This window comes from Paenibacillus tepidiphilus (assembly GCF_008635795.1).
GTDB lineage: Bacteria > Bacillota > Bacilli > Paenibacillales > Paenibacillaceae > Paenibacillus_AQ > Paenibacillus_AQ tepidiphilus.
In genome coordinates this window covers 57,672-109,051 of record NZ_VWRQ01000024.1, presented here as the reverse complement: position 1 = coordinate 109,051, position 51,380 = coordinate 57,672, and the positions used below count along the sequence as shown (strand labels likewise).

At 56.2% G+C, this 51,380-nt stretch carries 45 protein-coding genes, 2 rRNA genes and 1 riboswitch (1 of these 48 only partly in view); of the genes, 24 read left to right on the top strand and 23 right to left on the bottom strand.

From position 1 onward, the window contains the following. Together F1379_RS24900 and rrf are read left to right on the top strand one after the other, a co-directional pair. A 23S ribosomal RNA gene (locus tag F1379_RS24900) occupies positions 1-141 on the top strand; the annotation flags it as partial. A gap of 212 nt (positions 142-353) precedes the next feature. Continuing rightward, positions 354-470, top strand: a 5S ribosomal RNA gene (rrf, locus tag F1379_RS24895). 87 nt (positions 471-557) lie between these two features. Here the strand turns inward: rrf and F1379_RS24890 are convergent. Then, the gene (locus tag F1379_RS24890; protein ID WP_150275139.1) at positions 558-1,430 is read right to left on the bottom strand and encodes a helix-turn-helix transcriptional regulator; all 873 of its coding nucleotides are present in this window, start codon (positions 1,428-1,430) and stop codon (positions 558-560) included. Between the two features lie 155 nt (positions 1,431-1,585). On the opposite strand from F1379_RS24890, the gene F1379_RS24885 reads away from it, so the two are divergent. Beyond that, positions 1,586-4,870 (top strand): glycosyl hydrolase family 2 protein, encoded by a 3,285-nt coding sequence (locus tag F1379_RS24885; protein ID WP_150275137.1) that lies wholly within the window; start codon positions 1,586-1,588, stop codon positions 4,868-4,870. 130 nt (positions 4,871-5,000) lie between these two features. Further along, entirely contained in the window at positions 5,001-5,771 is a 771-nt protein-coding gene (locus F1379_RS24880) for a class I SAM-dependent methyltransferase (protein WP_150275135.1), read from the top strand. Positions 5,772-6,139: 368 nt separating this feature from the next. Here F1379_RS24880 and F1379_RS24875 read toward each other — a convergent pair whose 3' ends face one another. Beyond that, positions 6,140-7,630, bottom strand: a complete 1,491-nt coding sequence (locus tag F1379_RS24875; RefSeq protein WP_150275133.1) for a glycoside hydrolase family 43 protein — start codon at positions 7,628-7,630, stop codon at positions 6,140-6,142. Between the two features lie 172 nt (positions 7,631-7,802). Between F1379_RS24875 and F1379_RS24870 the strand changes: the two genes are divergently transcribed. From F1379_RS24870 to F1379_RS24855, 4 genes are all read left to right on the top strand, one after another. After that, positions 7,803-8,711, top strand: coding sequence for an ArsR/SmtB family transcription factor (locus tag F1379_RS24870; RefSeq protein ID WP_150275131.1), 909 nt, complete (start codon positions 7,803-7,805; stop codon positions 8,709-8,711). An 80-nt stretch (positions 8,712-8,791) separates the two neighbouring features. Beyond that, complete coding sequence (locus F1379_RS24865) at positions 8,792-9,568, top strand: NAD-dependent epimerase/dehydratase family protein (RefSeq protein WP_150275129.1); 777 nt, start codon at positions 8,792-8,794, stop codon at positions 9,566-9,568. Positions 9,569-9,805: 237 nt separating this feature from the next. Continuing rightward, a complete protein-coding gene (locus F1379_RS24860) occupies positions 9,806-10,915 on the top strand; it encodes a rhamnogalacturonan acetylesterase (RefSeq protein WP_150275127.1) in 1,110 nt (369 codons plus the stop codon). 149 nt (positions 10,916-11,064) lie between these two features. After that, the gene (locus F1379_RS24855; protein ID WP_150275164.1) at positions 11,065-11,775 is read left to right on the top strand and encodes a DNA alkylation repair protein; all 711 of its coding nucleotides are present in this window, start codon (positions 11,065-11,067) and stop codon (positions 11,773-11,775) included. A 78-nt stretch (positions 11,776-11,853) separates the two neighbouring features. Here F1379_RS24855 and F1379_RS24850 read toward each other — a convergent pair whose 3' ends face one another. Beyond that, positions 11,854-12,240 (bottom strand): SET domain-containing protein, encoded by a 387-nt coding sequence (locus tag F1379_RS24850; protein WP_150275125.1) that lies wholly within the window; start codon positions 12,238-12,240, stop codon positions 11,854-11,856. A 240-nt stretch (positions 12,241-12,480) separates the two neighbouring features. Between F1379_RS24850 and F1379_RS24845 the strand changes: the two genes are divergently transcribed. Both F1379_RS24845 and F1379_RS24840 read left to right on the top strand, forming a co-directional pair. Further along, the gene (locus tag F1379_RS24845) at positions 12,481-12,780 is read left to right on the top strand and encodes a hypothetical protein (RefSeq protein WP_150275122.1); all 300 of its coding nucleotides are present in this window, start codon (positions 12,481-12,483) and stop codon (positions 12,778-12,780) included. A 31-nt stretch (positions 12,781-12,811) separates the two neighbouring features. Beyond that, entirely contained in the window at positions 12,812-13,501 is a 690-nt protein-coding gene (locus tag F1379_RS24840) for a hypothetical protein (RefSeq protein WP_150275120.1), read from the top strand. Between the two features lie 77 nt (positions 13,502-13,578). Here the strand turns inward: F1379_RS24840 and F1379_RS24835 are convergent, their stop codons facing one another. From F1379_RS24835 to F1379_RS24825, 3 genes are read right to left on the bottom strand one after another with little or no spacing between them, the layout of a single operon-like run. After that, positions 13,579-14,259 carry a LutC/YkgG family protein gene (locus F1379_RS24835; RefSeq protein WP_150275161.1) on the bottom strand — a complete coding sequence of 227 codons (681 nt, stop codon included), beginning with the start codon at positions 14,257-14,259 and terminating at the stop codon, positions 13,579-13,581. A gap of 2 nt (positions 14,260-14,261) precedes the next feature. Beyond that, positions 14,262-15,689, bottom strand: coding sequence for a LutB/LldF family L-lactate oxidation iron-sulfur protein (locus F1379_RS24830; RefSeq protein WP_150275118.1), 1,428 nt, complete (start codon positions 15,687-15,689; stop codon positions 14,262-14,264). Then, positions 15,686-16,429 (bottom strand): (Fe-S)-binding protein, encoded by a 744-nt coding sequence (locus tag F1379_RS24825; RefSeq protein ID WP_150275116.1) that lies wholly within the window; start codon positions 16,427-16,429, stop codon positions 15,686-15,688. The genes F1379_RS24830 and F1379_RS24825 overlap by 4 nt, the downstream gene beginning before the upstream one ends. Positions 16,430-16,602: 173 nt before the next feature. On the opposite strand from F1379_RS24825, the gene aldA reads away from it, so the two are divergent. Then, complete coding sequence (gene aldA, locus F1379_RS24820; RefSeq protein ID WP_275262656.1) at positions 16,603-18,048, top strand: aldehyde dehydrogenase; 1,446 nt, start codon at positions 16,603-16,605, stop codon at positions 18,046-18,048. 377 nt (positions 18,049-18,425) lie between these two features. Here the strand turns inward: aldA and F1379_RS24815 are convergent, their stop codons facing one another. Both F1379_RS24815 and F1379_RS24810 read right to left on the bottom strand, forming a co-directional pair. Further along, positions 18,426-19,391, bottom strand: coding sequence for an alginate lyase family protein (locus F1379_RS24815; RefSeq protein WP_162551280.1), 966 nt, complete (start codon positions 19,389-19,391; stop codon positions 18,426-18,428). A 154-nt stretch (positions 19,392-19,545) separates the two neighbouring features. Then, positions 19,546-21,792, bottom strand: a complete 2,247-nt coding sequence (locus F1379_RS24810; RefSeq protein ID WP_150275112.1) for an FAD-dependent oxidoreductase — start codon at positions 21,790-21,792, stop codon at positions 19,546-19,548. A gap of 122 nt (positions 21,793-21,914) precedes the next feature. Here F1379_RS24810 and F1379_RS24805 point away from each other — a divergent pair, with 122 nt between their 5' ends. Then, on the top strand, positions 21,915-22,706 hold the full coding sequence (locus F1379_RS24805; RefSeq protein ID WP_150275110.1) for an AraC family transcriptional regulator: 792 nt from the start codon (positions 21,915-21,917) through the stop codon (positions 22,704-22,706). A 124-nt stretch (positions 22,707-22,830) separates the two neighbouring features. Continuing rightward, complete coding sequence (locus F1379_RS24800; RefSeq protein WP_150275107.1) at positions 22,831-23,319, top strand: pyridoxamine 5'-phosphate oxidase family protein; 489 nt, start codon at positions 22,831-22,833, stop codon at positions 23,317-23,319. Positions 23,320-23,502: 183 nt separating this feature from the next. On the opposite strand, the gene F1379_RS24795 is transcribed toward F1379_RS24800, so the two are convergent. The 3 genes from F1379_RS24795 to F1379_RS24785 all read right to left on the bottom strand — a co-directional run bounded on the left by F1379_RS24795 (position 23,503) and on the right by F1379_RS24785 (position 25,708). After that, positions 23,503-23,862, bottom strand: a complete 360-nt coding sequence (locus F1379_RS24795; RefSeq protein WP_150275105.1) for a hypothetical protein — start codon at positions 23,860-23,862, stop codon at positions 23,503-23,505. Between the two features lie 305 nt (positions 23,863-24,167). Next, positions 24,168-24,713 (bottom strand): hypothetical protein, encoded by a 546-nt coding sequence (locus F1379_RS24790; protein ID WP_150275102.1) that lies wholly within the window; start codon positions 24,711-24,713, stop codon positions 24,168-24,170. A 164-nt stretch (positions 24,714-24,877) separates the two neighbouring features. Beyond that, the gene (locus tag F1379_RS24785; RefSeq protein ID WP_150275100.1) at positions 24,878-25,708 is read right to left on the bottom strand and encodes a carbonic anhydrase; all 831 of its coding nucleotides are present in this window, start codon (positions 25,706-25,708) and stop codon (positions 24,878-24,880) included. Positions 25,709-25,956: 248 nt separating this feature from the next. Between F1379_RS24785 and F1379_RS24780 the strand changes: the two genes are divergently transcribed. Beyond that, on the top strand, positions 25,957-26,790 hold the full coding sequence (locus tag F1379_RS24780) for a metallophosphoesterase family protein (protein WP_150275098.1): 834 nt from the start codon (positions 25,957-25,959) through the stop codon (positions 26,788-26,790). 1,123 nt (positions 26,791-27,913) lie between these two features. Here F1379_RS24780 and F1379_RS24775 read toward each other — a convergent pair. The 3 genes from F1379_RS24775 to F1379_RS24765 all read right to left on the bottom strand — a co-directional run bounded on the left by F1379_RS24775 (position 27,914) and on the right by F1379_RS24765 (position 31,191). After that, entirely contained in the window at positions 27,914-29,179 is a 1,266-nt protein-coding gene (locus F1379_RS24775; protein WP_150275096.1) for an ABC transporter substrate-binding protein, read from the bottom strand. Positions 29,180-29,470: 291 nt separating this feature from the next. Then, complete coding sequence (locus F1379_RS24770; protein WP_150275094.1) at positions 29,471-30,310, bottom strand: carbohydrate ABC transporter permease; 840 nt, start codon at positions 30,308-30,310, stop codon at positions 29,471-29,473. Beyond that, positions 30,310-31,191, bottom strand: a complete 882-nt coding sequence (locus F1379_RS24765) for a carbohydrate ABC transporter permease (protein ID WP_150275092.1) — start codon at positions 31,189-31,191, stop codon at positions 30,310-30,312. The genes F1379_RS24770 and F1379_RS24765 overlap by 1 nt, the downstream gene beginning before the upstream one ends. 175 nt (positions 31,192-31,366) lie before the next feature. Here F1379_RS24765 and F1379_RS24760 point away from each other — a divergent pair, with 175 nt between their 5' ends. After that, on the top strand, positions 31,367-31,822 hold the full coding sequence (locus F1379_RS24760; protein WP_239004799.1) for a VOC family protein: 456 nt from the start codon (positions 31,367-31,369) through the stop codon (positions 31,820-31,822). 18 nt (positions 31,823-31,840) lie between these two features. Beyond that, positions 31,841-32,539, top strand: coding sequence for an SDR family oxidoreductase (locus F1379_RS24755; protein WP_150275088.1), 699 nt, complete (start codon positions 31,841-31,843; stop codon positions 32,537-32,539). Positions 32,540-32,660: 121 nt separating this feature from the next. Here F1379_RS24755 and F1379_RS24750 read toward each other — a convergent pair whose 3' ends face one another. From F1379_RS24750 to F1379_RS24735, 4 genes are all read right to left on the bottom strand, one after another. After that, positions 32,661-33,869: a sugar efflux transporter gene (locus tag F1379_RS24750; protein WP_150275085.1), complete on the bottom strand. Its 1,209-nt coding sequence runs from the start codon at positions 33,867-33,869 to the stop codon at positions 32,661-32,663. Between the two features lie 90 nt (positions 33,870-33,959). Further along, entirely contained in the window at positions 33,960-34,505 is a 546-nt protein-coding gene (locus F1379_RS24745; protein ID WP_150275083.1) for a hypothetical protein, read from the bottom strand. 344 nt (positions 34,506-34,849) lie between these two features. Then, positions 34,850-35,200, bottom strand: a complete 351-nt coding sequence (locus F1379_RS24740; protein WP_150275081.1) for a hypothetical protein — start codon at positions 35,198-35,200, stop codon at positions 34,850-34,852. Positions 35,201-35,365: 165 nt separating this feature from the next. After that, complete coding sequence (locus F1379_RS24735) at positions 35,366-36,856, bottom strand: helix-turn-helix domain-containing protein (RefSeq protein ID WP_162551279.1); 1,491 nt, start codon at positions 36,854-36,856, stop codon at positions 35,366-35,368. 129 nt (positions 36,857-36,985) lie between these two features. Between F1379_RS24735 and F1379_RS24730 the strand changes: the two genes are divergently transcribed. Then, positions 36,986-39,256, top strand: a complete 2,271-nt coding sequence (locus F1379_RS24730; RefSeq protein ID WP_150275076.1) for a glycoside hydrolase family 3 C-terminal domain-containing protein — start codon at positions 36,986-36,988, stop codon at positions 39,254-39,256. 118 nt (positions 39,257-39,374) lie between these two features. Here the strand turns inward: F1379_RS24730 and F1379_RS24725 are convergent, their stop codons facing one another. Continuing rightward, positions 39,375-40,313 carry an MBL fold metallo-hydrolase gene (locus F1379_RS24725; protein WP_150275074.1) on the bottom strand — a complete coding sequence of 313 codons (939 nt, stop codon included), beginning with the start codon at positions 40,311-40,313 and terminating at the stop codon, positions 39,375-39,377. 175 nt (positions 40,314-40,488) lie between these two features. Beyond that, positions 40,489-40,599, top strand: a riboswitch (guanidine-I (ykkC/yxkD leader). A gap of 129 nt (positions 40,600-40,728) precedes the next feature. Between F1379_RS24725 and F1379_RS24720 the strand changes: the two genes are divergently transcribed. The 4 genes from F1379_RS24720 (at position 40,729) to F1379_RS24705 (ending at position 44,224) form a co-directional block, all read left to right on the top strand. Then, positions 40,729-41,085, top strand: coding sequence for a DMT family transporter (locus F1379_RS24720; protein ID WP_150275071.1), 357 nt, complete (start codon positions 40,729-40,731; stop codon positions 41,083-41,085). After that, entirely contained in the window at positions 41,086-41,400 is a 315-nt protein-coding gene (locus F1379_RS24715; RefSeq protein ID WP_150275069.1) for a DMT family transporter, read from the top strand. A gap of 119 nt (positions 41,401-41,519) precedes the next feature. Continuing rightward, positions 41,520-42,386: an aldo/keto reductase gene (locus tag F1379_RS24710; RefSeq protein ID WP_420850531.1), complete on the top strand. Its 867-nt coding sequence runs from the start codon at positions 41,520-41,522 to the stop codon at positions 42,384-42,386. A gap of 491 nt (positions 42,387-42,877) precedes the next feature. Beyond that, positions 42,878-44,224, top strand: coding sequence for a GH1 family beta-glucosidase (locus F1379_RS24705; RefSeq protein WP_150275065.1), 1,347 nt, complete (start codon positions 42,878-42,880; stop codon positions 44,222-44,224). A gap of 166 nt (positions 44,225-44,390) precedes the next feature. On the opposite strand, the gene F1379_RS24700 is transcribed toward F1379_RS24705, so the two are convergent. The 4 genes from F1379_RS24700 to F1379_RS24680 all read right to left on the bottom strand — a co-directional run bounded on the left by F1379_RS24700 (position 44,391) and on the right by F1379_RS24680 (position 48,494). Further along, on the bottom strand, positions 44,391-45,023 hold the full coding sequence (locus F1379_RS24700; RefSeq protein ID WP_150275063.1) for a TetR/AcrR family transcriptional regulator: 633 nt from the start codon (positions 45,021-45,023) through the stop codon (positions 44,391-44,393). Beyond that, positions 45,016-46,221: an MFS transporter gene (locus F1379_RS24695; RefSeq protein WP_150275061.1), complete on the bottom strand. Its 1,206-nt coding sequence runs from the start codon at positions 46,219-46,221 to the stop codon at positions 45,016-45,018. Before F1379_RS24695 ends, F1379_RS24700 begins: the two co-directional genes overlap by 8 nt. A gap of 772 nt (positions 46,222-46,993) precedes the next feature. Next, the gene (locus tag F1379_RS29905; protein WP_162551278.1) at positions 46,994-47,911 is read right to left on the bottom strand and encodes an anti-sigma factor; all 918 of its coding nucleotides are present in this window, start codon (positions 47,909-47,911) and stop codon (positions 46,994-46,996) included. Further along, complete coding sequence (locus F1379_RS24680; RefSeq protein ID WP_150275156.1) at positions 47,883-48,494, bottom strand: RNA polymerase sigma factor; 612 nt, start codon at positions 48,492-48,494, stop codon at positions 47,883-47,885. The genes F1379_RS29905 and F1379_RS24680 overlap by 29 nt, the downstream gene beginning before the upstream one ends. 176 nt (positions 48,495-48,670) lie before the next feature. On the opposite strand from F1379_RS24680, the gene F1379_RS24675 reads away from it, so the two are divergent. The 3 genes in view from F1379_RS24675 to F1379_RS24665 are tightly spaced (at most 5 nt apart) and all read left to right on the top strand, a layout consistent with a single transcriptional unit that may run on beyond the window. Then, entirely contained in the window at positions 48,671-49,846 is a 1,176-nt protein-coding gene (locus F1379_RS24675; RefSeq protein WP_239004798.1) for a COG1470 family protein, read from the top strand. 5 nt (positions 49,847-49,851) lie between these two features. After that, on the top strand, positions 49,852-50,829 hold the full coding sequence (locus tag F1379_RS24670; protein ID WP_150275056.1) for an ABC transporter ATP-binding protein: 978 nt from the start codon (positions 49,852-49,854) through the stop codon (positions 50,827-50,829). Beyond that, a protein-coding gene (locus F1379_RS24665; RefSeq protein WP_150275054.1) for an ABC transporter permease crosses the window boundary here: on the top strand, positions 50,826-51,380 show its 5' portion. The gene runs 516 nt beyond the window's last position; only the first 555 of its 1,071 coding nucleotides appear in the window; it begins with the start codon at positions 50,826-50,828; its stop codon lies beyond the right edge, outside the window. Before F1379_RS24670 ends, F1379_RS24665 begins: the two co-directional genes overlap by 4 nt.

The window sequence follows — 51,380 nt, the reverse complement described above, 5'->3', positions numbered from 1 at the left end:
GCATCTAAGCGTGAAGCCCCCCTCAAGATGAGATTTCCCAGTATGTAAGACCCCTTGAAGACGACGAGGTAGATAGGTTGGAGGTGGAAGTGCAGCAATGCATGGAGCTGACCAATACTAATCGGTCGAGGGCTTAACCTAACAGCCCCACAAAGTGAAGAAGAAGCTGACGAAGTGGATTCCGAGTACTTTGCGGGGGCCCCAGAAAATCTAGAACACAAATTTCGTTTCGATCCAGTTTTCAGGGAGCAAGACTTGAATGGAGACGGCCCAAGCGACCGAATCAAAGAGAGATTGCTTTCAGCATTTGGCGATGCTGAAACCTGAATATGCATTTGCACCGCAGATGCCCGTTTGGTGGCGATGGCGGAGGGGTTCCACGCGTACCCATCCCGAACACGACCGTTAAGCCCTCCAGCGCCGATGGTACTTGGACCGAAGGGTCCTGGGAGAGTAGGACGCCGCCAAGCACTGAAGACCACTGCTGATTAGTCAGCAGTGGTCTTTTTGCATGAGAAATATCTGGCTCAATAAAAGTTACCATTTGGTATTCTAAGTTAGCTGTCCTGCAGCCGGAACTCGGAGGGCGTCATTCCCGTTTCTTCTTTAAATAGTCTATAAAAATAATGCGTGCTCCCGTATCCGAGCCGTCCGGCAATCATCTGGGCCGATTCACCGGCCAGCAGCAGTTGCTTGGCCAGGCGCAGACGCTGCTCCATCATGTAAGTTTTTGGCGCTGTACCGAGCGCCAATTTGAATAACTCGGTGAAGTAGGCCGTCTGGTAGCCGCATGCCCGGGCCAGTTCGGACACCGGCCATACCCGGCCCGGCTGCTGCTCCAGCAGCTCCAGGGCTGGTGCTATTTTGCAGCGGGATTCCGGCTGCCGCTCCGCTTGAAGATGCCGGAGCAGCGCAGTCAGCAGAATGCTCATCCGGCCGCGCAGGGCAACCTCGTAACCGGCCAGTTGCTGCCGGTATTCCTCCACCAGCTGCGATAGAGGCTCTTCGAGCTGAGGTGCCCTTGTGCTGAAGGGCAGCTTCAAATCGGCGGCGGCATAACCGATTTCAAGCACCGCAGGCTCCTGCTCCATATGCTCAAGACCGCAGTACACCATGCGCGGCGACGGGTGTACTGGCTCTGGAGACTCGCGGTCCCAGTCGAAATGTATACTGTAATACTCAAACATGTCGCCGGGAAGGCTGCCCAGCATCATCGGGGTTCCCCCGCCATAAAGGCCGATGTCCCCCGCGCGCAGCTCAAAAGTCTGGAGACCAAGACGCAGCTCAGCTATGCCAGACAGGATGTAGATCAGATGGAAATCAGGGATGATCCGCGGCCCCCAGCCGTATCCCGGCACGGACGCTGTTCTTCCAGCGAAATTCACAGCCGGCCGCAGCCTGTTGAACTCTCCTACATGCAGTGCACGCATTCGTGACGCCTCCTCCGCAATCTATAATCTATCATAATGAATATCCGGCAAAACTGCACGGATAACCAAAGAAAGTGCAGTTACAGCAAGGCGGCGGATTGATATATTGACATTCATGGGCAATGTTCAAATCTATCCGACGGAGAGTGACACGCATGACACATCAATCTGACTATATTCATCCGCCTGCTGCCTTTCGCATTCAGCCGTTCTGGTTCTGGAACGGGGAGATGGATGACCGGGAAATCGAGCGGCAGATTACGGAAATGGCCGATAAAGGCTTAGGCGGCTTCTTTATCTGTCCGCGCCAGGGGCTGCAAATCCCGTATTTGTCGGAAAGCTGGTTTGGTAAGGTCCGTTACGCGGTGGATCTGGCCGCCCGGCATGGTCTGGAGGTATGGCTATACGATGAGTATCCGTATCCCAGCGGCATTGCCGGCGGCGAAGTGCTGCTCCGGCATCCCGATGCAAAGCACAAGCTGCTGGAGCACCGCTCGGCAAGCGTAACTGGCAACGGCAGCGTGGAACTGGACCTGCCTTGGGGAAACGTATTGTACGCCAAGGCGGTCCCGGTCTGCCCCGGAACGGGACAGAAGGAGTGGCAGTCGGCCGTAGACATCGCCGAATACATCGGCAACGTGCAAGTCGAACAGGTATTTCAGAAGACGGGGCTGACGGCTTATAACAATAAGCGGTTCTTCACCTACCATCCGCAGAAGCGGCTGTGCTGGCAAGCCCCGGCGGACAGCAGAGAATGGGAGCTTCTTATCTTCATCGAAGAAGAGGTGAAGGACTTCAAATACTACGGCACTTTCGTCGATCCCCTGCATAAAGAGGCAATGGCGACCTTTATTGATTTGACCCACCAGAAGTATGCCGAGGCCCTTGGAGACCGGATGGCGGATACCGTCAAGGGGATGTTTACCGACGAAATCGGACTGCTCGGGCACATTCCCTGGTCCCCGGTCATTGCCGGATATATGCAGGAGCAGTATGGCATTGACCTGCATGCGGAGCTGCCATCTCTGCTCTATGATACAGGGGAGGCGGCGCCTGCCCTCCGCTACCGGTTCTTCCAGTCGGTACACGAGCTGCTGCGGGACCACTACCATCTGCAGGTGCATGACTGGTGTGAACAGCGCGGTCTGAGGTATATTGCCGAGGTGCCCTCCGTCCGCATGTCAACCCAGCGCTACAGCCATATACCGGGACTTGACAGCGCCCACGAGAAGCTCGGGCGGACACTGGAATGGATACTCGACCGGTATGCGCAGAGCTTCCGCTACAATCCGAAAATGATGACCTCACTCGCCCGCCAGCTGGACCGTGAGCGGGTGCTGGTGGAATGCTTCCACAGCGTCGGCTGGTCGATGACGCTGCAGGACGCCAAATGGATGATCGACCGGCTTGCCGCGCTGGGCGTGAATATGTATAACTTTCACGCCTTCTATTACACAGCAGACGGATTAACCAAGCATGACGCCCCGCCGTCACAGTTCCTCCAGAATCCGTATTGGCAGCATTTCAAGCTGCTGGGCGATTACACGGGAAGGCTCGCCGCCCTGATGAGTCAGGGGCGGATGCTGACCGAGCTGGCTGTGCTGCACCCGACGGCGACGATCTGGAGCCATATGGGTAACCCGTTTCATGAATTCCGCTACTGCGGTGAAGACGAGGCCGAGGCTGCCCGGCTGGAGCGGATCAAAGAGGACTGGCATGCGATATGCAAGCTGCTGACCCGGGGACAGCGGGATTACGATCACCTGGATACGGAAATCCTGTGCGAAGCGCGGGTAGACGAGGGAAGGATCGTCACCGGGCAGGCCGCGTACAGCGTGCTGATCATTCCTCCGGTTACGGCGCTGGAGCCTGAGGCCTGGGAAGCCATTCGACGCTTTGCAGATGGGGGCGGGACGGTGATCGCAATCGGCCTGCTGCCGTATCAGCAGCTTGACGGAAACGGGAACGTGGAGGAAGCCGCCGCAGCCTGGTTCGGCGCGGACGGTTATTCCCGCGGGACGTACTGGAATCATACGGCCAAGGGCGAAGGCCCGGTCCGGGTATCCGGGCGGAGCACCGGCAAGGGACGGGCCTGCTTTATACAGACCGGAAGCGGGATATTGGACGGCGCTATGGAAGCGGAGCTCCTGCGCATCATTGAACAGGCGGCCCCAGCACAGTTCAGGCTGGAGAGCGCCGGGATTCCGGTCGACCATGCTTTCCTGATTCAGCACCGGGAGCTGAACGAAAATGAGGAATTGCTGTTCATCAGCAACCAGGAGGGCGGCAGCCACAGCACGGCGCTGGTATATCAAGGTGAGCTGTGCGCGGAGGGCGAAACCCTGTGTGCAGAACTGTTAGATCTGACGGCCGGGCATGCGCACACTTTAAATATTGCTGACAAGGAAGACCCTGGCATCGCAGTTTCGCTGGCATTTGCCCCGTACGAGTCCCATGCCGTACGAATCTTCCGGCGTCCGGCAGGCCAGACCTCTCCAGTAGCAGAGATTACGCAGCCCCGCGCCGTACTCACGCTCGATTGCCTTGCTGACTGGGGGCTAGAGGCACTGTCCGAGAATATGCTCAGGCTTGGCGAGTTCGCCTTGAGCGTAAATGGAGAACCGGCCGGACGCGTCAGTGTCCAGGCCAAGACCTTCATTGATCAGGCTGCCGATCTCGCGGAGCGGGGAGAACGCTTGCCCATCCGGCTCAGCCAGGAGTTCGGCATCCCGATGGAGCTGCAGCTGAGCTATCCGGCGCGGCTCAGTTATGAGAGGGAATTCGTAGTCGAGCAGGTGCCGCAGGTCTGCAAGCTGCTGATGGAACGCGGCGCTATAGCCGGCGGTTACACCATTTACATCAACGGTCACGCGCTGCGGCAGGAGCAGTTCTCTGCGGAATTTTACTATGATTACTTAAATCAGACCTGCGATATTCTGCCCTACATCCTCACCGGCCGCAACCTGCTGCAGGTAGAAGTTGAGATTAACCGGGACTGGGAAGGTCTCGTCAGTCCGCTCTATCTGGCCGGGGATTTCGGCGTTGAAGGATCAGTGTTACCTGAAACAGGGCATACGAAGCAACGAATTACCGCCAAGCCTGCCAGCGGCAAGGTATGGGGAGCGGCGCAGGCGGGATATCCGTATTTTGCCGGAGTACTCAGCTTACGGCAGAACCTGAATCTGAAGCAGGCGCCGCCGGAAGAGGAGTTCGAGCTCGCTTTTGACAATTGGGACCCGGAATTTCATGACTGCATGGAAGTGATGGTGAACGGAACAAGCCTGGGCGTATGCGCCTGGTCTCCGTACCGCTGGAGCGGCAGCTCCTCTATCTTGAGGGCGGGTGACAACCGGGTGGAGGTCCGCATTACAAATACGTTGATCGGTATGCTGGAAGGCAAGCAATTCGACTACGCCGGGCACCGGCTGTACGACATCTGAAGGTGATAGGAACGGAGCAGCTTTCCTGCGGGAGAGTTGCTTTTTGGCACGGGGATCAGCTTATTCGTAAATTGCCCGCGCTTCCGGCCGTATGATATTCTTGGAAAGAATATTGAAGGGAGTAGAGACGATGGATCTGCGGTTGAAATTCGATGAAGATGCAGGTAACTATGATGCCTTGCGCCCGACCTATACGAAGCCGTTGTTTGACGAAATTATAGCGTATTCTGCGCTGAATGAATCCAAGAGAGCACTGGAGATCGGGATTGGAACGGGACAGGCGACATTGCCGATTCTGGATACGGGATGCGGGGTAACCGCTGTTGAGCTGGGAGAGAACCTGGCTGGCTATGTAGAGCGTAAGTTTGCAGCTTTTGCCGGATTTCGGGTGATTCATACGAGTTTCGAGAGCTTCCCAGGGGTTGAAGGCACTTATGATCTGATTTATGCGGCAACGGCCTTTCATTGGCTGGAGCAAGATAGCGGTTTGCGAAAAATACACAGCTTGCTGAAGCCGGGAGGCAGCATCGCCTTATTCTGGAACCATCCGTTTGTCGGCCGCGATGAGGATGAGCTGCATCAGGAAATTCGCAGAATCTATCTGAAATACAAGCCTTCCGACCGGATACCGGTGGCGTTCAGTGTGGATCAATGCCGGAAATATGAAGAGGCGCTGGAGAGGCATGGATTTAGCGATACTGTCTCGAAAATATACTACAGCACACGGATACTTCCAAGCCAGCAATACATCTCACTGTTAAATACATATTCCGATCACCGGGCGCTGCCGCAGGAAATCAAGCCCCTCCTGGAGACGGAGATAGCGACTGCTATAGGTAGGCTTGGCGGGGAATTGCGGATCTACGATACGATGGATTTGTATTTGGCGAGAAAGCTGTAATCCCTTGCCGATATGGGATAAGCGTTCCGGCCGGGGCAGGCTTAGTTGCACTTTGTACAACTAAAGTTCCCCTAATGTGCACTGAAACGGATATAGCTGCACTTTGTACATCTATACCCGGCGATTGTTGGTTTTTCAGCGAATCCATCAGATTATAGTTGTATAGAATGCAGCTATTCCGAATTAAGAGGCAGATTTGTCCGGAATAATTGTACAAAATACAGTTAACCCACCAATGAGCATATCGTTGGCTCGTCTCCTCAACATAAAGACGGTTCCCCCGCACAGTGCAGAAGAACCGTCTTATATTGTCGGCTGCTTTGGCCGAAAGGGTTATTGGTCACAGATCCTGCCCTACAGACCCTGGCCTACAGATACTCGCAGCTAAAGTCGGAGAATTCGGCCGTCGAGCCTTCTCCGGTGGCATACAGTCCGATTACCACGCCGGTGAAGCCGCCGGCAACCTCGGACGAGAGGTAACGGGTCTGCGCCGTTCCCAGTAGGACCTCGCCCGCTTCGGACTGAAGGCAGAAGCTGTAGCGTTCATTTGCGGACTTAATCACCAGTGTAGCCTCATTAACGTCTCCCAGATCCACTTCATGCTCCACGGACTTGATATCTCCGATATTCAGCCGCTCAATCACCTTGTATCCCTGACCCGCTGTAGTGATCGCCAGGTCATAATGGTGGTTCTCATCCATATACAGCGTGATTCCCGCTTCCCCGCCGTCAAGGCGTACCTTGCTGGAAATGACTGCATTGAAATCCCGCTGCCGGATGCCGATAAAGGTCGGCGATGCCGGAACGTCGAGCGTCACTTCCGTTCCTTTCAGCTTAAGGCTGTCCTCACCCAGCACATAATTCGCAGCGTCCGGATGGCGAAGATAGCACCAGTCTAAACTCCAGTCTGTGTTCCCGAATGTGTAGAGCTTCTTCTCCTGCTGAATGACGCTTTCCGGAATCCGGTCGGTCTCAAAGCTCATCAGTGTAGTGCCGTTGTGCCCTGCCGTGAACCAGCCGTCCTCGCCGAAGGTTACCGGAGTCAGGAATACCTCGCGTCCCAGATGGTGATACGTCAGCCATTGCCCGGTTTGCCGGAAGCCGAGATGGAAGATCCACCAGTTGCCGCTCTCATCCTGAACGAGATCGCCGTGGCCGACGCCCTGCAGCTCATACCCGCCCAGGTTCCGGTTGGTCAGCACAGGATTGTGCGGATAAGGCTCGAACGGGCCGGTAACCGCTTCTCCGCGTGCGTAGGTCACCATATGGCCATACTCGGTTCCGCCCTCTGCCGCCATCAGGTAGTAGAGGCCATTGATATGGTACATGTGGGGACTCTCCAGATAACGTCCGCCTGAACCCTGCCAAATAGAGCGGCTTGGACTCAGCTTGCTGCCGGTGGCAATATCAATCTGGCATTGCACGACACCGCCGATACCGAAATCATCGGTCCCGTTGCTCATAAAGAAGGTCTTCCCGTCTTCAAAATACAGATCCGGATCGATCCCTCCCTGGTCCACGTAGACCGGTTCGGACCATTCGCCATAAATGTCGTCGGTCCAGATATAGAAGTTCTGGCGGGTGGTATCATTAGTTGTGACCATGTAGAAACGTCCGTCGTTATGCCGGATTGTCGGGGCGAACACGCCGCCGGAGCTGCCGACGGTACCGAGCTGAACCTGGCTTTCACGGGTCAGACAGTGGCCGATTTGCGTCCAGTTGAGCAGATCCTTGCTCTCAAACAACGGAACGCCCGGGAAAAATTGAAAGGAGCTGCACACCATATAGTAGGTGCCGTCTACCTTAATGACACTGGGATCGGGATAAAAGCCTTTAACGACCGGGTTATTGTATTTCATATAAACCATCCTTTAATTGAATTTATATATGTGTGAATCCATTCTATAATGTTTCTAAGCAAATTAAACACCATAGCTATAAAAGTTGCAATGGAGCGGGGTTGTAAGTTAGATGTAAATCCATTAAATTAATATAAATATGATTTCAACTTTGAATCCGGGAGATAATAGCATGATCAAAGCAAACGGGGCACCGAAATTCATGCCGCTGTACGAGGCACTGGCCAGTGAGGTCAGATGGCGGATCATGGATCTGCTGGCCGGCGGCGAAATGAACGTTAAAGATCTTGCACACCAGCTGGGGCTTAGCCCATCCATCGTCACCATGCACATCCGGAAGCTTGAAGACGCCGGACTGACCGGGAGCCGCCGGGCGCGGCTGCATGGAGGAACACATAAGCTGTGCTTCCTCAAGCAGAGAGCCATTGAAATCGAGCTGCCTTCCGCCGGCAGGGCCGCGAAGACCAGCGAGCAGAGCATCTCTGTCGGGCATTATACCGCATTCGAGGTTCATCCCACCTGCGGGCTGGGCACGCAAGAGAAGGAGATCGGCGTCTGGGACGACCCGCGCTATTTTCTCGACCCCGAGCGGGTTCACGCGGCCATCCTGTGGTTCGGGTGGGGCTACGTTGAATATAAGATGCCCAACTATTTGCCGGCCGACCAATCGGCGGCGGCTCTGGAAATCTCCATGGAGCTGGCCTCGGAAGCGCCCGGTCTCCGGGATGACTGGCCTTCGGATATCGGCTTTACCTTCAATGGTGTGTTCCTGGGCTCCTGGACCAGCCCTGCGGATTTCGGCCGGGCGGCGCGGGGCAAATATACGCCGCAGTGGTGGCACCGGAATGTGAACCAATACGGACTGCTCAAGACCATCCGCATCGACGCTACCGGGACCTATATGGATGGAGAATGGATGTCGCAGGCGACAATTAGCGACCTTAAGCTGCAGGAGCCGTTCTGGACGCTGCGCTTCTCGGTGGATGAGCATGCCGCCAACGTCGGCGGATTGACGCTGTATGGTGCCGGATTCGGCAACCATGACCAGGATATTGTCGTCCGGGTCCGGCTGGGCGGCTAACTTTCGCCTGCATAGGTATATTGCTCCCAAGGCGGGTAATAAATAACAACGCCATAGTTTACCAAAAGGGAGGGCAATATATGAAGCGGAAATTGCTGCTGACCGGCGCATCAGGCATCATCGGGAATACAATCTATAAGGGTCTGAAGGAAGACGGCAGGTATGATCTGACCGGCGCGGACATTCAGGCGGATGAAGACCAGGGTATCGTGCAGCTTGACATTGCCGATGAGAAACGGCTGAACGAACTGACCCGGGGAATCGACACGGTGCTGCATTTTGCCTGGATGAAGGACAATGATGATTTTCTGGGCAAAGTGCTCGATGGTAATGTGAGCGGTGCCTACAAACTGCTGGAGGCAGCGGTGGAGAATGGAGTGCGGCGCGTCATCTTCGCCAGCTCCAACCATGCGATGGGCTATTACAAGACGGACGAGACGCCGGGCCCGATGGACCCTTACCGTCCGGACAGCTTTTATGGGCTCAGCAAGTGTTACATTGAACTGCTCGGACGTCTGTACTCCGACCAAGGCAAAATTTCCTCCATCAATATCCGCATCGGCAACTTCCCGGGCGATGACCGCCCCCATTCCGAGCGGGCCGGGCATATCTGGATTTCCGAGCGCGACATGCTGCAGCTGGTAGTCTGCTGTATTGAAGCCGATGACAAGATGACCTATCTGAATTTGTACGGCACCTCCGCCAATAGCGACAATTACTACAACATAGATTATCTGGAGGAGCTCATCGGATACAAGCCGCAGGATGACGCAACCGCGCTGCTGGAACAGGCGAAGGCCGCAGGAGTCAAGGTGCGCCAGGATGAGACGGAGTATCAGGGCGGGCAGAAAGCGTAGAGGAGAAAGCTGTAACAGCGAATAGCGTGAAATGAAGGTTGTTTCAAGCGCGGCGTGGCTGCTTGGGACAGCCTTTTTCATGCAAGATGGCTTATGCAGTTAGAGTCTCAGGTAGCAATATAAGCGGCATTCCGGCAGATTTGGCGATGAAACGCGGAGAAATACCGGCGGTATTGTGCTATTTTTAGGGATAGCTTAACCAGAGACCAGCTTCACCGATGAAGGAGGATCATTACTATGCCGGACTTGGAATTTGGCTGCGCGTTTGCGCCTGATCTCCAGTGTAAATATGATATGGCGAAGGGATACGGCTACTCCGCTGCTCCCGAACCCTCAAGAAATGAGGATTTAGAGGATTCCTGGCCCGGGGATTATTACATCCCTGCTGTCCCTTCCCTGCTGATTGATGTGCCCAAGGGGAATTACCGGGTGACGCTGACGCTGGGAGCGCCGGACCGTGAAGCGGTAACGACGGTGAAGGAGGGGCTTGGCCATCTGCGGCTGTACGAATGGAGCACCGTGGCCGGTGAGAGTGTGAAGAAGACCTTCGATGTGCATGTAAATGACGGTCAAATGAAGCTTGCCTTCGGCGGCGCGGCACCTGCCGTGCAATATGTGGAGGTCAAGCGGCTGGCAAGCATTGCCACTGTATTTCTGGCCGGAGATTCAACCGTTACCGACCAGCCATCGGGACAATTCCCCTATACGGGCTGGGGGCAAATGCTCGGCCTGTTCCTGAACACCGGGGTGGCCCTGGACAACCATGCCCGCAGCGGCCGCAGCAGCAAGAGCTTCATCGACGAGAACCGCCTGAACCGGATCGCCAAAAGACTGCGCAAGGGCGATTGCCTGCTCATCCAGTTCGCCCACAACGATGAGAAGGATAATGAGGGCGGGACGCTGCCGTTCACGACCTATCAGGCTTACCTGCAGAGATACATTGACCTTGCCCGGGATCATGAGGCTTATCCGGTGCTGATCGCTCCGATGCACCGCCGCTTCTTCGAGGAGGACGGAACCATCCGCAATACCCACGGCGACTACATCGAAGCCATGCGCCAACTGGCCGAACGGGAGAAGGTACCGTTCGTTGACTTGGCTGCGTTAAGCAAAGCCTATTACGAAAAGCTTGGGGTGGAGCGGACCAAAGAGGTCCTGCTATGGGCAAGGCCGGGGCAATACCCGTGCCTGCCGGAGGGCGCCGAGGACAACACCCATTTCTCGGAACGGGGTGCGGTCGAGATCGCCCGGCTGGTGGCCAGGGGGCTGGTGGAAGCCCGGGTGGAGCCGCTCTGGCAGCATGTGCACACGGGAGAGGAAACGGGAGCTGCAGAGGCGTTGATTTAATGTGGGAAGGGCAAAAGGAGACTGTCTTATAAAGGATGAGCCAATTCTTTCCTGACCTTGCGGCCGGGTTATACGTACAGTACACTTTCTTTATCCCGGACGTTCTCCGGCTGCGGCCGGAGGGACTTCAAAACAAAGGAAGTGTGCAGATGGATTTCGAAACGGCCATGCAGGAACTCGAGGCGCTTGGCAAGGAACGGACCAAGAAGATCTATATGTCGAACGGCGCGCATGAGCCGCTATTCGGCGTGGCGACCGGCGCGATGAAGCCGATCTTTAAGCGGACCGGCATCAGTCAGCAGCTTGCCGAGCAGCTGTATGCTACGGGGAACTACGATGCCATGTATTTTGCCGGAATTATTGCCGACCCTAACGGCATGACGGAAGCGGATTATGACCGCTGGATGGATGACGCTTACTTCTATATGCTGTCCGATTTCGTCGTTGCTGTGACCCTGGCTGAAGCGGAGATTGCGCAGCAGGTGGCCGACAAATGGATCGCCAGCGGGGAAGAGCTGCGGATGTCGGGCGGCTGGAGCTGCTACTGCTGGCTGCTTGGCAACCGGCCGGACCATGAGTTCGACAAGGACAAGCTGGCTGGCATGCTGGATATTGTGAAGCAAACCATCCACACCTCGCCGGAGCGGACCCAGTATTCCATGAACAATTTCCTGTATACGGTGGCGGTGTCTTACACGCCGCTTCATGAGCAGGCAGCCGCAACAGCCCAGGAGGTGGGTCCGGTTGAGGTTGGCCGGGACAAGCCCAAGGGGAGCAAGCATATCTATGCTTACGACAATATCCGGAAGGCTGTGGACAAAGGCCAGCTCGGGTTTAAGCGCAGACATGTGAGATGCTGACAATCAAGCCTATTGGATACAAAAGAACCAGCAGCCCCATATGGGCTGCTGGTTCTTTTGAGTTACAGCGGAGTGCCGTTATTCTTCCGGCTGTTCAAACCACAACAGGTCTTTGCAATCGACCTCCCCGTTGTAGTTGATCAGGATCTCTTCGCCTTCCTTAATGTCAGTATAGGCGTAAAAGTCAAAGGTATGGTTGTCGAAATTAATTTCATAGACGGCATTGGGTTCCGAGGAGGAGTGGTTGAACAGACTGCCGTATCCGAGCAGGATAGCGGTATGGTTGGCACCGTACTCAAAGACATAATCGGCCAGAATGGTCTTCTCGATATGCTCATGCTCCTCATTCTCGTATGGAACAACGGGGGCTTCATGGATAAGCTCTCCCTTGGCGATGTCCCGGGTGGCGAATACGCCGCGAGTAAATTCCCCTTTGCTTCTTGCAGAGTGCATTACCTTAATCATTGATGTTCACCGCTAACCCTTTCCATGTTCTGCGTTCGCATCATTGTAACCCGGGAGAGGGAAAAGGGCAAGGGCGAGTGTCTCTAAAGCATTTTCATCACTGTGTCCTATTGAAAGGGGGAAGTAGATCTAAAGGGTGGCAATATCTCACAGACAGGGCCATAATGTTGGTATATGTTGGGACCAGCGGCCGGCCGGAACAGTAATATCACAACGCTGCAAAAAAGGAGGCTGCACTCTATGATTTTGATTGGCGGTTTTATACTGATATTATGCTTGATGCTGCTGTGCATCTTCGTCCTGAAGGCGGAGGAGAAGCTCAAGGCGTTATCTCTTGCGGCAGCATTTCTGTTTGCCCTCAATTCCATAGTTGCATTGTTCAGCTATATCCCAACCTTGCATGGAGCCACTGAGGTCTCCTATCTGTACGTGTTCAGCTTAAGCGATGACCAGTTAACTTTTATCTTGAAAAGCTCGCTCCTGATCTCGCTGGTTTCATTTACCGTCTTTGCTTATCAGGCGTATTACAAAAGAGACTGAGTAATTTATTTGGAAGAAAGGGTGAGGGAGCATGGCCGGACAGACACGCAGAACAAAGCGTGTGCTATGGAGCTTCGCCGGTGTGATTGCAGCAGCAGCCCTGTTATATGGGCTTGCCTATGTGAATGATATGCCAGGGGGGCTGCTCGACAGGCGGATGTCGCGGGCACTGGGGCAAGAGGTGACGCTGCGCATTCCGCTGGCCCGCACCCCCGAGGAAGCCCTTCAGAAGTTCCGCAATTTCACCACCATGCAGATTGTCCATGAGGAGCCGGTAAAGGGAGGGAAGCTTCTTTTTATCAAAAGATTCTATGAATCCGAGGGAGATGATCTGCAGGTTGAATATGTGCGCCGGACGTGGCTGGGCTGGAAATGGGCTTGGGGCGGCGGCTACAGCATCGGCAAATCTCCGTCACAAGAGAAGATTGTCATGCAATACTTTAGTATGCCGAAGGCGAGCAAGTACGCTGCTCCCTTTCCGCTGGTGACAGGGGAACTGCTGGATGACTCCATTCAGAAGGTTACCGTAAGGGTTAAAGGTCAGGGCAGCTATACCGCTGAAATGGCCGATACGGGACCGGAGCACGGAATCTGGTTCGTGCAGCTCCCGGCCGGAGAATTCACGCCATTCGAGATCGAAGCTTATGATCAGGCTGGCAGTTTAATTGCCCGGCAGACGGTTGAAGATCCGCACGGCTACGGCTCGATTGAACGGAAATGAACGGAGGTATAACCCTTGTTTCGGCGAAAAGCCCGGTTTTGTCAGCTGAACAGACAAAACCGGGCTATTATCTCCCATCAGATCAGCACATATGTTGCCCGCAGGGGTCCGTGAACGCCGACGACAAGCTGCATCTCGATATCGGCCGAGTTGGACGGCCCGGAAATCAGGTTGATGCACGAGCCCATGGGCTCCCCGGCCATCACCCGGCGGTTCAAGTCCGCCGCCGCCTGCGTGGAGCGCGGCACAATTCTTGAGCGCTCGATGACGGCGATGTAGTGCCCGGTCAGAAAATGGAAGGCCCGTCCCTGATCCGGGCGACTCTCCACGACGATGGTGCCGGACTCGGCCAACGCATAGTCGGCGAAGACGACGGCGGTACCAGCCGCAGCGGCGCGGCGGATGTTCTCATCGCGTCCCGCAGCCGCTTCCCAGAGGAGCCGGCCCGAGAACTCCAGGCCATACTCCGCGAAGCGCGGGTCGGCGGAGGTCAGGACCGGCCCGCCGCCGTTCGCTTCGAGCAGATCATTCAGCGTCTGCTGCAGAATCTCCGGACTCGATTCAATCACCTGGGTATGGATGAAGAAGCACTGCTCCTTCAGGATGTCGACAAGCTCTTCAGTCGCGGGAGTATCCTTGCGACCGGGCAGAGCCAGCTTCGGCCGCTCCACTTGATGTACCCGTTCACGCCCCAGCTTGGCGGCAATATGATCCAGAAAGGCTTCCTTGTTGTTGTTTGCGTGGATAGGCTGCTGCATGCTCAATTCCCGCTCCCTCCCTTACGGTTCTCCATCCAGCTGCGGAAGCTGTCCTTCTGACGCACGGGTTGCGGCAGATCTCTGGCGCTTGTCCAGCCGCGGACGATTGCCGGTCCGCGCACAATCCGCCCCCGGCTGCTGATCATGCGGCTGCCCGGGTTCGCCAGGCGCAGCACCTTGCCGAACAGGGAAGGGGAGGACAGCACCCGGGCCGCCGTCTTCATCTGCAGCCGGTCGGCGGTGCCCGTCCGGCCTTGCTCCACGATCTTCTGGCGGTGGAGGATGAGCTGCTCATGCAGCGGGATCTTGACCGGGCAGACATCGGTACAGGCGGCACAGAGGCTGGAGGCGTAAGGCAGCTCCTTGTAGTCGTCGTAACCGCCCAGGAGCGGTGTAATCACCGCGCCAATCGGCCCCGGATAGATCGAGCCGTAGGAATGGCCGCCGATGTGACGGTAGACCGGGCAGACATTGAGGCAGGCGCCGCAGCGGATGCACTGCAGGGCATCGTTAAATTCGCTGCCGAGAATGTCGGAGCGGCCGTTGTCCACCACGACCAGGTGGAAATCCTCGGGGCCGTCCGCTTCTCCGGGCGCCGAAGGGCCCATGACCGTGATATAGCTGGTCAGCTTCTGCCCGACGGCGCTCCGGCAGAGCAGATTATCGAGTACCTCCATTTCCTCCAGGCTCGGTACGATGCGTTCCATCCCCATGACGGCGATGTGCGTCTTCGGTATCGCAGCGGTCAGGTCACCGTTGCCTTCGTTGGTGACCAGATTGATTGCCCCCAGATTGGCGACGGCAAAATTGCAGCCGGTAATGCCGATGTCGGCCTCCAGGAATTTCTGTCTCAGCACCTCCCGTGCGAAGCGGGCCAGATTCTCCGGCGTTTCGTCCCCCTGATACCCGAGCCGCTCGGCGAAGACCCGGCGGATCTGCTTCCGGTCCTTGTGCAGCGCAGGCGCCACAATATGCGACGGCGCTTCCCAGTCGTCCACCTGCAGAATGTACTCTCCAAGGTCTGTCTCTGTCACCTCGCAGCCCATCTCCAGCAGCACATGATTCAGCTCGATCTCTTCCGTGACCATGGATTTGGATTTCACGATCCGCTTCGCGTTCTTCTGCTCCACAATGCGGCCGATATAGGCGCTCGCTTCTTCCTTGGTGCGGGCAAAATATATCTTTCCTCCGCGCCGATCAATGTTCCGGGCCAGCTCCTCCAGATAATAATCCAGATGCTTTAAGGTATGCTGGCGGATCTGCTGGCCTGCCTTCCGCCACTCCTCCCATTCGCCCAGCGCGGTGGCCGCGCTCAGACGCCGCGTCTTCAAGCTGTCCTGGGCCGAGCTGACCGCACTGCGCATGAACGGGTTGTCGATGCCCTCGGCGGTCCGCTCGCTGAACTTGCGGTTATCGGTTTGCAGGCTCATAGGCTTCTTCCTCCTTGTGCCGCCGGTACGCAGTTCAGCACCTCGGCGATATGCATGACCCGGATGGACTGGCCATTCCGGGAGAGACGGCCGCCGATGTTCATCAGGCAGCCCATGTCTGCGCTGATCAGAATATCTGCGCCCGTCTCGGCGACACAGGCGCATTTCTCGTCGACCATCTGCGCGGAAATCTCCGGCATCTTCACCGAGAAGGTGCCGCCGAACCCGCAGCAGTTGTCGCTGTTCTTCAGCGGCTCCAGCCGCAGGCCATCGACCTGCTCCAGCAGCCGGAAGGGTGTTTCTTTCTCGCCCAGCAGCCGGGTCATGTGGCAGGAGCGGTGATAGGTCGCAATGCCTTCCAGATGGGCGCCGACATCCGTGATGCCAAGCACATGCACAATAAACTGCGTCAGCTCGAACGATTTATTTTTTAGAGAAATCGCTTTCAATTCCCATTGCGGATCGCCCTTGAACACTGCCGGGTATTCATGAAACATGGCGATGCAGGAGCCTGAAGGGCCTACCACATAATCGGAATGCTCGAAGGCGAGCATCATATTCTTCATCGCAAGCTTGGAGTCTTCCAGATAGCCGCTGTTATAAGTAGGCTGCCCGCAGCAGACCTGCGAAGCCGGAAAGTCGATTTCACAGCCCAGCCTCTCCAGCACTTCAACCATCGCTTTGCCTACATTCGGGAACATCAGGTCAACCAGACATGTCGAGAAAATGCTGACTTTCATCGGAATCCCTCCAACTTGGCATTTATATACCTCTGCAACTCTAGCTTAACTCAAATAGTCAATATAAAACAACACAAAAAAAGCTTATAAATGTGAATATTGTTGACAAAAAAGATTGATAACGTTTACAATAAATTGGGAAACGAACAATCGAACTTGGAGGGGAAGCGACAGTGGAACAGCATCTGATGTACATTAACGGCCAATTTACGGAGTCAGAAAGCAAGGAATGGATGGACGTAACAAATCCGGCAACGGATGAAGTGATTTCACAGGTTCCCAAAGCCACCAAAAGCGATGTCATCCGGGCCATTGATGCCGCAGAGGCGGCACAGTCTGCCTGGGAAGAAACACCGGCGGTTGAGCGCGGCAAGTTCTTGCATGCCATCGCAGACGGCATCCGCGCCGAGAGCGAAGCCATTGCCCGGCTGATTTCCGAAGAAGTAGGCAAGACCCTGGAGCTGTCTACCGTTGAAGTTAACTTTACCGCCGATTACATGGACTACATGGCAGAATGGGCCCGCCGCTATGAGGGGGAGATTGTTCAGAGTGACCGGGATAATGAGAATATTTTTGTATTTAAGCGTGCTATAGGCGTAACAACCGGGATTCTGCCGTGGAACTTCCCGTTCTTCCTGATCGCCCGCAAGATGGCGCCGGCCCTCATCACCGGCAACACGATTGTCGTGAAGCCGAGCGTTGAGTCACCGAACAATGCCATTGCTTTTACCAAGATCCTCGACAAAGTAGGGCTTCCTCCGGGTGTGTTCAATCTGGTAACCGGCAGAGGCGGAGAAGTTGGCAACGAATTGGCCAGCAATCCGAAGGTGGGCATGGTCAGCCTTACGGGCAGTGTCCCGGCAGGACAGAAGGTGATGGAGGCTGCGGCCGAGAACATCATCAAGGTGAGTCTGGAGCTCGGCGGCAAGGCGCCGGCGATTGTCATGGACGATGCCGACCTGAATCTGGCCGTCAAAGCGATTGTTGATTCTCGCGTCATCAATACAGGCCAGGTGTGTAATTGTGCGGAGCGCGTATATGTGCACGAGAACATCAAGGATGAGTTCACCAAGCGTCTGGTCGAAGCGATGCAGGCGGTTAAATACGGCGATCCGCTGAAGGAGACGGACATCCAGATGGGGCCGCTGATCAACAAGGCTGCGCAGGAATCGGTGCAGCAGAAGGTGGACCGTGCAGTACAGGAAGGAGCCAAGCTCGCCTGCGGCGGCAAGAAGGTTGACGGCGTAGGCGCCTTCTTCGAGCCGACCGTGCTGACCGATGCCACCAATGAGATGGAGATCGTGCAGGAGGAAATCTTTGGCCCCGTCATTCCGGTCATATCCTTCAAGACACTGGATGAGGCGATTGCCCTGGCCAACGACAGTGAGTTCGGGCTGACTTCGTCGCTCTACACGCAGAACCTGAACGTGGCGATGAAGGTCATCAAACGTCTGAAATACGGCGAAACCTACATCAACCGCGAGAATTTCGAGGCAATGCAAGGCTTCCACGCCGGCTGGCGCAAATCCGGAATCGGCGGCGCCGACGGCAAGCATGGCCTGAACGAATACCTGCAGACCCAGGTGGTGTACCTGCAATACGACAAGTCGGTTAACTGAGATTATGCAGGGCTAAGGCGATAAGAGAACTAATACAATTATAGTTTAAAAAAGAGGGGGCCTCCCGTCAGCCGTGAAACCGGCTGTTCGGGAAGGCCCCCTTGTTTAATGCCACTCAGGGCTGTCTGCCTGGGCCTGACACCCCTGGCACCCTGGCACCTCGTCGGCTGAAACTCTGCGCTCCGCATTTCTCGGCACCCTGTACCAGCAGCATTTAGCAACCCGGTACTGAGCGTCCTGCTATCCGCTGGTGGACCGCCCCGGTGACTCTGCCTAAACCGCCACACTAGTGGCTGATTGGACTAAGCCGCCTCAAGGTAGCGGCTGTTTGGACTAAGCCTGCATTAAGCGCCAGTACTTCTCTCTGACGCTTCCCTTCACTCCCCGAACTGCAGCTCCGGGTAGACCCAGGCATAGGAATGGTAGAAGCCGGTGTTCTGGTTGATCCCCCCGGTAACCGGGCGGTGCGGCGCAACGAACCGCTCATAGTCCGCCTTTCCGTAAATTTTGGACATGGCCTCGAATAAATCGAGCGGCCACGTGCCGCCGGAGAGGGAAGCGGGGAAGATCGGCTCCGGATCAAACGGCCAATCCTGCAGATGGCCGCCCCCGTAATGGAAGAACAGCTCCAGCGCGGTTTGCAGGCTTTTGCCGCCTGGGGTCACCCAGCGGAATAGATCCTCGCCTGTGGCGTCGAGAATCAGCTTGGCTGCGGCCGTTGCGGGAGCCAGTGCGAAGTAGTGGTACCATAAGGAGTGACGGCCCCTTTGGGTCTCCTCCGGAATGAAGCCTTCTATGGATAAAGAGGCTTCAAGCTGTTCCTTGAAGGCAGTCACTTCACCGGCGAAGCGCTCCGGCTCTTCCATGAACCGGAACAGTGCCAGCTGGGCATAAAGGCTCCAGTTCCACCAGTTATTCCGCAGCGGGATACCGTCCCATAAGGGCAGACACACAACGGTCAGCCAATCGGTGAACACCCGCTGCTCTGCCATACTCCAGCCGGGATATCCCTTGATCCACTCTGCCGCGCGGATCAGGCCCACCCCCAGATAAGCGGACACCAGCGGACCGTCGGCGCCGGCAATTTCGCGGTTGACTGCTGCCCAGTCCATCAGCACCGCTCTGGCGGTGTCTGCATAGGCGGATGTCCCCGTCAGCCGGTAGGCAAGTGCTGTTGTGTAAGCGGTCTTGACGTCAACTTCCATCAGCCGTTTAGCTGCTGTATGGCCGGCAGTATCCTGATAAAACCCCGGAATCTCCCATACCCAAACGGCATGGGCACCGGCGGACAAGCTTTCATCCGCTTCTTCAAGAAGGCGGTCAAGCGCAGTTATTGGCTCCATAAGCATCCGATCTGCCCTTCTGTTTGAGATTATGCACATTCCCATGGTACTGCATCACGCTTCCGGCTGCCTTGAAGAAAGCGACTATTATTAGCATAATAGCGACATCAGGGCGATGGGCAAAGGCAGTCCGTAGTCCAGCCAACCGCAACCCCTAATACACTCTCACTTCGATAATTTCCGCACACGGCGCTCCGTTCGTCGCTTCCACCGCTATCCGGATGCGCTCTGCAAGAATGGGCGACTCCAGGGTGTGCATCTGCTTCCGGCTGTAATTATCCTGCACTTCGTCAATGACTGTCCAGCCGCTGCCGCTCTGCACCTCAATCCGGTAGTTCTTCACCAATTCAGGGAGCACCTCATGTGGAGTGACATGATGGTGCAGATTAATCAGGTCTTCATTGACATCGTCATTGAAGATGATCTGCACGGAGCTAACCGTCACCGGCTGTTCCCAGTGCAGCTCTAGCCAGGCCGGAGCACCGGCGTCCAGCGGTGCAGACGACCAGAGGTGGGGTCCGCCGTACGGCCGCTTGTAGCCGTCAACGGCTTTGGCCGGCGACAAGGCTTCCGTCGGCGCCGATAAGCGGAAGCAAGGCAGCTTGCGCAGGAATGGGCCCATGCTCCACTGCATAACCGGCTGATTGCCCTCGTGATCCTCCATCCCGGCTTCCGCCCGGGGAGGGGCGCCTTTGCGGAAGGCCAGCACACCTGACTGGGATAAGCCGGATATATGAAGGGCAATCCCTTCATTGGCCTTGACCACCAAGAAGGCGTTCTGCGCCCGCTCCGGCGTCCAGACCAGCTCCAGCCTGGTCCAGGACATCTGCCCGGCGGCAACGGAAGCAGAAGCCGATGATATGAGGGTATGCGGCACATAGTTCTCGGGCCGCCCGGTATCCCACAGCTCTACTGTCAGCAGGGTGTCCTCATCAGCTTCAAGCAGCAGTTCCAGCCCGTTCAGCCCCGGGTCGGCAGGCACCAGCAGGCCAATATCCGTGTCCAGCTTGAACGTGCCGGCGGATTGTTCCACCGCCAGCCGGGTTAAGGTCCCGGAGGCCGTTACGGCAGCCCGGCGTGCCAGATCGGCGGGATCGCTGCTGCGCAGACCGATGACCGACGCATCCTGGCGCAGCAGGGTCTGCTGAAGCTCCTCCAGATGACGGTCATGCAGCTCGCGCGGGGAGAGTCCCTTCTGCACGCATAGCGCAGCTCCGGTGCCCGCCGCTTCGCCGATGACCGCGCAGGTCGCCATGACGCGCGTCGTGCCGAAGGCGATATGGCTGGCGCTGATATTCCGGCCGGCCATCAGCATATTCTTCACGTTGGCGGAATAGAGCGAGCGGAAGGGAATGTGGTAGATGCCGTCCGCATGCATATGCCTCGAGCCGCTCTCGGTGGAGTACATGCCCTGTGGCGGGTGCAGATCGATCGACCAGCCGCCGAAGGCGACGCGGTCCGCGAACTCGCGCTGGGCGAGAATATCGTTCTGGTTCAGCACATAATCGCCGGTGAACCGGCGGTACTCCCGCTTGCCGGGCAAGGAGCCGACCCATTCCAGGGTCAGATTGGCGGCGTCGAACCGGCCGGAATTCTTGATGTAGTCCCAGATGCCATAAATGACGGACCACAGCTCGTCGCGGATCAGTTCATTCTGATGTACAGTGTCCAGCTCACCGCCCCATTCAATCCACCAATACGAGCAGCCGTTGTCGCCGCTGCGGATGATCCGGCGTTCCGGAATCGCCGTGGCCGCAATGTCCTTCGCCAGACGCGGGGGAATATATTTGACCGGATGTCCAGCGTCTTTCGTATAGAAGAGCAGCGTACTGCCGAGCGTAATGTTGTCAGCAGCAAGCGGCGCCCACTCCTCCTGGTACTCTTCCCGGGCTTCGCGGCCGATCCGGTAGGCCGCCCCGGCCAGGAAGCCGATGAGCCCGTCTCCTGTGCAGTCCAGGAAGACCGGACTCTCGAAGCGGATACGCCGCTCCGAGCCCATCATCCAGCCGGTCACGGAGAGGATGGTCCGGTCATCAGCCGACCCATCAGCCTCGATTTCATGCACATCTGTGTTCAGATAGAGGCTGATATTCTGCTCTGCCCGGACCGCTTCGTGAACGACCATATCCCACAGATACGGGTTGCCGTCCGGATTGCGGTACTGATTCTCCAAGAACAGCTCGCCCATAATGCCGGTCTCACGCGCATAGCGGTGCGTGCCGTGGGCGGTCGCCCCGCATACCCATACGCGGACCTCGCTGCTGGAATTGCCCCCGAGGACGGGCCGGTTCTGCACCAGAGCCACCCTCCGGCCAAGTCTTGCGGCAGCAATGGCTGCACAGACGCCGGCCAATCCTCCCCCGACTACGGTGATATCGCTTACAACGGTTTCCTGTCTCATGGAACACGCCTCCATGTTTTAAAGTGTATATCTATAGTTTCATCTTAGAAAAATCTCTTTCCAAATGACATGCACCCTATTAGCATAAGATATATACTTTATTTCAACGGGGGTGTATGTAGATGGAACGTTCCTGGTCTGTTGAACCTATAGCGTATACGTACTGGAAGGCCAAGCCGCAATTCCTGCTGGACAGCGATACTTACCCCCACTGGACACTGTTTGCCGTGGAGGAAGGAAAGTTTCGTTATCATGTAGGGAACCGGGAAGGGGAGGCAGAATTCGGAGACCTTGTCTTGTGCCCGCCCGGAACCTTGTTCGGCCGCCGGACGCTGACTCCGCTTACCTTTCATTTCGTGCAATTTAATTGGGAGGAAGAGCCTGCAGCGGCAGAGCGGGAGCTGTTGACAGGGAGGCTGTCGGTCATTGACCGCTCCCGGCTGCATTCGACCTATACTTATATGCGGCAGTATGGCGAACACTGGCAGGAGATGCCGCCGGCTGACCGCGGGTTCCGCCATTTGCTGAACGATGTGTGGTGGCTCATCGAGCGTGAGTCCGGGGAGGCGCCGCCCGGAAGCTGGGGCGACACCGATCCGGCGATGCAGCATGCGCGCCAGTGGATGCTCGATCACGCGTATGCACCATTCTCCATGCGCACCCTGTCGGAGCTTGCGGGAATGACGCCGGTCCAATTTACCCGCCGCTTCCGCGCCGCATTCCTGATGAATCCTTCCGAATTCGTATCTGCGCTGCGAATCGAACGGGCCTGCAAGCTGCTTGGCGGGACCAGGCTGTCCCTGGACAGCATTGCGCAGCAGTGCGGGTATGAGAACGGCTTTTACTTAAGCCGGGTATTCCGTCAGAAGAAGGGGATGAATCCGTCCCAGTACCGGAAGCTGCATCAGGTGTAGCCTGCCTGTAACGGCGGAAGCTGCCTCCCTGAAATCCGGGACGATAGGTTTTGCGCCAAATGGGTAATATAACGTATGCGTTTGGATAAGCTAACCATAATCCGGAAGAAAAGAGGCGACAAGCATGTCTGCAACCAACCAAAGTCATCAGGAAGCCGTGGAGACCGTCAGAGACTTGATCAAGGGTATCGATACGGCGATGTTTACGACCATCTCGCCCGAAGGGCTGGTTTCCCGTCCGATGAAGACGCAGGAAGTTGAGTTTGACGGGGATTTATGGTTCCTGACCAAGAAGGATACCAGCAAATTTGATGAAATTCTGCACGATCCCCGGGTGAATGTAGTGTATGCCGATAAATCTTATGTTTCCATACGCGGTATGGCCAGGATCGTCAGTGATGTGGCCAAGAAGAAGGAGTTCTGGAATGCCGGGTATGAAGCGTTCCTGAAGACGACCTATGATGATCCGAATGTAATTCTGATCCAGGTGCATGCCGAATCGGCGGAATACTGGAAGAGCGGCAACCTGGCCGAGAAGGCGACCTATATGTTCAAGCGGCTGACCAATCAGGATACGGAGCAGTCGAATTTGAATCAGACCATCAAGCTGTAACGATATAAGGATGCCAGGAAGCCTGTCGGGACTTGTCTCGGCAGGCTTTTTGATCTGTGAAGAAGAGAAGCTTGAACCTGTCGTCCTCCCGTCTCCTCGAAAGCCGAGTGGCCGGCTCCCTCTTAAAAGGACAGACCGCCGGGTCTTGACCCGGCGGTCTTGTTGTATCAATGCCTCATGCCCTTACAGCTTGTACAGCCTCAGGACGTCGGCGGAGCATTCGACAATGTCAACCGCATGGGATGCGGAGCCTGTCGTTTCACCTGTTGCTTGCTCCGGCGGCGTTTGCTCCGGAGATTGATAAGTATACTGTATCCGGCGCGCACCCTCCTGCTGCTCCCATTCTCCGGCAATCGGCACAGGTGAGTTTCCGCGCTCAGGAATGGTTCTTACAAAGGTGCCATCCGGCTTAATCTCCAGCTGCTCCCGTTCGCGGGCAGCGGCAAAGGGATAGCCGGCAGGGCGGAAGACGGTCATTCTCCCGTTGTCCTCTTCGTACGAATGCTGCCATGCACCGAATACCTCTTGCGGCATTTGTTCCAACGATATCGCCTCCTTTGATTATTTTTTGCTATATGCCAAATGGCAAGCTGAAACATACTGTCTTGTTGCAGTCAGCAGTCCTATTTATCCCTCTATATGGTGAAAATATTCACTTGTCGGAGCGTCATATCCCACTCACGATCAGGCGGAATGAACAATGATCCCGTTGTGATTTTGTTTCAGGTATATTGTACGTGGTCCGTAACTATAACAAAAAAGCAGCCTGATCCCTTAATAAAAGGCACCAGGCTACTCTGTTGATAACTGCTTTTGAAATGGTTGCAGCAAATCTTTAATTCTGATATTTAGTAAATGTAGCAATTCCCATAAATTGTATAGGAGGAATGATTGATAATAGCTAATGCATAAAGCTGATTTGTAAGCCCGGTGAATGTCAGCTGACTATTCGTATCTTTAAATTCACCGGTTCTCGTACGCGGGTCAGTCCATTTTCCATTCTCGTCCAGGAGAACATATTCGACAGTCGGTTCATTAAAGCTGTTATTATCCCATTGTGTGAAAGTAAGAGTAGCCGTGCCTGAAGAATTAGGATAGAATCGGCTATCCGATACTAAGACGGCATTACTGCCGCCGTAAGCGCCAAGTGAATAAGGCGGTACATACAGCTTCGAAGCTCTGGCTGCGAAAGGAACAGCCAAATCATAATATGGGGAGAGATCCGTCGTTTCACTTGAAACAGTGAAATTGATGGAAGCATCTTGTTCAGTCGAAATTACAGTTGGCTGTGTATCAATATCGGTTGACGGTTCATCGACATTCTGCGCGAAAGCGCTGGTGGAAAAGGAAAGAAGCATCAGACCAGAGAGAGTCAATAATTTAATAGATTTCATAATGTACCTCCCAGTTTATTATATTATGGTATGTATCGGATCGGCCCTCCTTCTCCATTATTTGGTTCTAGTGTATTATATACCATAAATAATATATATTGAAGGTTAAATAAGTAATAATATTGAATATTTTGAAATATAATGTCATGAAAAATGTAATCCGCCTATTGATCCGCCGCAATCTCCCGTGTTCCCAGCGCCTGCACAGGCCGGTTGTCATGCGGGAAAATAGCGGCGAATTTGCCGATTTGCTCCTCAGACCACTGTACCGGCTGTTCAAGAACGATCCACTGCACACCCTCGGTGCAAGGCGGTGTGGTCAGCGAGCCCTGGTAGCGGAAGGAATGAAGGTCGGAGGGAAGCAGCTTGTTCAGGTCGAATACACCCTCAACCGGTACTGCCGCTTCACTCTCTTCTTTGGGAAGCATAGCCCACAACTTGCTAAGCTCCGCATTCTCGCTGCCTTCCATGATCAGCACACCCAGTACGGCCAAGGCCCCGTCTTCGCTTTTATGCACCAGGTGCAGCTCCATCCTGGCATGCTTGCCGTCCACCTCATGCTCGCTGGGCAGATGGAAATGAAATTGCTGCAGCGTATAGGTCTTTCCTTCAAGAACGAGCCGGTTGTCCTGATTGTGCAGATTGACCTGAATTGTATGACCGTTGTTGATGATAGACACTTGCGAAGGGGCGTATTCCGGCTGAACCGGAGCCAGAGCTCCGGACGCCTTCACACTGTCCTGCACGATATTGACGGGCGACTGCGCCTTGCCGGTACTGCAGGTGGCGAACAATTCATCCAGCTCTGCCCAGTGCTCCGGTGAAGTGGCGCCCTCATAGGACCAATGGGTATGGTGAGCGCCCGCTGCAGGAGCGGGTCCTTTCCCGGCATCGGCGCTATCACTCCCCGCGTTGTCGCCGTTCACGCAGCCTGCCGCCAGGGACAGGAGCAGGATCGGGCCGAGCATCCGGTAAGCCTTTCGTTTGTCTTTCATACAGCATCCTTCTCTCTATAATATTGAATGGGCATTATTAATAATATTGTAAATACAAGGCAAATAAGATAACAAGTGAAAAAAGACTCAATGTCATGTCCGAAGACGGTCCCTGGTCCTTCCGAAAGGAGGGGCAACTTTTGAATAAATTACTGCTAGGCAAAGCGTCTTTTGGGGATTGGCGCCCCGTCCACTTTTGCTTTCGGCTGAATATGATTGCTGTAAATCCATTTCCGGAGGTGTATGGGATGAGAAGAACGGCAAAGCCTGTCCGCAAAAAGCGTCTTTCGGCAAGACCCGCAGTACCGAAACGGAGTATGGCCCGCAGAACGAGAGCGGCTGGCATTCATTTTGCGGTCATCGGCGACAGTCATGTGGGGTATGGCAACAGCTCCGCCATCTTTAAGAATCTGCTGTCCAAAGCGGTGCGCGGTGGGAACAAGCGGTTCGTGATTTTTGGCGGGGATAATACCCAGGCCGGGGCCAATCATGGTGCGCAGGCGGCAGCATATTACCAGGATTTCAAGAACACCGTCGACTCCACGCTGGGAAGTATTCCGTATAAGGCGTCGATCGGCAACTGGGAAGCCAGCACCCAGGCCTTGTTCACGCAATATTTGGGGGCGGTAACGGGGCAGCGGGATTTTCCGGGAACGCAGGGGAAGGTGAAGTATGTATGGCTGGATTGTGCGCCGGGGGCCTTCTCGGCGGACAGTCTGAAGCTGCTGCGGAATCTGGATAATCAGTACTACTATATTATTGATTTTCATTGGCCGCTGCGGGTAAGCGGCATCACCGTGGACAGCAGTCATGTGCTCAGTGCGTCCGAGACGGCGAAGTTCTTCGCGGCAATACCGGTCAAGGTCAGAGAGCGGGTACTGGCTATTTTTACACATCACGGGCATAAGTTCTACCGGAAGCTAAACAATATTTACCAAGGTTATCCCAAGACCAAATTCTTTGTCACCGGCTGCTCTGGCGATTATAAATGTAAGCCGAATGGGAGCAGGGGCTATTACAATGCTACACTCACGATTAACGGCAGCAGCTACAGCGTGGATGCCTACCGGGTGCAGGTATAGTACAGGCCGCTAAACCGCTAAAGCCGCTTTCTCCGGTGAGAAGGCCATCATCCATGCTGTAAACAGCTTCTTTGGCAAAAAAACTATCATCCATGCTGAAAAAGCCGCGCCAAGAAGGCGCGGCTTTGACTGTTAATGAAGCTTTGGATGGCGAACGACTGCCAAAGGGGTCCTAGTTGCTTTGACCCATTCAAATTGCAGGGTATAAGTGCTTTATTTTCCCTCTAGCTTGCTCGGTTATAAAGTGCCATGCACCGATTTCTAAGCCTGGTTTCGTTTCACTTCCCACACAGTCACTTCTTGCTGAAGCCGTCGTACAGGTGAAATTAGGTGGCGATTTTCCACTAACCCTGGAAAAAAGCAACATGAGAACTTTAAGGTACTGTCCTGCTTTTCGTTAGGTAAGCTTGGTTTGTGGATTATGGTCGATTATTCGCCTACGTTTGCCCTATTTACCTACACGGTAGCCCATTATGGTCGGTTTTTCGACTACATTGGGTCTGTTTTCCTCCACGGCAAGACATTATGGTCGATTATTCGCCTACGTTTGCCCTATTTACCTACACGGTAGCCCATTGTGGTCGGTTTTTCGACTACAATAGGGTTGATTAGCCGGACTGTGCTGTTTGTCGGCCTGTTCACGGGAAAGGATGTATGCGCCGACGTCCCCATTCTTACTCGCAAATAGATGGTGCATAGCTGCAATTTGCTGCGGTCAAGGTCCTAGTTGCATTTTGTACAACTAATCCGCCGGATTTGCGCGAGCATATGACTTTAGTTGTACTTGGTACATCTAAAAATTAGTGTTCGTCCGAAAAGCCGCTAATCAGGCGATTATAGTTGCAGAGAATGCAATTAAGCGGCTGAATCCCTGGATTCTGGTTCGAATAGATGTACAAAGTGCAATTAAGCGCCAGCCGTCAGCCACCAGCGATCAGCCACCAACCACCATCCATGCATCCAATCATCCAACCATCCAACCATCCAACCATACAACCATACAACCATGTTGCCTATACCATTCGATCGAGCCTGCATGTTCTCGCTCAAGGCCATCCGGTGAATCCCCTGCGTCGCTGAACATACATACTTTCGGCACGGGCATCCGGAGCAGCCACTCCCGTCACTGCACGCTCAGGTTATCCCAATTCTTCTGGAACTCCTTCAGCATGCCTTCCTTGGTCAGCTTGCCGCCGAGGTAGCCCTGGATGCTGCTGGACAGCTCATTGGGCATGCCGTTGGGCAGGCGCGACCAGTTCCAGCTCAGGGCCTGGTCTTTATCGGTATAGGCCAGCACTTCGGCGCCTAGCAGGCCGAGGTCCTCTTCGGTGCCTTCGATACTGTCAAGTGCCGGAATGAACTGGAATTCCTTGGTGATATACCGCTTGCCGGTATCCGAGGTGACCATCCAGTCCAGGAAGACCTTGGCCTCCTCCTTCACCGGGGAATTCTTGTTGATCACCCAGTTGCTGGGAACCCCAACGTAGAGCTTGTCATTGTCTTCGGCCGTGTCGTCAATCGGCATCGGGAGGATGCCAAGGTTTAGATCCGGGTCGATGCCATCGAGCTGGCCCTGGGTCCAGTTTCCCTGCTGCATCATGGCCGCTTCGCCGCTCGCCAGCATCGTGACCTGGGTATTGTAGTCGGTGGACAGCGGATTCGGATTGCCGTATTCGACCGTCAGGTCGAGCAGATCCACCCACTGGTCAAAGACCGGATCAGCCGCAAATGTCTTCGAGCCGTCGGTCAGTCCGGCGATGAAGGCGACAGGGTCGGGCTGCTGGGCAAATGCCACATTCACATTATGGTTCCCTAGCACGAACCATTCCTGGTAGCCGTTGGCGAAGGGCGTAATGCCCGCATCCTGCAATTTCTGCGCCGCTTCCCGCAGCGCACTCAGTGTCAGCGGTTTCTCGGTAATGCCGGCCTGCTGAAATAGTTCCTTATTATAAATGAAGCCGTACCCTTCGAGATTCATCGGCATACCGTAGAGCTTGCCGTCTACGGTCATCTGCTCGGCGGCCAGCGGCTTGACATCCCCCGCCCAGCTTTCGCCGCTGAGATCCTCCAGATACTCCAGCCACATATCGCGTTCATTGTTGCCGCCGATGGTGAAGATATCCGGCTCGTCGCCGGACGAGAACTTGGCGCGCAGCGAGGCGCCGTAGTCGGTGCCGCCGCCGACCGTCTGAATGTCCAGCCGGATCTCGGGATGCTCTTTCTCGAACTCCGCTTTCATGGCAGACAGCGCTTCGGCAATCTCCACCTTGAACTGGTAAATATGAACAGTTGTTACTCCATCCTCATTCCCGCCGCTGCGGCCGCAGCCGGAGAGCAGCAGGGCCGGCAGCAGGGCAGCGGTCAGGAGCCATCCACTTGTACGTCTCATCATGTCTCATCCTTTCTGTCATTTTGCCTCGCAGTGCTTATATAAGTTGAACTTCTGAAACAACAAGAGGTTTTGTCGTAACTTCGTGGAATGTTTGGACTTCCGCCCGCTGCCCGCCCCCAGATTTCATGATTTACCGTTCTTAACGGTAGAAATCCGGTGACAGCTTATGCTTCCGATGCGAGCTTTCCTACGGAAAGCTTTCAGGCGGACGCTATCGCTCCTCCAGTCCCAAACTTTCACTTCGCACTCCTACCTTTTTGTATTGTTCTTTTGTTCAACTTATATGCATCAGCCCTTGACCGAGCCCTGGGCAATCCCTTCGATAATGTACTTCTGCATTGCCAGGAAAAAGATGACGACCGGCGTAATCCCCAGCACCAGTCCCGGCAGCGCCAGATCCCACTGCTTCGTATATTGGCCGAAGAAGGTGTAGACGGCAATCGGAATCGTCCGCAGCGCCGGGTCCTGCAGAATGAGCGACGGCATCAGGTAATCGTTCCAGATCCAGAGGGTATTCAGGATGATTACAGTAACGATGATCGGCTGCATCAGCGGCAGCACAATCCGGAAGAAGGTCCCGTAAGGGCTGGTTCCGTCCACCTTGGAGGCCTCCTCCAGATCGATCGGCACCGATTTGACAAAGCCGTGGAACAGAAACACGGTCATCGGCGCACCGAAGCCCAGGTAAGCCAGGATCAGCCCGGCGGTGGAGTTCATAAAGCCAAGGCCGCTGACCACCTGCACCAGCGGAATCATAATCGCCTGAAACGGAATAACCATCGCGGCAACCAGCGCCACGTACAGGATGCGGTTGTAGAGACTGTTGTTGCGGACCATTTTATAGGCACACATGGAACAGAGGAAGGCCAGCAGCAGATTGCTGACAACGGTTACCACCAGTGAATTTACAAAAGCATGCGGAAAGCCCGTCGCATTCCAGGCCTCACGGTAGTTGCTCCATTGCAGGGCCGCCGGCAGTGCCGCTGAATCCGACAGAATCGCACCATAGGTCTTGAGCGAGTTGGCCAGCAGGAAATAGAAAGGAACCAGAAATACCAGAGCAAGCAGAATGCACAGCAGTTCAACCAGCAGCTTCGGGAGGTTCCACTTTTTTGCGGTAGTATCCATTACAGCTCCACCTCTCTTTTCTTGGTTGCCCGGACCTGCAGCATCGAGATGACGGCCACAATGATGAAGAAAATAATCGCCTTGGCCGAGCCCATTCCGAACCGGCTGATCGTGTACGCCTCATTGTAAATATTGAGCGCCACCGATTCGGTCGCCTTGAACGGCCCGCCCTTGGTCAACGCCAGGTTCAGGTCGAACACCTTGAAGGACCAGGAGATCGAGAGGAACAGGCAGACCGTGACGGCCGGCATCACCAGCGGAATTGTCACATTCATGAGTGACTGCAGCCTTCCGGCACCATCCACCTTGGAGGCTTCAAGGAGCCCCTTGGGCACATTGTTGATCGCCGAGATGTAAATGACCATGAGATAGCCGGCATTTTGCCAGACGAATACAATGACCACGGCCCAGAAGGCTGTGCTTTCCGTACCGAGCCAAGGAAGATTAAAGAAGGACCAGCCGGTGGCCGCTCCCAGCGAGGCAAAGCCCCGCACGAAAATAAACTGCCAGATAAAGCCCAGCAGCAAGCCGCCGATGACATGGGGCACGAAAAACACCGTCCGCAGCACATTGCGGGTAAACAGCTTACGCGTCAGCACATAAGCGAGCGTGAAGCCAAGCAGATTGGTTAGCACGAGGCCGAACAACGTAAATTTGGCGGTAAACCAGAACGAATTGAGAAAGGACGGATCCTTGGTGAATATATGCAGATAATTCCGCAGGCCCGCCCAAGAGGTATGCTGCGAGATGCCGTTCCAGCTGGTAAAGGAATAATACAGGCCCAGAAAGAACGGAATCAGCACGATGACAAAGAAAAACAGGGAAGTAGGCCCGACAAAAATAAACTGCTGCATCAGGCGCGATCTTTTGCTACGGTCCACCACTCTTCACCCCTTAAAGTAAAGTTACATGAAGTAAATAACATTTCATTTAATAACCGGATTGGTGATTATGCGAATCAAAGCCGGTGTGGAAACAGCTGGAAGACCCGGCTTGACAGGACCGCTGCGTGTGGGTAAGGTAGACTCGTCGGAGAATAGAAGGAGGCGTTTACAATTGTCTGAGCTGCTGGGCAAGCCGTTTGTTACGCAAATTGGCATTCTTGTTCATGACATCGAAGCAACAAGCAGGGCATACGCGGAGTTTCTGGGCGTGGACAAGCCGGAGATCGGGCTGACCGATACGGTCGATATCGCGCAGACCCGGTACAATGGTGCGCCGACGGAGGCGCGGGCGAAGCTGGCATTTTTTGATTTGGGATCGGTGCAGCTTGAATTAATTGAACCGGACCATGAGCCAAGCACCTGGCGGGATTATTTGAATGAGCATGGCGAAGGCCCGCATCATATCGCTTTTGTGGTGCAGGGTATGCAGGAGAAGATCACGCTGTTTGAAGGCAAAGGCTTCCCGCTGCAGCAGAAGGGCGAATATCCGGGCGGACGTTATGCATATATGGATACATTCAAGGACTTGAAGGTGATTATGGAGCTTTTGGAAAATGATAAAGCCTAACGATGGGGGAATCAGCCGATGAATATTCTGATAACTGGGGCGGGACGCGGGCTTGGGGTGGAGCTGGCGGCCGAAGCATTGGAGCGCGGACATAAGGTAATTGCCGGAGTCCGTACTCCGGAAGATCCGGGACCGGCCCTGACCGGGCTTGCTGATGCTTACGGCGAAGCGCTGACGATAGCCTTGCTTGATGTGCGGGATGAGGAGGGCATTGCGGCGCTGGCCGCAGGCCTGCAGGAGCAGGGAGTGGCGCTCGGCGCAATCATTAACAACGCGGCGGTGCTGACGGCTAGAGAAACGCCGATTGAGCAATTGGACTTCCAGGACATGCTGCTCACGATGGACATCAATCTGTACGGGCCGATGCGGGTGGTCAAGCACTTCCTGCCGCTGCTCACAGAGCCGGAGGCGTCGATTATCAATATCTCCTCGGAGGCAGGAAGCATTACGAATGCCTATCCGGGGGACTATCCCTATTCCATCTCCAAAACAGCGCTGAACATCTTCTCCCAGCAGCTGCATGTGTATCTGCGTGAACGCGGTGTGCATGTGCTGAGCGTACATCCGGGCTGGATGCACACGGACATGGGCGGCGCTTCCGCGCCTACCGACCCGCGCAGCAGCGCTACAGGGATTCTGGATCTGCTGGAGCAGCGCAAAGCTCCCCAGGGGCATTTCCGGTTCGTCGATTATACGGGCAAGGATATGCCGATTTAAAAATAGTATCTCCGCTGTGCCTCAGTTCCTGGAGCGAGGTTCACCCGGAGATATCGCCTGAATACAAACAGCGGCCTGCACCGGATGTCCCGGAGCAGGCCGCTGTTGCTTTAGACGGTAACTATAACGTCTGCGATGAGGCTTCCGCTGCCGAGGTACGCGAACGCTGCGGGAGCGCCAGCAGCACCAGGGCGACAGCAAACAGCAGGACGCAGAACCAATACGCATGCCGGTATCCGGCCCATTCGGCGGCGGCTCCGCCCACCAGACTGCCGGCCAGCCGGCCGATGGTAGTGGAATTGGAATACAGCGTTGAAGCATAGCCGGGCTGTTCCGGCAGAAGGTCCTGGATGTAGCTGATTCCGATTGCTGAGACGACGGCGACGAAGAACGCGAGCAGCACCTGGCCGGCAATAATGTGCCACAGCTGTGTCGATGCGAGCACCACCAGGTAGTAAATACCGCCCAGTACGATACCCCAGCACATCAGTGTGCGGTTAGAGTATTTGGCCGACAATACGCCGAGCATCAGCATCAGCGGGATTTCCAGCAGGGCGCAGATGCTGGCTACCGACGCCACGTTCTGTGTGTTGCCGTCCAGCACATTAATAATGAACAGTGAGATGTTCAGATTATTTAGCCAATGGGCGGAATACAGTAGAATCAGCACGATGAACGGAATCAGCACGCTCCGGTTGCGGTGCAGCTTGACAGGCTGGCGGGCCGCAGCGCGTTTTGCAGTTGCCGGCGGTTTGGCCCGTAAATACAGCGAGCAAGCGTTGATCAGAAAGATCAGCGCGGTGCTGATGAAGATGCCCGGGAACCCGAAATACTTGATCAGAATCGAGCCGGCCAGCGGTCCGATGATGAAGCCGAGCGAGAACATCGAGCGCAGAAATGAATTGGCAAAGGCATGATCCGAGGACCGGCTGGCGTTGACCGCTTCACGCGCACTGGCGAACAATTGCGGCATGGCCGGTGCGCCGATGGCGGTAAAGATGGTCATATACACGAGCAGAATGTAGAAATCATGGATGAACAAATAGCCGGCGAAGGCCAGGGCGTTGAACAGCATGGCGCCGACCATGAGCGTTTTGCGGTTCAAGCCGGCATCGGAGCGGCGGGCAATGATCGAGCTGAGGCCCACTCCGCTGATCAGCGTGACAGCCGTGAACAGACCGAAGGTAGCGGCAGATACGCCCAGCCTGGTCGTGAAATAAACCGCCAGGAACGGCGAACTGATGGAAATGGCCATGCCCTGCAGCATCATGGTGACGGTGAACAGGGCGTAGCCGGGAATTTGGAACAGCTTATGTATTCGTGCAAGCATAACGAATGAAATCTCCTTTTTGGCAATCGGTCAGATAGCATAATTAATACGGATGTTTTATAACCGGCAGCGTTTACCTCAATATATGGGTTACTCCGTGATACGGATGCTTTCAAGAATGAACGCTATCGTCCCTTTATAGCGGTTGTACATTTCCTTGCTCATCTCGATGCTGCCGCCCAGAGACCCGGTGTAGCCCCCGGCACTTAATTGATTATTATCGAATGCGAAATAGATGCTGATGAAATTCGTGTGTTCTTCAATGTATTGTCGCCCCTTCAAACCGCTTCCGGTTTCGAAGTCTTCTACAAGGCCCCCGTAGGGGTTATTTCGCCCTATTAATCCTAGTTGACCGAAGATGCTGATCTGCTCCTCCGGCTGGTTATCTACCGAAACCTTGATACCGGAGTCCGGCAGTCCTTCCCGATCGGCGGTGGATTCGTAATTTTCCGTGCCGAACTCTTCATAGCTCCACTCCTGCGGAAAACTGACGCCGAAGTTGAATCGCGGATTCTCGTAAATGACTACGTGGTCCGGGACAGCAGCGCCTTTGTCTGTGCTGCCTGATGAACAGCCTGCCAAACAGATACAAGCGAGCAACGGCAATGCAAGTCTGTTCAGTATACCATGTTTCATACAGGTGCTCCTCTCAACAATCTGTGACGAATAAATGAAGGTTATCAGGATGGAAAGGCTGCGGCAGGTAAAACAATAGGAGCGGCAGATGATAGCAGCAGCGCAGATGTGGCGCCGCCAAGAGGTGGGGGAGATGTTACCAGCAGCAGCGCGGCAGGTGGTGCCAAGAGGTGGGGCAGACGCTACCAGCAGCGTAGCAGGAAGTATCAAAAGGAGCGGCAAATGGTGCCAGCAGCGCGGCAACTGGTGGGGGAGGTACGGTAGGTGATAACAGCGTAAAGGCGGGCAGTATAGGAGCTGTGGCTGGTGGTCCCAGCGGGACGGCAAGTGGTATAGCGGCGGGGTTAATCGCCGCCACCGCCACCGCCGCCATCTCCGCCACCGCAATCACCGCCGCCGTGGCCGCCGTCTCCGCCGCCCCAGCCGCCGCCGTGGTCGCCATGACCGCCGCCCCAGCCGCTGTCGTGGTTGCCATGGTGACCATGATGACCATGATGACCATGGTGTCCATGATTATCTTTGTTGTCGTCCGTCCACAGCAGCGGACTTGCTCCGGCGGAGTAAAAATGGTCCGCCGTATTATCTCGTCTGCCTTTGTAGCTACCGCCGCGGCCTCCAAACCTGTCTCTGTCGCGGAGAACCCCCCGTACCATAAAGAACCCTGCTATTACCACTATCGCGACAATAAAGCCCATGCCAACCACTCCTTGAGAGAAAGTGTGAAGCTTAAGCAAGCCGATTGTACCATAATTATACATACCGATATACAACATTTGTCCGCCTTAGATGCGGAATGTATCCGATGCAGAGAATGCCGTAATGGTTCTGTGCTGGCGGGGCTGGCGGACTAAACCGACTGTTCAGAAAAATGCCCCCCGTTCCCGCAAAAATTGCCGCGGCGTGCGGCCTGTATATTTTTTGAACACCTTGGTGAAGTAGCTCTGATCGTTAAAATGCAGCCGGGTCGCGATGTCCGATAACCGGATACCGGGCAGCTCCAGCAGCCGTTTGGCCTCCTCGATCCGTTCGCGCTGGATGTAGTCGCTGACGGTGATGCCGTTCTCCTGTTTGAACTGCGAAGAGAGATAGCTTGGACTGAGTCCGGTGATACCGGCCAGCTTACTTAAGGGGATGTCCTCATACAAATGATTGAAAATATAATTCTGGCACAGTGCAGACATGCGCGACAGCTGGGTCTGGCGGCTATCCCGCACGTGGTCGGCGAAATCGCAGAGGGCGGCTATTTGTGCGATATCCACAGACTGGAGATCCTGCAGCTCCTCGATATGCTGGATATGAAAATCGCTGAGCGTATAAGCAATCTCCCAGAACAGCCCCCCGGCAATGGCAGCCCGTGTGGCGAGGGTGATGGAGGAAATCGCCAGATTTTTTTGACTCCGCAGCCGGCTTTTTTTGGAGAGCAGCCCGTAATTGTCCCCGGTAAAAGAGGCCATAGTCTGCAGCAGCCCGGCGGAATCCCCGCTGCGCACATGGCGGAACAGCTCGTTCTCCAGCGCCGGTTCATGATGCAGCCAAGTATGCTCGCGGCGGTACGATAAATCGAGATCAGGGCTTGCCGCAGTAGAACGCTCCGTCCCGGACAAGCGCACGTTCTCCAGCAGCAGCTCGCTGACAGGCAGTGCTTGTCCGGTCACAAGCGAATACAGCAGCATAGCCGCATGGTACAGTCGGGTCCGCTCGAGTACCGGCAGCTCCCGGTAGTAATGCAGCCACTCCTCCCGGCGCGATGGCGGGATGCCGAGCTCGCCAAGCCAGTGAACGGCATGCTCCGCACTTAGCGGGCTGCTTAGCGACGGGCCGATAACCAGGCAGCCGCCGCCGGAAAGGCGGAGAATAATGAAATTCTCCGCATACCCGGTGACCCGCACCAGGGGAATCCGGCCGGCCGGAGACTGCGGCGGGATGGTGCCGGCAGGTGCAGGTGACGCGCAACCGGACCCGGCGTCCAAGGACGCCTCCAGAGGTGCCGCTTGGTTAGCGTGCACTGATCCGGCTGATGTGGCCTCTTCCGGGGTGGATTGCTTCACGGCACTCCCCGCCGCTGTTTCCGGGGCCACGTGAATTACGCCTTCCACTGTGCTTTCTGCTGCAGCGTGCTGCAGCTCCGCTGACGGCCCCGTTGCCGCTTGCGCCGGGCTGCCGGTTGGAGCGGCTGCGACTTCGGCGAGCACAGCGGCGGCGCTTGTGCCCGGCCGGAATACCGGCGAGGCAGGAAGCGCCAACTGAATACCTCCGGCTTCGTCCAGCCAGAAGACCGGAATCCGGTAAGCTTCGTACATCAGCCGGCAAATATAGGGGAGATCTGCAGATAGATTTCCGTTCGGAAGCATGAGAGGGCAAGCTCCTTTTTTAGTATAAGTTATCCTAATAAAATACCAAACTTCGAAAATAAATACCATAATTCAAAAATGAATTCGTTTAGAATGGGGGGGGAAACTCTATTTTAGAGGAGGCTATTCATGACAACAGACATTAAGCAACTCCTATCGCAAATGACACTGGAAGAGAAGGCAGGACTGTGCTCCGGTCTTGACTTCTGGCATACCAAAGGCATTGAACGGCTGGGAATCCCGTCCGTAATGGTAACTGACGGTCCGCATGGCCTGCGCAAGCAACAGGAAGGCGGAGATCATCTGGGGCTGAACGACAGCGTGCCGGCTACCTGTTTTCCTTCGGCCGCCGGACTGGCCTCTTCCTGGGACCGTGAGCTGATCACCCGGGTAGGTGAAGCGCTTGGCGCGGAGTGTCAGGCCGAGAATGTCGCTGTCCTGCTGGGACCCGGCAACAACATTAAGCGGTCGCCGCTGAACGGCCGTAATTTCGAATACTTCTCGGAGGACCCTTACCTCGCAGGGGAGCTGGCGGCCAGCCACATCCAGGGCGTGCAGAGCCAGGGTGTGGGGACCTCGCTGAAGCATTTTGCCGCCAATAATCAGGAACACCGCCGGATGTCCACAGACGCCGTCATCGACGAACGGACGCTGCGGGAGATTTATCTGGCAAGCTTCGAAGGCCCGGTGAAGCAAAGCCAGCCTTGGAGCGTCATGTGCTCCTACAACCGCGTAAACGGCGTGTACGCCTCTGAAAGCGATTACCTGCTGAACCGGATTCTCCGCGAGGAATGGGGCTTCGAAGGCTTTGTCGTATCCGACTGGGGTGCAGTCAACGAACGGGTGCAGGCGCTGCAGGCCGGGCTGGAGCTGGAAATGCCGTCAAGCGCCGGGATTGGCGACGCCAAGATCGTCCAAGCCGTAGAAAGCGGTGAGCTGGCGGTCAAAACGCTGGATTTGGCTGTTGAACGGCTGCTGACCTTTATCTTCAAGAGTGTGGAGAGCCGGAAGAACGGGGCAACCTTTGACAAGGAAACGCATCACAGACTGGCGCGGGAAGTGGCGCGGGACAGCATGGTGCTGCTGAAGAACGAGAACGGCATTCTGCCGCTGCAGAAGAATGGGCGTCTGGCCATTATCGGTGAATTCGCCAAGAATCCGCGTTATCAGGGCGGCGGCAGCTCGCATGTGAATCCGACACAGCTTGACGATGCTTTTGCCGAAATGCAGGCTGCCGCCGGCGGCGTGAGCCTCGAATATGCCCAAGGCTATGAGCTGGGCAGCGACGGGGTGAACGATGCCCTGCAGCAGGCTGCGGCGGACGCGGCGGCTCGGGCGGATGCCGCAGTGCTGTTCCTGGGACTGCCGGACCGCTACGAGTCCGAAGGCTATGACCGCAGCCATCTGTCGCTGCCGGAGAACCATATTGCGCTGCTGGCGGCGGTGGCTGCCGTGCAGAGCAATGTTGTCGTCGTGCTCAGCAACGGCGCCCCGGTGGAGATGCCGTGGCTGCCGCAGACCAAGGCGGTGCTGGAAGGCTATCTGGGAGGGCAGGCCTTCGGCGGAGCAGTGGCCGACTTGCTCTTCGGTGCAGTCAGCCCCAGCGGCAAGCTGGCCGAGACCTTCCCGGTCAAGCTGAGCGACAACCCTTCGTTCCTGAATTTCCCGGGAGAAGGCGACCGGGTGGAGTACCGTGAGGGTCTGTTTGTCGGCTATCGCTATTATGACAAGAAACAAATTGAGCCGCTTTTCCCCTTCGGCTTCGGTCTGAGCTACACAAAATTCGAGTACAGCGGCCTGAAGCTGACGAAGCAGCGTATCTTGGACTCGGAGACAGTGCAGGTCTCGCTTACCGTCAAGAATACCGGTGACACTGCGGGCAAGGAAATCGTGCAGCTCTATGTCAGCGACGTGGAGAGCAGCGTCATTCGTCCGCTGCAGGAGCTGAAGGGCTTCGCCAAGCTCGCTCTGGAGCCGGGGGAAGCGCGTGAGGTCACCTTTACACTGGATAAGCGCTCGTTCGCCTATTACAATACGGCGCTGGGCGACTGGCATGTGGAGAGCGGCGTGTTCCGGATTGCCGCCGGCGCTTCGTCCCGGGACATCCGTCTTAGTACGGAGCTGGTAGTGGAGTCGCAGACGAAACTGCCGGTGCGCTTCCACCGCAATACAACCATCGGCGATCTGCTGACCCATCCGCAGACGGCGGAAGCGGCCAAGAAATACACCAGCATGTCCGGACTTGACAGCCTGATGGAGGATAACGAGGAAATGCTGCTGGCGATGATGAGATACATGCCGCTGCGCGCATTGATCGGTTTCGGCCAGGGCAGGTTCACCGAGGCCGACCTGGACGAAGATTTGCGGCAGTTCAACGCGCTGGTTACCGAAGAAGAGTAGGATACTTACCGTCCTTTTGCGGAAGACAAGGAGCTCTTGGCCGGATAACAGCTCAAGAGCTCCTCTTCGTCCACGGGCAGTGCAGGCAGACTGTCCGGTTGACGGACGGCTATATGGCTTAAGGCTGCCGCCCAAGCAGAAATTCCAGATTACGGGCAAAGACACCTCCTGCCTTCCAGTCCCGGTAGGGCTCCGGAACCGGAATACTGGCCGGATCTGCAGCTGTATCCGCAGCGGTAAGCGTGGAGGCCAGCTGCAGGAGGTCATGTATGTATTGCCGCATGCCGGAGATACAGGCGGAACCGGCGACCGGTCCGTGGCCGGGCACGATGACTGCCGCTCCCAGCGTCTCCAGCTTGTCCAGCGCGCTGAGCCAGCTGTGCGGATTGCCGTCCTGGAAGAGCGGATGATTGTCTACGGCGATGACATCGCCGGCGAAGACCAGCGAATCCGCCGGGGAATATAGGACCGTGTCGCATGCTGTATGGGCTTGTCCCAGCGATAACAGTTTAATACTGCGTTTGGAGCCGCAAATCGTTAACTGATGCTCATACGTCAGCTCCGGGTAAGTAACCGCCAGTGATTCGATGGACTCCTGTATTTCCAGCAGATATTGCCTTTCTCCTGTCAGCCGAGTATGTACGGCTGGGTTCGCTTCTGCTTCCAGCTTGGTAGAGACGGCGGCTATATCGGCTGCCAGCTTCGGCAGCAGCGGCTTCATCCGTTCCAGCCAGGCGGGCTGTGTGGCCTGCATCTCCTCGCGTGTGCGGCTTGAGGCTGTGATGACCGCACCCGGGAAATGCTGGTTGCCGCGTACGTGATCACCATGCCAATGGCTGTTAACAACATAACGCACGGGCTGGCCGCCCAGTAACCGGAGTGCCGCTTCATGCAGGTCTTTCCCGGCTTGCGGCGTATTGAAGGTGTCGAAGACCAGCGTGAAGCCGCCCATGTCGATAATGCCGGCATTGCTCATGGCACCGCCCGTCTCAGTAGCTTCTAAGGCATAAATATCATCTCCAAGCGGAATGATGCTGAAATGGCGGGACTGGAACATAATCGGAAGACCTCCTTAAGTGTGGGGAACGATGTGCATATTTTACCATCGCAGAAAATACGTGAATGCGGCAAATATCCTTTTAATTTTCTTTAGCCGCCTGTTAACGGCATTTCCCCAAATCTGCGCTTGCTTTTACTCCGGTAATTTGCTAACATACGATGTAACTTAATACGGACTGGTTCTCTAGGGTTCCGCGGCGCATTCGCCGGTCAGGTCCGAGGGAGAACGCGCAGCTTCCACAGCGGACTCTGCGTCAACACGGAGGGACAAAAGCCCGGGAGGTATCGCCAGCAATGGCGGTAACCTTCCGGGCTTTTATTTTTGCAGACCGGCGAACTTTCGAGAGGGATAAGGAGGGGCCGGCCCGGGGAAACCAGTCATAACTTCGTTATTAGGAGCAGGAGGAGAGAATATGAGTGCAAACAGCAAGGCATGGTTGACGATTATGGGTGCCGCATTCTTTGAGGTATTCTGGGTGATTGGGCTCAAGCATGCATCATCTGCGCTGGAATGGGCGGGAACTGTGGTAGCGATTATTGTCAGCTTTACGGCTCTGATATGGGCCAGCGGCCGGCTGCCGGCCGGCACAGTGTATGCCGTATTCGTCGGGCTGGGAACGGCTGGTACAGTGATTGCGGATATGGTGTGGTTCGGGGAGCCGCTGCGCGTGCTGAAGCTGGTGCTGATTGCAGTGCTGCTGGCCGGCGTCATCGGGCTGAAGCTTGCGGGCGGACATAGCACGGATGCCGAGTCAAAGGAGGTGTCTTAAATGGATTGGTTGATGCTGATTGGCGCCGGACTTTGTGAAATGGCCGGGGTCGCGATGATGGCAAAGCTGCAGAAGGACCGCAGCTTGCGGACGCTTTCGTTTCTGATTCTGGGCTTCGGCGCCAGCTTTATCCTGCTGTCGCTGGCGATGCGGACGCTGCCCATGGGGACCGCTTATGCTGTCTGGACCGGCATCGGTGCAGCCGGCGGAGCAACCCTGGGGATGCTGCTGTACGGTGAACCGCGGAACCTTCCGCGCATTCTCTGCATCACGTTGATTTTGGGTGCGGCCATCGGGCTGAAGCTGGCGGGTTAAGGAGGTTATGACATTTAGTAACAATGAAATCGTTAAAGAATTAGACAACTGTACGATGTTTTGACGGGTGTAACGTGGTAAGTATAGTTAGTATACAATCCACTCCTAAGGAGACTTCCATGATGAACAGGAATATACAGAACCGGATTACGCTGCAGGACGGGGCTTCCGTACCGAAGATTGGTCAGGGCACCTGGAATATGGGCGAGGACCCGTCCAGACGGAGCGAGGAAATAGCCGCCTTGCGGCTGGGCATTGAACTGGGCTTGAATGTCATTGATACGGCGGAAATGTACGGGGAAGGCCGCGCCGAGGAGCTGGTGGGCGAGGCAATCCGGGGCATCAGAGACGAGGTATTCCTCGTTTCCAAGGTGTATCCGCATAACGCCGGCAGGGACAATCTGGCCCGCAGCTGCGAGAACAGCCTGAAGCGGCTCGGTACCGATCATTTGGACCTGTATCTGCTGCATTGGCGCGGAAATGTTCCGCTTGCCGAGACGGTGGAAGGCATGGAAGAGCTGGTAGCCGCAGGAAAAATCGCCCGTTGGGGCGTCTCCAACCTGGATACGGAGGAGATGAAGGAGCTGGTGAATCTGCCGGGGGGCAACCGCTGCGCCGTCAACCAGGTGCTGTACCATCTCGGCTCCCGCGGCATTGAGCACGAGCTCCTGCCCTGGCAGAAGGGACGGAAAATGCCCGTGATGGCTTACTCGCCGCTCGCCCAGGCGGGCACGCTGCGCCGGGGACTCACGGAGAATGATACCGTCCGGGAGATCGCCCGCGGGCACGGGGCGACTCCGCTGCAGGTGATGCTGGCCTGGAGCATCCGCGAAGGCGAGGTTATGGCCATCCCTAAGGCGGGGGACCGCCGGCATGTGGCCGAGAATGCGGCGGCAGCGGATATCCGGCTGAGTACAGAGGAATTATGCCGGCTGGATGATGCTTTTCCCCAGCCGTCCTGGCGGGTGCCGCTGGATATGATATAAAGCGCAGCAGTGCAAACGGCTGCTAACACCAAAGAGCGGGGCTGGTTCGCAGCGGGGGCGTAAGCGCTCCCGCTTTTTTTTGGCGGAGACAGAATATTGCCGTTGTTCACTCTGTAATCTACCAGTGATCCCCCGACATCTGTTCGCCTGTATTCAGTATGTTATGGAGCACGAATAATCCACATGCTGTATAGAGGGAACAAAAAGTCTGCCAAACAGATTCCTATCCCCAGAAGAGCGACATATCTATTTTTTGTATTCATAAGACCCATTAATCCGAGAACATTGAGTTCAATCATAACCAATTTTGTACTTATAGAAGAATTAGACGTCTTTCCTTTATTTCCTTTACCTGGTTTTATCGGATGCACTCGTCCAATTGCGGATTAAACAGCACGTGAAAGTTTACTGTATAGTTTGCTATAATGAACAAATTGAATCATAACAAATTGCACTTATACTAACAGAAATAACAGGGGGTTAACCGCAACATGAACAGAATATCATTTCCCGCGGATTTTACCTGGGGTGCCGCTACGGCTGCGTATCAGATTGAAGGCGCTTATCAGGAGGACGGACGGGGCTTGTCCATTTGGGACAGCTTTGCACGGATTCCCGGCAAGGTATGGAACGGCGACAACGGAGACACGGCCTGCGACAGCTACCACCGCTATCCGGAGGATATTGCATTGATGAAGGAGCTGGGCATCAAGGCGTACCGCTTCTCCATCGCCTGGCCGCGCATCTACCCGCAGGGCACCGGAGAGGTGAACCCGCTTGGCATCCGGTATTATCACGATTTTGTGGACGCGTTGATCGAGAACGGCATTGAGCCGGTCTGTACGCTGTATCATTGGGATCTGCCGCAGGCGCTGGAGGAGCAGGGCGGCTGGCGCAGCCGCAGCACAATCGACGCCTTCGCCGGCTATTGCGAGACGGTGTTCCGCGAATTCGGCGGCAAAATCAAGCAGTGGTACACCATCAACGAGCCCTGGTGCGCTTCATTCCTGTCGCACTATTACGGCGAGCATGCCCCGGGGGATAAGGATCTGCAGACCGCGCTTAACGTAGCCCATCACCTGCTGGTGGCGCATGGGCGTGCGGTACGGCTATTCCGTGAGCTCGGGGGCGCCGGGCAGATCGGTTATGCACCGAATGCAACCTGGATGGAGCCTTACAGCACCCGCGCTGAAGATATTGCGGCCTGTGAGCGGCAGAACGGCTGGTTCATCGAATGGTTTATGGACCCGGTATTCAAGGGTGAATACCCTGCTTTTCTTGTGGAATGGTTCCGGCAGGCGGGTGCGGAATTGCACATTGAGCCCGGAGACATGGAGCTGATCAGCGAGCGGATCGACATCCTTGGCCTTAACTATTACAATGGCTCGGTGGCCCGTTATGACGGAGACGGCGGATTAATGAAGATCCGGACGGTGGATGTCGGATATGAACACACGGATATCGGCTGGCCGATTTATCCGCAGGGCTTCTACAACGTGCTGAGCCGCATTCATGAGCGGTATGGCGAGATTCCGGTCTACATCACCGAGAACGGTGCCTGCTATAACGATGAACCGGTGGACGGAGCCGTGGCGGACCAGAAGCGGATCGACTATATTCACCGCCATCTGCTTCAGCTGGACCGTGCCATCCAATCGGGCATCCCGGTCAGAGGATATTTTTCCTGGTCGCTGATGGATAATTTCGAGTGGGCCTACGGCTACTCCATGCGTTTCGGACTCATCCATGTGGATTACAAGACGCTGGCGCGGACGCCCAAGGACAGCTATTACTGGTACCAGGACGTAATCGCCCGCGGCGGAATTGAATTGGGATAACAGACGGTAACGACTCTTCCGGAATCCGGATTGAAAAATAACAACACCCCCAAGCAGCGGCTCGGGGGTGTCTTTGTCGTACAAACTCGTCGTATAACCGGCGGAACGACCTGAATCCGGCTCATGCCAAGCACCACGTTGTGGGGGGATTTGCGGGAGCAGTCTGTCAGTTCTTCCGGTCTGAACTCAGATGCTCCATCAGCATTCGTACAAAACGCTCCTGAATCCCCGGCTCCTCCGGTGCCAATGGGCTCAGGCTGAATTTCTGCAGCATGCCCATCATGGCGGTGAATATAAATTGAGCGGTATCAAGCGGATCAAGCCCTGCTCTGAGCGATCCGTCTGCAATGCCGGCTTCAATGGCTCCGGTCAGGAAGTGACGCTCTTTATTGCCGCGAATAAAGCCCTCATACCGCTCCATCAGCTCCGGCTTGGTACGGTAGGCCTCGTAGTGCAGATCGAACAGCAGAATAAACTTGATGTAATCGGGATGCTGCCGGGCGAACGCCGTCCAGGCCTCCAGCATCGAGAGCAGGTTGTCCTTACCGTTACCGGCTGTCTCCGCCTCCGTCTGTACGGCTTCCGTCATGCTTTCCAGCAGCTCCATCTGCACTTCCATGACCAGCTCATCCATGGACTGGAAGTGCTTGTAGAAGGTAACCCGGCTGACACCGGCCAGCAGGCACACCTCCTTGATGTTTACGCTCAGAAAGCTCTGCTTCATGCATAGTTCCTTGGCCGCGGCGATCAGGTCCTCGCGGTTTTTATTCTTCAGATTCTGGTGCCAGTTCTCAGTCATGGGCAGCCGTCCGTTTCTCTTGCGAATTGGGGATGTTCACCGTCAGACATAAGGCGATCATCAGAATGAATGCACCCAAAATATAGGGCGAATTGATGTGTTTGTCAAACAAAGTTCCCGCGATCACAGGACCAAGGATGTTGCCCAGACTGGTATAAGTGGTGTTCAGACCGGAAGCATACCCCTGGCGGTTCCCGGCTGCATTGGAGATCAGGGTGCTCACCGTGGGGCGCAGGAATGCATTGAAGGTGAAGAAAAGGGCGGACACGGCCAGCAGATAACCGAGGTTCACGCGGACCAGCATCAGCAGAAGGGCGACAGCAGTCATGATGAGTGAGAGCCGGATCAGATGCTTCTCGCCGAACCGCTTGATGAATTTATCGAGCAGCCACACCTGTACGATGATCCCGATTACAGCACTGAGTGTGATGATCAGCGAGATTCTTCCGGCCCCAAGGCCGTACTTTCGCTCGACGAACAGGGCGTACACCGTCTCATAATTGACCAGACCGAAGGTCATAACGAGAATAAGCAGCAGATAGCGGAAATAAGGTGTCCGGAAGGAGTCGATGAGCGGCTTCAGGAGCGGCTGTCTGCCGGAGGCCTGGCTGCGGGCGGTCCGGTGCTCGGGCTTCAGCGTCTCCGGCATGAACAGTGTCAGAATCGTAGCGACCAGTCCCAATCCGGCGGCAAAATAATACGGAACCCGCAGGCCGAATTCGGCGATGATACCGCCCAGCCCGGGGCCCAGCACCATGCCCAGGTTCATGGCCGCGCCCAGGTAGCCCATGCCTTTGGCCCGTGTATCGGGAGTTGTGATGTCTGCCACATACGCCATGTTGGCGGGGACCATGATCCCCACGCCCATGCCGCCGATGAACCGGGCCAGATACAAGAGGGGCAACGTGTGCGAAGCGGCGAAGATGAGATCGGACAGTACGGTCAGAAACAGGCCGGCCACGATCAGCTTCTTGCGCCCCCAGCGGTCCGAGAGCTGTCCGCCGACCGGGGAGAAGATGAACTGGGCGGCGCCGAAGGCGGCAACCAGATAACCGGCGGCGGTACCTCCCGCATCGAACTGCTTCAGATAATCCGGGAGGATGGGGATCACCATACCCTGACCCAGCAGGGCGATGAACAGGTTGAGCATCAGAATAAATAGCGGGAACTGGATGGAACGGGACAATGGGCGGGACATGACTTCTCTCCTTGTTTACACTGTGTAATCAATTACATAATGTAAACTATAATAGCGTAAGACGCGGTTCTCGTAAAGCACGGACTAGCCGAACCGGCCTGGCTAAGACTGGTCAAGGTAGGCAGAGAGCCGTTCTATGCAGCCAATTCGGCGATGCAAAAACACTAACGTACAGGTGGAATTAGGTGGCGATTTTCCACTAACCCTGCACAAGAGCATCATGAGAACTTCAAGGTACTGTCCTGCTTTTCGTTAGGTGAGCTTGGCTTTTGGATTGTGGTCGATTTTTCGCCTACATTTGCCCTGTTTCCCTTCACTGCAGCCCATTGTGGTCGGTTTTTCGACTACATTGGGCCTGTTTTCCTCCAGGGCAAGACATTGTGGTCGATTTTTCGCCTACATTTGCCCTGTTTATCTTCACTGCAGCCCATTGTGGTCGGTTTTTCGACTACAGTAGGATGGATTAGCCGGAATGTGCTGTTTGTCGGCCTGTTCACGGAAAAGGGATGCAGGTGCGGACGTCCCCAGTTTTACTCGCAAATAGATGATGCATAGCTTCAATTTGATGCGGTCAAGGTACTAGTACATGGCAGTAAGAGAAGTACAGAAGAAGTACAGTAGAAGTGCAGTAGAAGTACAGAAGAAGTACAGAAGAAGTACAGAAGAAGTATAAAACAGTGCAGAGCAGCAAAGGCAGTTTTGGTTTGCCCGCTGCGCAGTCCGGATCAAGGCAATGATGCCTGATCCGGACTGGTTCAGCATGCAGCGAAGATTACGGCTTCGGCAACGGCAGCCAGACGGCGTCCGGAGAAGTCGGAGCACGGCTGCCGCCGACCGGCTCGACGGTCAGCGCGAAATTCTCGGCATCGCCAAGCTGGCCGTCCTTGATGTACAGATGGCCCTTGGCGGCTTCAATCCGCAGGAGACCCAGCGGATCGCGGCGGCCGTTCTTGATCATCCATGCCTGCAGCGACAGCTTGTCGCTCAGCGCGATATCGTCAATCAGCACGAACAGCTCACCGGAATCCCCGTTGTACCAGACATTGCCGGAGAACTGGTCCCGGCCCGCCCGGTCCAGGGCGTAGGAGACCGTCTCCGGTCGGCTCATAACGGCGAGCGCCTGCGGCTCGTAGCTGCTGACATAGCGCGTGCGCTCGGCGCTGCTGTCTTCCGGGCTGTACAGTCCGCGCAGCAGGAGGAACAGGGCACCGCACAGGATAAGTGCCGCTGCTCCCCCGCGGTACAGCGTCCAGCGGTTCCTCAGGCGCCGCCGCCAGCCGATATAGCGGACGCGCAGCCGCAGGCTCTTCCTTACCGCGCCGGATGGCATGGGCAGAGACGCCGGTGTCCGGTCTTGGTTGCCGCCGGCAGTCTGCCGGCTCCCTTCGGCACTATACCCGGCCGCACCGCTCCCAGCCGCACCGCTCCCAGCCGCACCGCTCCCAGCCGCACCGCTCCCCGTCACGCCCCTTCCCGCCACGCCGCTCCTGCCTTCCGTTAAGCCAGACGGCTCCAGCAGCGGCCGCCAGGTGCGAACGGTTGCGGCGCATGCCGGACAATCCTCCAGATGCTGCTGCATCCGCTGCTGCCGGTCTCCGGCAAACGCTCCCTCAATCCAGTCAATCCATTCCTCTTCGCTGTAATGGCGGACAGGAAAAGGTTCAATTTTGCCGTTTACGCTCCGGTTCATGCGGTTCCCCTCCTTCCGGCTGCTCGATCCAGCCCTGCTTGATCAGTTGCTTGCGCATATTGGTAATTCCGTATTTGATCCATGATTTGACGGTCCCCAAGGGGACGCTCCACGATTCCGCCAGCTCCTGATGGGTATGCGCGGCAAAATAGGAGCCGAGAATGGCCCGCTTCTGGTTGGCGGGCAGGCTCTGCAGTGCCGAGCCGAGCGCTTCGCGCTGCAGCCTGCCGAGGGCGGCCTCCTCCTGTCCGGGGACGGACTCGTCCTGCCGGAGCGCGTCCGGATCGGCCAGCGGCTCGGCTCTGGACCTGCGGCGCTGCCGGTCGATGCAGCGGCTGCGCGTCATTACCGCGAGCCAGGCCCTGAGCGAGCCGCGCTGCGGATCATAGGTCTTACCCCGCCGCAGCACCTCCAGAAAGATGTCGTGGCATATGTCTTCCGCCTCCATCCTGTCCTGTGTCTGGCGGTAGGCGATCTGCATTACATAAGGAGCATAGCAGGCATAGAACTCGTCAAAGGCATCGGTGGAGCCGTCGCACATCTGGACGAGGATTGCTGCCATTCTCTCATTGCCGGATTCCATTGTGTTCACGTCGCGTTTAATTCCTCCTTAATTCCGCCGGGTGAGTCCTCCTTCTTTTTTTGTACCACTTCCGGCCGGATTTTTAAAGCGGCATAAAAATATATTTCGGAGTGTAAATCCAGGACGGTTCTCCGTGCGTATCTCTTTTCGGATAAACCATGAAGGAGGAATTTATTATGCATTCCATGCGCATCACATTCCGCAAGCCGCTGGCCCTGGTGCTTATTGCGCTGCTTGCAATGGTCTCCGGCTCCGGTTTCGGTCTGTCGAAAGCGGCTGCCGCCGGAGCGGTCGAGCTCTACACCCCGTACATCGAGCTGTCGGCTGCACCGGGCGAGGCCATCACCTATCCGATCGATGTAATCAATCACGGAGGTTCCACTGCCGAAGTAAGCCTGGCTGTTCAGGCGGGCGGGAATGACTGGAAATATGAGCTGACCGCCGGAGGACGGCAGGTGCAGCAGCTCGCGGTCAAAGCGGGAGAGTCGCAAAGCGTCTCGCTCCAGCTTGAGGTGCCGCTTGAAATCAACAAGGGCAGCTATGCCTTTGCTGTAGCGGCTCCGGGACAGGATACACTGGGCCTGAAGGTCAACGTCTCCGAACAGGGTACGTTCAAAAGCGAGCTGACCGTCGATCAGGCCAACATGCTGGGCCATTCCGATACGACCTTTACATACAGCGCGGTGCTGCACAACCGCACGGCCCAGAAGCAGTCTTACGCCTTGTCCGCGCAGGCGGATGCAGGCTGGGATGTACGGTTCAAGGCGGACGGAAGCAGTGTAACCTCCGTCGAGATTGAGGCCGGCGCAGAGAAGACCATCAGCATCGAGGCCCAGCCGCCGGAGCAGGTGAAGGCGGGCACCTACAAAATACCGGTAACCGCTTCGTCGCCGTCGGCCAGCACCGGGGCCGAGCTGGAGGCAGTGGTATCGGGCACCTATGGCATCCAGCTCAGCACATCGGATAACCTGCTCAGCACCGATATCAAGGCAGGCGGAGAACGGCGGATCAATCTCGTGATCACCAACACCGGCAGCGCCCCGCTGGAGGACATCAGCCTGAGCTCGTCCGGTACGCCTTCCGGCTGGGAGGTATCCTTCGATCCGTCGACGGTCCGCTCCATTGAGCCGGGTGCAACGGCATCGGCGCAAGCGGTGATCAAATCGAGCGATAATTCGCTGCCCGGGGATTATGTGGTCAGCCTGAGCGCCTCTTCGCCATCCAAATCGGCTGCTGCCGACCTGCGCGTTACAGTGAAGACCTCGGTGCTCTGGGGCTGGATCGGCGTGCTGATTATCGCCGCTGTGGCGGGCGGCATCTATTACCTGTTCCGCAGATTCGGGAGACGGTGAGGCGTATGGCGGAGAACGTAATTGAACTGAGCGGACTGACCAAGCAATACGGCGGGTTTACGGCGGTCAACGGCTTGACCCTCACCATAGCCAAAGGGGAGGTCTTTGGTCTGCTCGGACCGAACGGGGCCGGCAAGACCACCACCATACTGATGATGCTGGGACTGACGGAACGCACCTCCGGCAGCGCGCGCATCTGCGGCTTCGATCCGGCCCGCTCGGCGCTCCAGGTGAAGCGCCGGGTCGGCTACATGCCGGACGACATCGGCTTCTATGAAGACCGCACCGGCCTGGACAACCTCATGTATACGGCCCGCCTGAACGGCTTGGCCCCGGCCGAAGCCCGGCGCAGTGCCGAGGCGCTGCTGGAGAAGGTGGGGCTCGCGTCCAGCGGCAAGTCCAAGGTAGCCACCTATTCCCGGGGGATGAGGCAGCGGCTGGGTCTGGCCGATGTGCTGATCAAGAACCCGGAAGTGATTATCCTGGATGAGCCGACGCTGGGCATTGACCCGGAAGGGGTAAGGGAGCTGCTGGCGCTCATCTCGGACCTTAGCCGCAACGAGGGGATCACCGTGCTGCTCTCGTCGCATCAGCTCCAGCAGGTACAGCAGATTTGTGACCGTGTTGGGCTATTCGTGAGAGGCAATCTGATTGCCTGCGGAGATATCGCTGCGCTGTCCAGGGAGCTGAATCAGGAGCTTCGGGTGGAGGTGGAGCTGGCCGCCCAGCCCTGGTCTGAGGGATTGGCCGCCCGCCTGCAGGCGCTGGAAGGCGTCCTGGCCCTGGACACCGCAGAATGGAAGGCGGACAATGCTCCTGCGGGCAGTCTTCTGGCCACCTTGACCTGTGAGCGGAATCTTACCTCACAAATCGCTTCCGAGGTTATCGGCAGCGGTGCGGAGCTGCATTATATCCGCCGCAAGGAGCCGGGACTCGACGAAATTTACCACCGCTATTTTGAGAAAAGGGAGGACGGGGCATGAATGCCAAAGCACAGAGCCTGGAGCTGCTGAGCAGCATCCGGCAGAAACTGCGCGATCTGCTGCGTCGCAGCCAGGCTCCTTCCGGCACCGGAGAACTGCCCGAGCGGAGCGGCAGCTCCGCCTTCTGGGTCATGGTACAGAAGGAGCTGGGCGACCATATCCGCAGCTGGCGCTTTACGATTCTGATCGGGATCATTGTACTCGCCTGTATTGGCTCCATTTATTCCTCACTTACAGCGATCCGGGACAACGGAACAGGCCAGGGAGCGGGGGACAGCTTCTTGTTCCTGAAGATGTTCACCTTGAGCAGCAGTTCCTTGTCCATCCCGACCTTCACAACCTTCCTGTCGTGGCTGGGGCCGCTGATCGGCATTGCGCTCGGCTTCGATGCCGTGAACTCGGAGCGCAACAAGGGGACGCTGGGGCGCCTGATGTCCCAGCCGATTTACCGTGACGATTTCCTGAAGGCCAAGTTCGCGGCCTCGCTGATCCTGATTGCGATCGTCGTGTTTGCGCTGGGCCTGCTGGTCACCGGCCTCGGACTCCTGACC

What these genes read in the sequence shown, in the direction of transcription:
- F1379_RS24890 (WP_150275139.1), bottom strand. Translation starts at nt 1,430, where the DNA reads ATGCGTGCACTGCATGTAGGAGAGTTCAACAGGCTGCGGCCGGCTGTG.
- F1379_RS24885 (WP_150275137.1), top strand. Translation starts at nt 1,586, where the DNA reads ATGACACATCAATCTGACTATATTCATCCGCCTGCTGCCTTTCGCATT.
- F1379_RS24880 (WP_150275135.1), top strand. Translation starts at nt 5,001, where the DNA reads ATGGATCTGCGGTTGAAATTCGATGAAGATGCAGGTAACTATGATGCC.
- F1379_RS24875 (WP_150275133.1), bottom strand. Translation starts at nt 7,630, where the DNA reads ATGAAATACAATAACCCGGTCGTTAAAGGCTTTTATCCCGATCCCAGT.
- F1379_RS24870 (WP_150275131.1), top strand. Translation starts at nt 7,803, where the DNA reads ATGATCAAAGCAAACGGGGCACCGAAATTCATGCCGCTGTACGAGGCA.
- F1379_RS24865 (WP_150275129.1), top strand. Translation starts at nt 8,792, where the DNA reads ATGAAGCGGAAATTGCTGCTGACCGGCGCATCAGGCATCATCGGGAAT.
- F1379_RS24860 (WP_150275127.1), top strand. Translation starts at nt 9,806, where the DNA reads ATGCCGGACTTGGAATTTGGCTGCGCGTTTGCGCCTGATCTCCAGTGT.
- F1379_RS24855 (WP_150275164.1), top strand. Translation starts at nt 11,065, where the DNA reads ATGGATTTCGAAACGGCCATGCAGGAACTCGAGGCGCTTGGCAAGGAA.
- F1379_RS24850 (WP_150275125.1), bottom strand. Translation starts at nt 12,240, where the DNA reads ATGATTAAGGTAATGCACTCTGCAAGAAGCAAAGGGGAATTTACTCGC.
- F1379_RS24845 (WP_150275122.1), top strand. Translation starts at nt 12,481, where the DNA reads ATGATTTTGATTGGCGGTTTTATACTGATATTATGCTTGATGCTGCTG.
- F1379_RS24840 (WP_150275120.1), top strand. Translation starts at nt 12,812, where the DNA reads ATGGCCGGACAGACACGCAGAACAAAGCGTGTGCTATGGAGCTTCGCC.
- F1379_RS24835 (WP_150275161.1), bottom strand. Translation starts at nt 14,259, where the DNA reads ATGCAGCAGCCTATCCACGCAAACAACAACAAGGAAGCCTTTCTGGAT.
- F1379_RS24830 (WP_150275118.1), bottom strand. Translation starts at nt 15,689, where the DNA reads ATGAGCCTGCAAACCGATAACCGCAAGTTCAGCGAGCGGACCGCCGAG.
- F1379_RS24825 (WP_150275116.1), bottom strand. Translation starts at nt 16,429, where the DNA reads ATGAAAGTCAGCATTTTCTCGACATGTCTGGTTGACCTGATGTTCCCG.
- F1379_RS24815 (WP_162551280.1), bottom strand. Translation starts at nt 19,391, where the DNA reads ATGGAGCCAATAACTGCGCTTGACCGCCTTCTTGAAGAAGCGGATGAA.
- F1379_RS24810 (WP_150275112.1), bottom strand. Translation starts at nt 21,792, where the DNA reads ATGAGACAGGAAACCGTTGTAAGCGATATCACCGTAGTCGGGGGAGGA.
- F1379_RS24805 (WP_150275110.1), top strand. Translation starts at nt 21,915, where the DNA reads ATGGAACGTTCCTGGTCTGTTGAACCTATAGCGTATACGTACTGGAAG.
- F1379_RS24800 (WP_150275107.1), top strand. Translation starts at nt 22,831, where the DNA reads ATGTCTGCAACCAACCAAAGTCATCAGGAAGCCGTGGAGACCGTCAGA.
- F1379_RS24790 (WP_150275102.1), bottom strand. Translation starts at nt 24,713, where the DNA reads ATGAAATCTATTAAATTATTGACTCTCTCTGGTCTGATGCTTCTTTCC.
- F1379_RS24785 (WP_150275100.1), bottom strand. Translation starts at nt 25,708, where the DNA reads ATGAAAGACAAACGAAAGGCTTACCGGATGCTCGGCCCGATCCTGCTC.
- F1379_RS24780 (WP_150275098.1), top strand. Translation starts at nt 25,957, where the DNA reads ATGAGAAGAACGGCAAAGCCTGTCCGCAAAAAGCGTCTTTCGGCAAGA.
- F1379_RS24775 (WP_150275096.1), bottom strand. Translation starts at nt 29,179, where the DNA reads ATGAGACGTACAAGTGGATGGCTCCTGACCGCTGCCCTGCTGCCGGCC.
- F1379_RS24770 (WP_150275094.1), bottom strand. Translation starts at nt 30,310, where the DNA reads ATGGATACTACCGCAAAAAAGTGGAACCTCCCGAAGCTGCTGGTTGAA.
- F1379_RS24755 (WP_150275088.1), top strand. Translation starts at nt 31,841, where the DNA reads ATGAATATTCTGATAACTGGGGCGGGACGCGGGCTTGGGGTGGAGCTG.
- F1379_RS24750 (WP_150275085.1), bottom strand. Translation starts at nt 33,869, where the DNA reads ATGCTTGCACGAATACATAAGCTGTTCCAAATTCCCGGCTACGCCCTG.
- F1379_RS24745 (WP_150275083.1), bottom strand. Translation starts at nt 34,505, where the DNA reads ATGAAACATGGTATACTGAACAGACTTGCATTGCCGTTGCTCGCTTGT.
- F1379_RS24740 (WP_150275081.1), bottom strand. Translation starts at nt 35,200, where the DNA reads ATGGGCTTTATTGTCGCGATAGTGGTAATAGCAGGGTTCTTTATGGTA.
- F1379_RS24735 (WP_162551279.1), bottom strand. Translation starts at nt 36,856, where the DNA reads ATGCTTCCGAACGGAAATCTATCTGCAGATCTCCCCTATATTTGCCGG.
- F1379_RS24730 (WP_150275076.1), top strand. Translation starts at nt 36,986, where the DNA reads ATGACAACAGACATTAAGCAACTCCTATCGCAAATGACACTGGAAGAG.
- F1379_RS24725 (WP_150275074.1), bottom strand. Translation starts at nt 40,313, where the DNA reads ATGTTCCAGTCCCGCCATTTCAGCATCATTCCGCTTGGAGATGATATT.
- F1379_RS24720 (WP_150275071.1), top strand. Translation starts at nt 40,729, where the DNA reads ATGAGTGCAAACAGCAAGGCATGGTTGACGATTATGGGTGCCGCATTC.
- F1379_RS24715 (WP_150275069.1), top strand. Translation starts at nt 41,086, where the DNA reads ATGGATTGGTTGATGCTGATTGGCGCCGGACTTTGTGAAATGGCCGGG.
- F1379_RS24710 (WP_420850531.1), top strand. Translation starts at nt 41,520, where the DNA reads ATGATGAACAGGAATATACAGAACCGGATTACGCTGCAGGACGGGGCT.
- F1379_RS24705 (WP_150275065.1), top strand. Translation starts at nt 42,878, where the DNA reads ATGAACAGAATATCATTTCCCGCGGATTTTACCTGGGGTGCCGCTACG.
- F1379_RS24700 (WP_150275063.1), bottom strand. Translation starts at nt 45,023, where the DNA reads ATGACTGAGAACTGGCACCAGAATCTGAAGAATAAAAACCGCGAGGAC.
- F1379_RS24695 (WP_150275061.1), bottom strand. Translation starts at nt 46,221, where the DNA reads ATGTCCCGCCCATTGTCCCGTTCCATCCAGTTCCCGCTATTTATTCTG.
- F1379_RS29905 (WP_162551278.1), bottom strand. Translation starts at nt 47,911, where the DNA reads ATGAACCGGAGCGTAAACGGCAAAATTGAACCTTTTCCTGTCCGCCAT.
- F1379_RS24680 (WP_150275156.1), bottom strand. Translation starts at nt 48,494, where the DNA reads ATGGAATCCGGCAATGAGAGAATGGCAGCAATCCTCGTCCAGATGTGC.
- F1379_RS24675 (WP_239004798.1), top strand. Translation starts at nt 48,671, where the DNA reads ATGCATTCCATGCGCATCACATTCCGCAAGCCGCTGGCCCTGGTGCTT.
- F1379_RS24670 (WP_150275056.1), top strand. Translation starts at nt 49,852, where the DNA reads ATGGCGGAGAACGTAATTGAACTGAGCGGACTGACCAAGCAATACGGC.